The organism is Cupriavidus numazuensis, assembly GCF_905397435.1.
Taxonomy (GTDB): Bacteria; Pseudomonadota; Gammaproteobacteria; order Burkholderiales; family Burkholderiaceae; genus Cupriavidus; species Cupriavidus numazuensis.
Window position 1 is genome coordinate 1 of record NZ_CAJPVI010000039.1, and the last position, 57,671, is coordinate 57,671.

The window sequence follows — 57,671 nt, forward strand, 5'->3', positions numbered from 1 at the left end:
GCACACTACGATAAAAATTCGCCCCTTTGGGGCAACCAAAACGCGTTTTTGGTTACTTTTGTCGCTCGGACAAAAGTGACTCGCCGGCTACGCCGGCGAAACAGCAGCGCCCGCCAAGAGCGACAACCCTCACCCGCACACCCCCCAAAAATCCAACCCCCTTCAAGAAAGCAACGCCAAATGCCCCCCTGAAACCTCCCCAGTCTGAAACACCGCCACTGCCGCCGACAAGTCCCTCGCCCGCTCCTGCAGCGATTCCGCGGCGGCCGCCGCCTCTTCCACAAGCGCCGCATTCTGCTGCGTCACCTGATCCATCTGCGTAACCGCCGTGTTGACCTGCTGGATGCCCGAGCTTTGTTCTTCGCTGGCGGCGGTGATCTCGCCCATCAGGTCCGCGACGCGGCGCACGGCGGCGACGACCTGTTCCATCGTGGCCCCGGCCTCGCCGACCAGCGCGTTGCCCGATTCCACTTGGCCGACGGACGTCTCGATCAGCGTCTTGATTTCCTTCGCTGCGGTGGCGCTGCGCTGGGCCAGCGTGCGCACCTCGCCCGCCACGACGGCAAATCCGCGTCCCTGTTCGCCGGCGCGCGCGGCTTCCACCGCCGCGTTGAGCGCGAGGATGTTGGTCTGGAATGCAATGCCGTCGATCACGCCGATGATGTCGGCAATCTTGTTCGCGGACGTGCTGATCGAACCCATTGCATGCACGACCCTGGAAACGACTTCGCCGCCCTTTGCCGCGGTTTCGGAGGCGCTGGTGACGAGTGCGTTGGCCTGTCGCGCATTGTCCGCGTTCTGCCTCACCGTGGCGGTCATCTGCTCCATCGAAGCCGCGGTTTCCTCGAGCGAGCTGGCTTGCTCTTCCGTGCGCGTCGACAGATCGCTGTTGCCGCTCGCAATCTGCGCGGAGGCGGTCGCAATGGTATCGGCGTTGCCCCGCACCTGCGTCACGATGCCGGTCAGGCTCTGGACCATTTCCTTGAGCGCCTGCAGCAGTTCACCGACTTCATCGCGCGACGTCACCGCAATCTGCGGCGTCAGGTCGCCCTTTGCCACACGGCGCGCAAGATCCACCGCCCTGGAGAGCGGCACCGTGATCGCACGCGTGAGCCACACGCCCACGACGACCGCGAGCAGGATGCCAATGGCCAACGCAGCGACGGTCCCGGCAAACACGGTCTTGTAGCGCGCCTGGGATGCCTCGTATTCGGCCTTGCCGACACTGAGCTGCAATTCGATCAGCGCGCTGAGGTCCTTTCGCGTCGGCGTGTAGAGCGCTTTCATCGGACCGCGCACGAGTGCATCGAGACGCTGCGCATCACCGGCGCGCAGTGCCGCGAGCGCCGGCGTGATCGCTTCGTCGCGGAACTTCTGGTTGTGGTCGGCATATTGTTTGACCAGGACCTGCTCTTCCGATGTCAGGTACGTGGCGGTGTAGGCCTTCCATTGCTCTTCGGCGTCACGAATGAGCGCCTCGATATCGGCAGCCGCCTTTGCGATGCCCGCCGCGTCGCTGGCGTCGACCGTCGACAGGCCGAGCTGCGCCCGCAGCAGCGAGCGAGCCATTTGGTCAAGCTGCCCGACACAGACCAGCCGGTCCTCGTACACCGTCTTCAGCGAGGCATTGACGGACCCGAGGTTGACGACGCCGCTGACGCCGATGCCCAGCAGGAGCACCGACAGTAAAGCAACCAGAAAATAGAGACGCGACTTGATGCTTAAGTTGTTCACCGAGATTTTCCTACGCTGTCCGTGACCCGTTCCCTGCCGGCGAAGGCAAGTGATTGTCAGGCTGGTTCATCGCCAGCCCTTCCTTGTTGGATGCCTGTATCAGGCTTCCCGTTATCGTCAGGCGTAGGCCAGGTTTAAGGCTCGTTTTTGGTGCATTCCGGAAGTGCCTCGCGCGTACCACGCCCGAGGCCTGACGCCTGACAACCGTATCGCCATGGGCGCGAGGCGATGGAGCCGTGCGCATCAACGCGATGCCGCGAGTGTCTCGCGGCATGCATGCAAGGGGGAGAGTAGAACTACTCAGCGGCGCAGGGCCGTGTTTGGCGTCGGCGCGTCGACGAATTCCAGCGCGGTCGACAGCGACGACAGCAGCGATTCATATTGGTCCATGAACGCCGACAGCAGCGCTTGGTCAGGCCGGTCGTCGAGGAACTGGCGCTCCAGCGTGCGAAGCATCGGGGCGAGTTCCACCGCGCCGAGCGTCGCCAGGATTGCGTGCATATTGTGCGCAAGCAGGCTCGCATCGCGGTAGCGCGCTTCGGATACTGCCTGATGCAACTGCCGGTGGAAGTCCATGCGCTCGGCAAGAATGCGCTGCACGAGCCCGACGTAGATCTCGCGGCGTCCCTGCAGTCGTTCGAGTGCCGGCCCGACATCGAGCGCCGGGATCGCGCGCAGCGATACGATGCACGGAACTTTCGCGACGGCTGGCGCCGGGGTGCTCGCGATCGCCGCGGCGCTTTGCAATGACGGTGCATCGCCGCCAACAAGCCGCGCCATGACCTGGTAGAGCTTCCAGGGCTCGATCGGCTTCGACACGTAGTCATCCATGCCGGCCGCCAGGCAGCGCTGCCGGTCATCTTCCAGCGCACTGGCCGTCAATGCCACGACCGGCATCGAGGCGTGCCGCGGGTCGCTGCGGATGCGCTGCGTGGTTTCGAGCCCGTCCAGCATGGGCATCTGGACGTCCATCAGTACCAGATCAAAGCGCCCTTGTGCGAGCAGGCCCAGCGCATGCTGGCCGTTGTTCGCTTGCGTGACCTGCATGCCAGCCTGCGTCAGCAGCGCCTGCGCGACTTCCTGGTTGATCGGGTTGTCCTCCACCAGCAGCACCGTGCGTCCGCGCAGCGCGTGCGGAATCGCGGTGCGCGCAGCGCCAGGCAGATCGTCGTGCACGTGTTCTGCCGAAGACTGAACGGCGTCTTGTTTTGGCGTGACGGCCGGCAGGCGTGCAGCGCGGCCTTGCCATGCGGGCGGCGTCGAAACGCCAAGACCGATCTCGAGCGTAAATACGCTGCCCACACCTGCCTGGCTCTGCACGGTGATGCGACCACCCATCAACTCGGCAAGTCGTTTGCTGATCGCCAGGCCAAGGCCCGTTCCCTCGAAGCGCCGCGCGGCCGAACTGTCGGCCTGGTGGAACGGGCTGAACAATACGAGCAAGGCATCTTCGGCAATGCCGATTCCTGTGTCGCTGACCTCGAAGCGCACGGCCACGGTGTCGTCATCGGCATGGCATGCGCGCACCCGCAAGCGGATCTCGCCGGCATCGGTGAACTTGAGCGCATTGCCAAGCAGGTTGATCAGGATCTGCCCGATGCGCTGGGAGTCTCCGATGACATGGAGCGGCAGCGCGGGATCGACCTCCATATGCAAGACCAGGCCTTTCTTGCGGACCTGCTCGCGGAACAGGGACAAGACGTGGTCCAGCAGGCGCGCAAGCGGAAAGCTAGCGGCATCGACTGCCAGCATGCCCGCCTCCATCTTCGAGAAGTCGAGGATGTCATTGACGATACGCTGCAGGTGCTGGCAAGACTCTTCGATGCGCGCCAGGTAGTGTCCCTGCCTGCCGCTGTCCGGCTCGCCGATCGCGAGATGCGTCATGCCGCTGATGCCATTCAGCGGGGTCCGGATTTCGTGGCTCATGTTCGCCAGGAACTGCGACTTGGCGCGCGCCGCCGCTTCCGCCGACTCGCGCGCCTCCATCAGTTCGCGCGTGCGCTCGGCCACTTTCCATTCAAGCGTGCTCGCCAGGTTTTCCAGCGCCTGGCGCGTCCGTTCCTGTTCGGAGATGTCGGTAACCACGGTGCCGACGCCGATGATGCCTGCGTCATTGCGGCTGCGGACCGGAAACCTCGCGACGCGATAGACCCGTTGCCCGTGCGTACGCACGTCCAGCGTATGCACATCCACCTGCGTTTGGCCTGTGCGCAGCACGTCGGCATGGCCGCGCTCGCAGATGCCCGCGACGCGCCGGTCGGGCAAGGCCGTCCACGCGTTCCGGCCCAGCAGGTCATCGAGGGGCAGGCCGGCGAATTCGCAGTAGATATCATTGGCCATATCGACCCTGCCGCCGGGGCTCATGTAGGCAAGACCCGCCGGCACGTTCTTGCGAAAGGCCTGCCAGCGCTCCGCGTTCTGCCGCATTTCGCGGCGGCTGCGCCAGTGCAATGCAGTCAGCGCAAGGATCAGGCAAATGGCGAGCGCAGTCAGCGCGATGATCGCCTGGCGCGCCAGATGGAACGAGCGGTACGCCTCGTCGGTATCGAGCTCGACCATGACACCCATTGCGGTATCGGGAAACCAGTGCCCCACGCCGATGACGCGACGGCCGCGATAGTCGATGTAGTGATCGAATACGCGCGTCTCGCCGTCCCTGGCACCGATCAGCGCTGCAGCCAGTTCGGTCAGTTGTCCGTTACCGTCGGCTGGCACCCACGGGCCGCCACCGCGCGGCCGGGTCGGAACTTGCGCCCACAGGCCGAAGGGCGCCGATAGCCATGGCTTCGCCGACGGCTGCAACGCACCGTCGCCAGGCAACCCGGGCGACAGCAGACGTCCTGCGGCGTCGATGACATAGGCCTTGCCACTCTTGCCCGACCAGCCCACGCGCAGGATCTCGAACAGCCGGTCCTTGGGGTCCGTACGCAGGCAAAGGAAGGCGATCGGCGCCTGCGGCTTGCCGATGCGGGCACAGACCTGCTGGAACAAGGTGCCCGGAGGCTGCTCGCCCTCGGCAGTCTGGATCGGCATGGGCGACCGGTTCGGCCGTGTCGCCACGTAATCGGCATGCTCGGCGCGAGCCAGCGCTTCGATCACCACCGCGGTCGATACCGGCCTGCCGACATAGGCGCGACTGCTGGCCGCGACAATCACGCGCTCCGGCGTTATCAGGCTATAGCCCTCGAAGCCGCGACTGCGGAATACGGGCGTGATCCACGCTTCATACTCGTCGCGCAGCGCCTGGTCGGCCGGCGCCGCGGCAATGCGGCGGGCGAGGTCGATCTGGTACGGGTTCTCGATGATCGTCCGCAGCCGTGTCTCGCCGTCCTCCCTCAGCATGCCGATCATGCGCGTGACGGCATGCAGCGCGGCTTGCCGTTCGGCCTTCACGCGGGCACGCTCCTGCGAATGCAGCGTGTCAAGCACATGGGCACTCAGAAGCAGGATGAGCGCAATCGCGGCGCAAGTCATGCCCATCGTCTTGCGGACATCGGCAGCAGGAATCTTCCCGGCACGCTGCCAGAGTCGCCCGAGGCCTCGCCTGATTTGGCCGGGCGTGAAAGAGAATGAGTTCACGGTAGAGGGAGCGTGGGCGCGGTGCTGCCCGACGCAGGCCGGGTGCCGGCGCGGGGCCGAAACAGAAGCGCGTGCGACTGGCGTAGGTGGTCCATGGAGCGCCCGTCAACGGCGGACGCTGCGGTGCATTATCCGGGCCGCGCCGCGTCAGGGGAATCCGGCATTGCCCGGCAAAAACGCGATGCGATGACCCGCCGGGCTCGCAGATCTCGTACGAAGAAATGGGTACGCTTTGGCCAATTCGACAGGCGGGTGGCGATTTGCGCGGCCCGCCATACTGTGCGGAGGCTCACCGGGCCCCAGCGGAAAGTGTGGTGATTCGCACAAAAATAATTTACATTAACTTTGGTGTGGCAAAAGTGGCCTGCTCGGAATCCACTTTGACGAAAGTTGTTATAGTTCAGTCACTTACATGAGATCTGGCAATGAGTGAAGACGGCGCCGCATCGGGTGCCACCAAGCTGACGCGGACGGAATTCGCGGTCGTGCGCGCGTATGCGCAGGGCATGAGACCGGTGGATATCGCGAACCGGTACCTTACCGATCCGGACGACGACGACGTGCTGACCGAGCACCAGGCGATCACCCGGATCCTGAGTCTGCGCGACCGGCTGGTCCAGTTTGCATTGCAGCACGACCGGCCCGAGATCGCCGAGATGTTCGAGGCGCTGCGCGGGCGATCCGACGTCGGCATGACCCGCCGCGTTGACGCACTTTCCTCTTTAGAGGGTCTTGGCCAGGGTCGTCCATCGTCGGGACATGAGGTGGGACTATGGTTCGGCCCGAGCCTGGCCAAGCGCCTGACCTCAGCCGGCATTCACAAGATTTCAGATCTGGCGGGTCTGGCCAATGCGCGAGGCAGCAGTTGGTGGCGCGCCGTTCCTCGCATTGGCCCGAAGTCGGCGGAGGTCATTACACGATGGCTGATTCAACAGCATGCCGCACGTAAAGATACTAATAAAGCACTTATAGAGGCATATATCGTCGCGCCGTCGGACGTTTCGCGGCGCCCCGCCATGGTCCCTCTTGCACTGGGCCCGGGCATGACGCATCCCGTGCCGCTCGAACTTATGTTGCCGCATGGTGACTCGGGGCCAGACGCTGAACGATCGGATCTGGAACTCGTTCGGCAATGGCTGGATGCCAGGCCCCGCTCCCCGCATACCCGGAACAGCTATCGCAGGGAGGCAGAGCGGCTGCTGCTTTGGCTGGCTCAGGAACGATTACAAATGAAAAATATGACGGCGGAAGCGCTGCAACGCTATGCAGCGTTCCTGCGCGCACCGGCGCCGGCGTCGTTCTGGTGCGGCCCCGCAAGTCCGCGTGACCGGGTTCACTGGCGCCCGTTCGAGGGGCCGCTCGGCGCAAGCTCGCAGGCTGCCGCGCTACGCGTGGTGCGTGCCATGCTCAAGGCGCTGTCCCGGACAGGACGGATCGGAGATATCCGTGGGTCTCTGGAAGTGTCCATCGCCCAGGCCGACGTGGTGGAGTCCGACGCACCAGACGCACTGAAGCGCAATCATATTGATGAATTTCTCGATTGGCTGGGGACCCAACACGACGCGAAGTGGCAGGCAGCGCTCGCAGCCGGCCTGCTGGTGCGCGATGGCTTCAGGCTAAGCCAGCTTGCCTGCCTCACATGCGGCGCTTTGCGAATGGATGGAGACGGGGCCCGTCTGGATGAGGATGGTGCGCCATCGGTCCCGGCCGTAGTTGCCGCGGACACGCTCGCAGCGCTCCGGACGCATTGGGTACGGCGAGGGTTCGAAGGCAGCCCGCCTGCTGCCGCGGCGCTCCTCGGGCCGCTCGAATTTCCGCGCACCCGCCGTGGCCTCGCGAAACGCCTGGCGGGCTCAGCCGCCGGCTATGGCGCCAGCGGTCTTGATCAGTTGCTGCGCGCCGCGTGGAAGACTTTCGTGGCAGCGAAGGCAATCGAATTGCCGGCATTCACGCCGAGACAGATCCGTACTGCGACAGCCTGAAGTTTCTACGGGTCGCGCAAGGAGGAGCGGTTCATTCCCCTCCCCTCGCGCCCGTGCTTCGCCCTCAGTGGCGCGCCACGTCAGAGCAGCGTCTTGTCGAGGCCAAAGCGCGCCTTGAGCGCCTCCACCAGCGCCTCGCGCGCGCTGCGGTCGCTGAGCTGAACATCCAGCATCACCCGTCCGGAATCCCATTCCTTGATCGTGCCAAGCAACTGACCCGCGTCTGTACGAATCTTGTACTGGCGGCTGATCTCCTTGACCTTGCGCGACTTGCCTTCCTGCGCCTGCTTGCGGATCGACTCGACTTCGCGGCTCGACAATCCGTCCGTCATGATGCGCGTCGCGAGTTCGCGCGTGCGATCCTCGCCGGCCAGCTTGAAGTACAGCGTCAGTTCATAACCCGCGGCGATGCCGATGGCGTTCGGCCGTTCGCGCATGACCGCCAGAACCGACTCGGGCAGGCGCAACAATGCGAGGGTCTTGTTGACCGTGCCCGCGGAGATACCGGTCAACTCGCAGATGTCCTCCTCCTTCTGCACCTTGCCTTCATCGAGCAACTGGCGCCAGGCGATCGCGTTGTCGAGCGCGGACTGGTCCGACCGCTGCTCGTTGAGCATGAACGACAGCCGGTAGAAGTCGAGATCGGTAAGATCATTTTCGACAAAGCACTCCATCTCGAGCTTGCCGGCAGACGCCAGGGCACGCTTTCGATAATGGCCGTCGATCAGGATGTAGTGGCCCGGCCGGGAGGGATCTGGCGCGGCCAGGCCTGGCGTCTTCTGCCCGTGAGTGGCAATCGATGCGGCCCGCTCCTGCACGACGGCAGGATCGTAGATCCGGCGCGCATTGAGCGGATTGTCATGCAGGTGGGTCAGGAGAATCCGGACCAGCGAACGGGAGTTCTCCGTTTCCGCGCTTTCAGCGCTGAAAGCCGCGGGTTGCTCCGGCTGGCGCGCCTGCAGCAGGCCGTTCGGATGCTGGGAGATCGCCGCCTCGGCGCGCGCGAACCGATCGAGGGAATCGCTGCGATTCTTTTCGGCCGCCATGCCGGCCAGCATGCCCGCCTTCAGGCTCTTCAGTTTTGTAGCCATGCCTTAATGCTCAATCAAAGACAACACTTCATCGACCATCATGTCGACCTCCTGCACCGCTTCGCGCGCGCCGGCGACGCCATGGACGGTACATCCGATTGCCTGGCATTCGCGGAATGCCGAGCGCGATCCGATCATGGAGTTCAATAGCGGAACCTCGCCGTCATCGCCGAGGATTTCGATGGCCTGGCGCGCGATCGACACGCGTCGCTGCACCATATTCGCCATCACGCGAATCAGCAGCGTTTCATTCTGGACTTGTGCATGCTGGGCCAGCGTCTTCGCTGCCACGGCTGCCCATAAGTCGGGCGGCGACGGTACCACAGGAATGATCGCCAGATCCGAAATCAGCAACGCGCTCGACGGCGCCGCGGAATGCACTGCAGGCGGGCAATCCACAACGATGTAGTCGTAGTCCTGGACGAACTTGCGGACTTCCCGATGCATGGCACCGCCCGACGGTGCCAGGCCGATGACCGAAGCCGGAAAAGGGCGCTCATCGCTGGCCTGTGCCGCCCATCGCGTAGCAGTGCCCTGCTCGTCCATGTCGACCAGCATCGAGCGGGCGCCACGCAGGCCGAGCGTCCCGGCCAGATGCATGCTCACCGTAGTCTTGCCGCACCCGCCCTTCTGGTTGAAGACCGTGATGATTTTTGCTGCCACAAGGACCTCTCTTTCAGCGCTGAAAGCGCAGTTAACTTTAGGCGCAACTTTAGCCAAAACGAGGTGATGTATCAACCTGATTCGTAAATTTTATAAAAAATATAAAGATTCACTGCACTATGCGGGAGAGGGGCAGTTTTTGCGGCGGCTTTGGCAAAAAGCCCAAAGTTTGATATTTGTGCTTGAAATGCGTCAGACAATCCGCCTAAAGTATCTGTAGTGCGCTCTACGGCGCACATGACACGCCAGCACAATCTGGTTATGATGCGCCCTACAGTCGAGTCAAGTCGTGCCAACCTCGTCGGCTTCCGTTCGGTATCTACGAGAACTCAACGTGCTTGAACGGTTGTTTACGTGGTGTAAGAGAACTTGCTTCGAAAAGGAAATTCCTATGGCAACCGGTACGGTCAAGTGGTTTAACGAGACTAAGGGCTTTGGCTTCATCACTCCGGACGACGGCGGTGCGGATCTGTTCGCGCACTTCTCCGAAATCCAGGGTTCGGGCTTCAAGACGCTGAAGGATGGCCAACGCGTGACCTTCGAGGTCAAGCAGGGTCCGAAGGGCCTGCAGGCATCGGCGATCAAGCCCGCCTGATCTTGCGGCAGCCACGCAGCTCATGCGCGGCTGTCGTTTGAAAGCAAAAAAGGCAAGCCATGTGCTTGCCTTTTTTGTTGGCGCAGGCAGGTATCAGCCGAGCTTGCGGACGCTGGTCCTCGACGGTTGCAGGATCAGGGCCTTTGACGAGTCCGCGTCGACCTTGGCACCCGGATACACCACGAGCACATCCTTGAGGGCCTTGCGGAACAGAGCGCGGAACTTGCGTTCGCTCTCGGTCTCGGTGCCGAACTGCATTTGCAGGGCTTCCCAGGGGATCTCCGTACGCCGCTGGATCGTAAAGAACCGGTACGTCAGCCACGAGTAGACATCCAGCGCGAACGGCGACTGCTTGAGCGCCTTCAGTGCCCGCATATCGACCGGCACGGGCCGGTTGACCAACTCGTTGAAGAAGGGCTCGGACAACACCACAAAGCTCTCGAACATGGAGCCCTGCCCGGGCTGCATGGGATCCCACCAGGTGGACAGTTGATCCGCCAGCAGGTAACCGACGCGATCGATCGACAGTGGTTCGTGGTTGCTGGTCTGGTTCTGGCTCGGCATCGACTTGTTCTGCACGATCGCGATCGTGGCCGAGAACAGCCGGATCATCTGCTGGCGCACCAGCGTCATGGTCCCGCGCTTGCCGCCAGTGGCCATCGGAATGCCGAGGTTGTACATGAACTCCGACAGGGAGTTGCCCAGCGAGATGCGGCGGTCCTCCACCGTGCCGGTGAATTCGCCCCGCTTCTTCTTGGCCATGATCTCCTTGCCGATCCAGGCGAGCATCAGGCGAGGATACGAGCCATATGGGTAACCAAGCGACACGGTTTCCGACACCAGCTTCTGCCGGCCATTGCTGGCCCGCTCCGACCGTTGCTGCGTGAAGTAGCCGGGCTGGATCATCAGCGAGATATTGCCGCTCGTACGCGTCCACACCGGAGGCGCACCCTTGGGCGCGCGATAGGGCAACGTCACCTGGACACTGGCCCGGCTCAGGAACCCGACTTCGCCGCTCTGCCAGGCGTCTTCGCGCTCCATGGCTTGCGCCTCGTCGAACAGGCGTTGGAATTTTTCGGACGGAACCAGGTTGTTCTCGTTGCCGGGAACAATGATGCGGGATGGCTCGCCGTCCATATCCAGGACGGAGCGATCCCCCGCGGCGACCGGGGAGCGTTTGATGGGCATATTGGCGTGCTTCGGATTACCCGCCTTTGTACGCGAAGCCGTAAACCTTGTCACGCAGAAACGGGTACGTATACGTTCCGTTGCGTTTCCTGTGGCGCTTGCCTGGATGCTGATTGGGTTGAGGTGCCGTGTTTACCTGGCTGGCAGAAGGCTGGCATGTCGGTGGGCAACCCGGGAGGGTTGTCCACGGAACGCCAGACCTTGGCTACAAGTAAACGATACCGATACGGGTTAACTACTTGTAAACCGTATACGGAGAGGTCAGCGCCTTGATTCCAAAAGAGATCTGTCCTGCCCGCGAACCCGATTCTGCGGAAGAACGTACTCGATTCTGCGAAGCCCCGAACCCGAATCTGCGCAAAGGCGAACCTGTTTCAGCGCGTGACCTGAACCGGTTTCTGCGTGGATAACTTCTTGTTCCCACAGGCTTTTCCACAACCGGAGCGCCTATTTGCGTACCCGTTTCTGCGGGCGAAGTGTCGTTTTGGTCGCCGGGAGGCGTAAACGCGCTCGCCGGCCGGAGTTATCCCCGCAGAAATAGGTTCGCTCCGCAGTATACGCTCCGCCCGTTAACGCTTTGGCGTACCCGTTTCTGCGAAAAATCGATTCAAAGCGTACCTGATTCTGCGCTGGGGCAGTTTACCCAGCTGCTCGCTCGTTGCCGTACCCATTTCTGCGGCGTACCCGATTCTGCGATGCGCCAGTCCAGTCGGATCCTCATGTCCGGCGTACCCATTTCTGCGTGCTCTGCAGCATGTGCAATGGCGGAATGCGTACCCGTTTCTGCGGGACTCCCTGCGTTCGCGGGGTGAGTTGAGTCATATCAACTTTAATTATACACCTTCCTTTTATCAAAAGCCAGTGCTCACATTCATACGTTTACGTGCGCGAGCCGAATGAGATGAGGCGTACCCGTTTCTGCGGCGCATTGCGTGTTGAGTCGCCGGTCATGAACTGCTGGAAGGGGTAGCTCCGCTCCGTGCGTACCCATTTCTGCGCACTTCGGCCGGTCCAACCTGGAGCCGCCCGCGTACTCGTTTCTGCGAACGGGTCCGAAACGGTCTCAGTGGTGAAGAAATTTTGCGCTGCAACAACGCCGTACCCATTTCTGCGTAAGAAAAGCGCAGCCGGGCAACGGAAAAAGGCGCTAGCGATGCGTTGGGGCAACCGGTGCGGGGCACGCAAAAAAATTTTTTGGCGTACCCGTTTCTGCGGGCGTGGAGCGAGGGTCTGGACAGTAATTTCCGCTTTGCGTACCTGTTTCTGCGAGCCAGGACGAGAGGGGGCGTACCCATTTCTGCGTGCTGCGCTGCGGGAGGTATGCGGCTGGGCTCCCGGAGGACGGGGACTGCGTACCCGTTTCTGCGTGCCAGAGGCCGGCGCTTGCGGATTCGGTGGGAAGATGAGGGGAGGCGTCCCCCGGCCTGACGGAGGATGTGGCAGTGAAGGCGCGACAACGGCAGCCGCGACCCCGACAGGCGTAAAAAAACCCGCCTCAATGGGCGGGTTCGTTGCCGTGGCGCGCCAGGCGCGCCGCGCGCTCGCTTACAGCGGGGTGATGTTCGCGGCTTGCAGACCCTTCGGGCCGTTCTTGACTTCGAACGACACGCGCTGGTTCTCTTGCAGCGACTTGAAGCCTTCCGAGCGGATTTCGGAGAAGTGGGCGAAGAGGTCGTCACCACCTGCGTCCGGCTTGATGAAGCCGAAGCCCTTGGCGTCGTTGAACCATTTGACGATACCGGTTTGCATGATTTGCTTTCCAGAAAAAATAAAAAACCGAATGGCGAAACCGCCATCCTACATAGAACTCAAGGAAAGGACACCATGGACAACCGAAGTACCAGACGGTGGCTAACGAATGAACTGTTGCCTCGTCGCTTGAATCTAGGCCGATTTATACGGGGGTTCGATGTCACCGTCAAGCTGGGAGTGATCCCGGGGTGGGGCTGGCATCACTTTCCGGCGCTGTGGGATCATCACGCCTTTTGCATATCGTTCATGCGTCGGCACCGACACCTGCGCCAGGATTCTGTACGAGAGTACGCTTGCCGCGACCTGCGCAGGCGGCAAACCCGTGCGGCCGGCCAGGATGTCCCGGCCCCGTCAGCCATTGCGCCCGGCGCGCCGATGCCCCAACGATAGACAGTCAGGAGACCATTCATGTCGATACCGGAACCCGCCTCCACGCCGGGCGGCCCCGCCGCCGGCCAACCCGCGCCTTCGCTGCTTGAGCGGCTCTTCAGGCTGTCGGAACACCAGACGGATGTCCGCACCGAAGTGCTTGCCGGGATGACGACCTTCCTCACGATGGCGTACATCATCTTCGTGAACCCGTCCATCCTCGGCGATGCCGGCATGCCCAAGGACGCGGTTTTCGTGGCCACGTGCGTGGCTGCGGCGATCGGTACGCTGATCATGGGCTTCTATGCCAACTATCCGATCGCGATGGCCCCAGGCATGGGCCTGAATGCTTACTTTGCGTACACCGTGGTAAAGGGCATGGGCTTCGCGTGGCAGGCCGCGCTTGGCGCGGTGTTCATTTCCGGCTGCCTGTTCCTGCTGGTCACGCTGTTCCGCGTGCGCGAGATGATCGTCAACGGCATTCCGCATTCGATTCGCGTGGCGATCACCGCGGGCATCGGCCTGTTCCTCGCGATCGTGGCGCTCAAGAACGCGGGCATCGTCACGGCGAGCCCCGCTACGCTCGTGACCATCGGCGACCTCCACCAGCCGTCCGCGGTGCTGGCGATCGTCGGCTTCTTCGTCATCGTTTCGCTGGACCAGCTCAAGGTGAAGGGCGCGATCCTGATCGGCATCCTGCTGACCACGGTGCTGAGCTTCTTCTTCGCCGGCAATACCTTCCACGGCGTGTTGTCGGCACCGCCTTCGATCAGCCCGACGCTGTTCAAGCTCGATATTTCGGCGGCGTTGTCGATCGGCATCGTCAACGTGGTGCTGGTCTTCTTCCTGGTGGAACTGTTCGACGCCACTGGCACGCTGATGGGCGTGGCCAACCGCGCGGGACTGCTCAAGGCCGGCCGCATGGACCGCCTCAACAAGGCGCTGATGGCGGACAGCACGGCGATCATGGCGGGCTCGTTCCTGGGCACGTCGTCGACCACCGCCTATATCGAAAGCGCATCGGGCGTGCAGGCAGGCGGACGTACCGGGCTCACCGCCGTAACGGTCGCGGTCCTGTTCCTCGCGTGCCTGTTCATTGCGCCGCTCGCGGGCACGGTGCCGGCCTACGCGACCGCGCCGGCATTGCTCTATGTGTCCTGCCTGATGCTGCGCGAACTGCTCGACATCGACTGGAACGACGTCACTGAAGTCGTGCCGGCCGTGCTCACCGCGCTCGGCATGCCGTTCACCTATTCCGTCGCCAATGGCGTTGCATTTGGCTTCATTACCTATGCCGTGCTGAAGCTGCTGACCGGCCGTGCCCGCAATGTCCCGGTGATGGTGTGGATCATCGCTGCGGTGTTCGTCTTCAAGTTCTACTACCTGCCGGGCCATTGAGCGGTGCGGACTGCGGCGGCTCCCGCCGCACGCAGTCCGCGTGCTGAAAACCCCCAAAGCGTACCCGTTTCTGCGTGAGCGGCCGTGGCAAAGCGTACCCGTTTCTGCGGGCCTCGGACGCGCCGGCGCATGACCGCAGAAGCATGCCATGCCGATGGATGAGAACGGTGAGGCGCTTGCGGCAGGCTTCATCCCGATGGATGAGTGCGGCATGAGTTTGGTCGGACATCCCCCACTCGGGGCTGGACAAACCGCCGCAAATGCACTGAACTATAGGCGTGGCAAGGAGGGGGCGCATGAAAGCGCCCTTTCTTGACTCCGGTTCATCGGAAAAGGCGCCGTAGAGCGCACTGAAGCAGTTTCGGCAAGTCCGCCTGCCGTGGGACACGTCCGACAAGACCGTATTTCAATACGGCATCGCCACCACGAAGACAGAGCGCGCGGACACACGTGCGCCAAGCAAAAAACAATTTAAAGACAGAAAAGTGGTAAACGCGAACGTGTAGTGCCGGGGGTGTTGTACAACGGGGATCAGATCATGACCGCAGGAGAAATCCGGCGAACCGCCATCGGGCCCATCAGCGAGTCCGCCAGTCGTTCCATGCATCGCACCTGGGCTGTACTGGGAGAAGCCGCAGGTGAATCAGCCACCCGCAGGATCCGCCACGACGGTGCGGCGGTGTCGGACGTGACCGCGTTGCTCCAGGACGGCGAGCTGTCGTCGAGCGCGCGCGAGGCGATCGAGAACCTGCTGCGGCGCCATCGGCTGCTCGAGGCCGAACTGGTACGCCAGCGTGAGCTGCTGCAGGAATGGATCCTGAGCCAGCAGACCTACAAGGCTCTCTACTATCAGTATTCCGGACAGACGCCAGAGGCACCCCGCGTTGAACTGATGCGCGAGCGGGATGCCGTGCGGCGCCGTCTTCAGGAAGAATTGCATCTTGGCAGCGATCCGCTTGCTGTCATGGATGAACCAGCACGCAGTCAGTCCAGTTCGTGATACCGACGTCAAACCCGCGGCGGCAACGGCCGGGAGGGCCGGAACCGATGCGCCGGGAAACCGGGATGAACAATAAGCCCAACGTCCGGGAGATCGTAATGGACCGACTGTGCAAGGCGCCGACACGCGCCGCGCAGGTCGTGGTCGTGTCGCGTCATGAGGATTTTGGTTTTACCCCTGCCCAGTTCGGGCCGGGTTGGGATGTGCGCCGCATCCAGCAGGTGCGCGACCTCGAGCGCATCGTGCGGACAGGCCCGCCCATGGCGGGCGTGATCGACCTGCAGGCCGAGTACAGCGATGTCGAGCTCGGGCAACTGGAGCAGGGGCTGCAACACCTGCACGTGACGTGGGTGGCCATCACCACCGACGCACGACTTGCGGACCAGCGTATACGCCGGCTGATCCGCGACTATTGCGTCGACTACGTGCGCACGCCGTTCTCGCACGACGAGCTGCTCTACACGCTCAAGCATGCGCACGGCATGGCGTGCCTGCATCACGGGCGCACCACCGAGATGGCGCCGCACGGGACCATGATCGGTGAATGCGCGTCGATGCGCGTGATGTTCCGCTCGCTGGCCAAGGTCGCGCACAACGACGCGCCGGTGTTTATCTCGGGCGAGTCCGGCACGGGCAAGGAACTCGCAGCACAGGCCATCCATGAGGCATCGAGTCGGCGCAAGGGGCCATTCGTTGCGATCAACTGCGGCGCGATTCCTTCGCATCTCGTGCAGTCGGAACTGTTCGGCTACGAGAAGGGCGCGTTCACCGGCGCGAACCAGCGCAAGATCGGCTGGATCGAGCAGGCGCAGGGCGGCACGCTGTTCCTGGATGAAATCGGCGACCTGCCGCTTGAAAGCCAGGTGGCGCTGTTGCGTTTCCTGCAGCAGGGCACCATCACCCGGCTGGGCGGACACCAGTCCATTCCGCTGGACCTGCGCATCATCTCGGCCACGCACGTGGACCTGGTGGCGGCGCAGGCCGATGGCCGCTTCCGCGCGGACTTGTTCCACCGGCTCTGCGTGCTCACGCTGACCATCCCCGCATTGCGCGAACGCGGCGAGGATATCCTGCAGCTTGCCAATGCGGTGCTGGCCGAGCACGGGCACGAAGCCCACCGGCGCATCCGCGGATTCTCGCCGTGCGCTACCCAGGCGATGATGCAATACGCCTGGCCGGGCAATGTGCGGGAGCTGATCAACCGCGTGCGGCGTGCGATCGTGATGACCGACAACCGCAAGATCACCGCGGAGGATCTCCAGCTTCATGGCGGTGCCGAGTTGCCGCGCAAGACGCTCGATGCGATTCGCGAGGAGGCCGAACGCGAGGCGATCCGCAGCGTCATGGCGAGCCACGGCTTCCATGTCGTGCCCGCCGCGCGCGAACTCAACGTGTCGCGCGTGACGTTGTACCGGCTCATGCACAAGCACAACATCCGCGTGGAGACGCAGCCGACGGCCGGCGAGTAAGCGGCAAGCAGGCAGGCGAACGGCGGGTGGACTGATGGCCGCATACGCGCAGCCGGCGCGCGGACGTCTGCGCGCGCCAGGCGCTCCAGGGAAAGGGGAACTGGCGACGTCCGCTCGCCGGTTCCCCCTTCCCCGTGCCTTGCGGCACGTCAGCGCACAACGGCGACCGGCGCGTGTGGCGTGCGCTCCGGTCCGGAAGCCTGCGTCCCGGCGACGGGAGCCGCCGCCAGGTTCATGCTGATCTTGCCGCGCGGGCGCGGCGGGGCGTTGCCGCCGCCGTCATTGTGGCGGCCGGGCGCCGCGTCGCGGCGGTCCAGGCCATCGCGTGCCTGCCGCTCGCTCGGCGTCGCGGCGCCCGGGTCCTGCTTGAACTGCAAGTCGCCCCACGCCCAGCCGAAGCCGCGCACGTAGACGTCGCTGCTCACGGCCGCATGCGAATTGTCACTGGCGTTGTCGGGCCGGTCGAAATAGGCATAGCTGGCCGCCACGGCGCTGGTCGAGCACAGAGCCAGGGCGGCGGCAAGGTATCCGGCTTTCATGGGTGGCTCCTCCTTGGTGGAAAAAAGTGCCCGCCGGGGGACGGAGCACAAGTTCCTGCTGGCTTGCGGCGCTTGCTGCGCTGGGGCAGCTGCACCGTGGCCATATCTAAATATCTAATGTCCTGTGCGGCGCCGGTACGCCGAGATCGCAAGCGCCCGGCTCCACAACGCGCAAGGCGATGCGGGCTGTGTGGGCACACGCGGATGCGGCAGCAACGGCGATGACAACAGGTCCATGACAGACGGCGGCGGTCCCGCCAACCGGTGCGAACGCCGGCGTGCCGTCATACGTGCTGGCGGATGACGCATGGCTGGGGGCTCCTCTTGCAATCGTGCGTAATGGCGTCACGGATTTTTACGACTCCCTGTCAGACAGAGAGCGACAAGTGTGCCAATGGCCGCAAAGGCTTGTTTTATGCGGCTTCCAGCCCGATGCGAAGGCTGTAGGGTCACTCCGCGCCGCGGTCGCCGACGATTCCGTTACGCAGATGCAACGGCAGCGGCCCGCCCGCCTCGCCGCGCGGCCCGCCCCGCGTAAGAGTTACATGCCGCGATCCCCCGCCCCAAGCGGCATTGCGCCCCGCGAGAAGGTCCTGCGGCGCGCTTCTGCCACGGTTGCAGCCCTGTTACACAGGCCACGGGTGTGTCACATCGCGCGCGCCTTGCGCTGTACGCAGAAACGGGTACGCCCCGAGCCGTTGCCACGGCGGGCGAGCGATGCTCAGCGTGCCGGGGCTGGCTGCTGAGCCGGAGCCGGCGACTGGCCGTCCCCGCTGGCGGCCGCGCCGGAAATGGGTTTGGGTCCGGGCTGGCTGCGCTCGCAGCCGCCGCAAGCCAGCAGGCTTAGTCCAAGCAGCAGAATGACGGCCAGCGGCCGACCTGGGATTGTGCGGGTCACAGTGGCTCCTTTCGCGGTAGTTGCGGCGCAGATGCCGCGTCACAGGCGCGGGCAGGCATGCCTGCTTTTACTGTAGCAGGTCGGTCCTGTGCTGCCGGATGCGGTCCCAGGCTCGGAAGAGTGCGCCGATGCGAAGTATCATGAACGCAGGTGTCGCGTCGGCTGCGGCTGCACAAGGCATGGCAGCTGGCGCCACGTTCTGTCCGTGGTGCTGCGAAGGTCTCCCGAGCATGACTGCTGATGAGCACAACCTGTCCGATTCCACGGACCGCCACGCCCGGCGTCCGCACACTGGCCTGCGGCGCTTCCTGCCTGACCGCCACACCGGCCAGCGCACGGTTCGCGTGGTGATCGCTGCAGTTCAGTCGTGGTTCGCGCACCGCGCGGCCAGCAAGGGCGCCGCGCTCTCGTTCTACATGCTGTTCTCGATGGCCCCGATCCTGGTGCTGGTGATATCGATCGCCGGCCTGTTCTTCGGCGCAGAGGCCGCGCGCGGCGAGATTTTCGAGCAGTTGCAAGACCTCGTCGGCGAGCAGGGCGCGAGCGCGATCCAGAGCATCCTGGCAGCCACGCACCGCGCCGGGGGCAGCGGGGTGGCGGCCATCATCGCCACCGGGATCCTGTTTGTCGGCGCCACCAGCGCCTTTGCGGAACTCAAGAGCAGCCTCGACGATATCTGGCACGTGCCGGTGCCTGCGACTGCGGGCTGGCAGCAGCTGCTGCGCTCGCGGCTGCTCTCGTTCAGCCTGGTGCTGGTGCTGGCGTTGATGCTGCTGGTCTCGCTGATCGTGAACGCGGCGCTTGCCGTGGTGGATCGCTTCTGGGGCGCGCTGTGGACACAGTCGTGGTTCGCGCCCGTGGCCGATGTGCTCTCCACGCTGTTCTCGTTTGCCGTGGTGACGGCGTTGTTCGCGGTCATCTTCAAGATGCTGCCCAACGCGCGCATTGCGTGGCGCGATGTCACCATGGGCGCGATCATCACCGCGGTGCTGTTTGCCGTGGGCAAGCGCCTGATTGGCCTTTACCTGGGCAACAGCGCGGTGGCATCGTCGTATGGGGCCGCAGGCTCCGTCGTGGCATTGATGCTGTGGGTGTATTACTCCGCACAGATCTTCTTTTTCGGCGCGGAGCTGACGCGCCAGTACGCGCTGCAGTTCGGCAGCCTGCGCGGCCAGCAGGCGGATGCGTTGCCCGGGCAGGGCGGCGAACCGGTAAAATAGCGCCCCATTCCCTTTCGTGCGTGCCCGCAGTGCCGGCCCGACCGCCTGCCCGCGGTCCCCGCCGTTGCCCGGTCGGCTCCCGCATGCCGGGCCTTGCAATCTTCCCGATCCCTATCCGCTGCCGTGAGCTCGCTCGTATCCGAAATTGCGCGTCGACGCACCTTTGCCATCATCTCCCACCCTGACGCGGGCAAGACCACGCTGACCGAAAAGCTGCTGTGGTTCGGCGGCGCGATCCAGGTGGCCGGCGAAGTGCGTGCGCGCAAGGCCGACCGCCATGCCACGTCGGACTGGATGGAGCTGGAAAAGCAGCGCGGCATTTCGGTGACTTCGTCGGTGATGCAGTTCCCGTACCGCCGCGAAGCTGCCGACGGCAAGGCCGAGGAGAACATCGTCAACCTGCTCGACACGCCGGGCCACGAGGACTTCTCCGAAGACACCTACCGCACGCTGACTGCCGTGGACTCGGCCGTGATGGTGATCGACTCGGTCAACGGCGTGGAAGCGCAGACCATCAAGCTGCTCAATGTCTGCCGCCTGCGCGCTACGCCGATCCTCACCTTCATCAACAAGCTCGACCGCGAAGGCCGTTCGCCGATCGAGCTGCTCGATGAAATCGAAGACGTGCTGCAGATCCAGTGCGCGCCGATGACCTGGCCGATCGGCATGGGCAAGGCGTTCCGCGGCGTGTACCACCTCATCGACGACAAGGTGCAGCTGTTCGATCCGCACGGCGACAAGGGTACGGCGGCCATTCTCGATGGCCTCGACAATCCGGAGCTCGACCGCATCCTCGGCAGCCAGGCCGACGAGGTGCGCCTCGAGATCGAACTGGTGCGCGGTGCCTCGCACACCTTCGACAAGGATGCGTTCCTGGCCGGCAAGCAGACGCCGGTCTACTTCGGCTCCGCCATCAACAACTTCGGCGTGCAGTCGCTGCTCGACGCGCTGTGCCAGCTGTCGCCGCCGCCGCTCGCGCGCAATACCGAATCGCGCGTGGTCGAGCCGCAGGAAGGCAAGTTCACGGGCTTCGTGTTCAAGATCCAGGCCAATATGGATCCGCGCCACCGCGACCGCATCGCGTTCGTGCGCGTGTGCTCGGGCCGCTTCGAGCGCGGCATGAAGCTGCTGCATGTCTCACAGGGCAAGACCGTGGCGATCAACAACGCCATCACGTTCATGGCGCAGGACCGCAACACCACGGAAGAGGCCTACGCCGGCGACATCATCGGCGTGCCGAACCACGGCACCATCCGCCTGGGCGATGTCTTCACCGAGGGCGAGCCGCTCAAGTTCACGGGCATCCCGTCGTTCGCGCCCGAGTTCTTCCGCCGCGCGCGGCTGAACAACCCGCTCAAGGTCAAGCAGCTGCAGAAGGGCTTGCAGCAGCTAGCGGAAGAGGGCGCCACGCAGATGTTCCGTCCGCTCGCCTCGAACGAACTCGTGCTGGGCGCGGTCGGTATCCTGCAGTTCGACGTGGTGGCGCACCGGCTCGAGCATGAGTACGGCGTCGATGCCATCTTCGAGTCGCACGAATGCGCGACCGCGCGCTGGCTCAAAGGCGCGCCGGCCGAGATCGAGAAGCTCATCGCCAAGGCTGGCCACAACGTGGCGCTCGACGGTGCCGGCGACCATGTCTACCTGGCGCCCAGCATGGTCAACCTGCGCCTCACCCAGGAAAAATTCCCGGACGTGCAGTTCCTGGAAACGCGCGAGATCGTCTGACCCGCGCGCATCCCGGATGCAAAACGGCCCGCAGCAATGCGGGCCGTTTTGCATTGAAGTGCTGTTTTGCGCGCATTTGCACCTACGATAGCAACGCGGCCCGGGCCAGAAAGCCCCTCCCTTTACGTCGTGTGCGAATGTCGGCAGCTGTATGCACGCGATCCGCCATGCCGCCGTAGAATAGCGCTCTTGCCTTGACGGCGCGCTGTGCAGCCGGCTGCTCCGCAGCTGGCCGCGAAGTCACGCCATCCATCTCCCTGACCGGCAAACGCCGCCGCGACTGCTCCCATGTCTTCCCCCGCCGCCACCACTGCCGAAGCGTCCGACAGCGTCTTCGGTGATGCTTCATTCCGCCGTTTCTGGTTTGCGCGCCTGTGCACCACCATCGGGTACCAGATCTTCACCGTGGCGGTCGGCTGGCAGATGTATGACCTGACGCGCGACGCCTTCATGCTTGGGCTGGTGGGGCTTGTGCAGTTCCTGCCGTCCGTTGCGCTGATCCTGATGTCGGGCCACATGGCGGACCGCTTCGACCGGCGCCGCATCGTACGCACCTGCCAGGCGCTTGAAGCGCTGATCGCTGTCGCGATGGCAGTGTCCAGCCTCTCCGGGTGGATCAATCCCGAGCACATCTTCGTGTTCGTGGCCCTGATCGGTGCGACGCGGGCGTTCGAGACGCCCACGCTGCAGGCGCTGCTGCCGAGCGTGGTGACGCCGCGCCAGTTGCCGCGCGCGGTGGCGCTGTCCAGTTCGGCGGGGCAGGCGGCCATCATCATCGGCCCGGCCATAGGTGGCTTTGCCTATGTTGCGGGGCCTGGCGTGGTGTACGCGCTGAGCGCCACGCTGTTCGTGATCGCCGCGGTTCTCGTCAGCGGCCTGTCGCTGCGCCAGCCGGTGCAGCGGCTGACCGCGCCGGTCAGCGTGAAGACGCTGATTGCCGGTTTTGCCTATATTCGCAGCCGCCCGGTGCTGCTTGGCGCGATCTCGCTGGACCTGTTCGCGGTGCTGCTCGGCGGCGCCACGGCGCTGCTGCCGATCTATGCGCGCGACATCCTGCACACCGGGCCCTGGGGGCTCGGGTTGCTGCGTTCATCGCCCGCGATCGGGGCGCTGGTCACCGCGCTGTGGCTGGCCCACCATCCGCTCAACCGCCGCGCGGGGAAGGTGATGTTCGGTGCCGTGGCACTGTTCGGCGCAGCCACGCTGGTGTTCGGCGTGTCGCACTGGCTGCCCCTGTCGATGGTCGCACTGGTGGTGCTCGGCGCATCGGACATGATCAGCGTGGTGGTGCGCTCGACGCTGGTCCAGCTTGATACGCCCGATGACATGCGCGGACGCGTCGGTGCGGTCAACTCGGTCTTTATCGGCGCCTCCAACCAGCTCGGCGAGTTCGAGTCGGGCGTGACGGCGGCGTTGCTGGGCCCGGTCGGCGCCGTGATCCTCGGTGGCGTGGGCACGCTGCTGGTGGTGGCGGTCTGGATGCGCCTGTTCCCGGCACTGACCCACCGCGACCGCCTGCACGACCATCCGGCCTGATGACCGGGGCGCAGAAGTCCAAAGCGTACCCATTTCTGCGTGCATGCATGGTGTCGTCCGGCAACGTCGGGCGGGCGATCGCGGTATAGTCGCCAGGCATTCTTCTGACACGCATGGCCCCCCCTGACACCAGCCTCCACACCGGGAACGATCCGCTGCGACACCATGCGGTGTTCAACGCGCTGACGGGCTCGCGCGCGTCGCTGGAACGCGCCGCCGCGCTTGGCGATGGGCTTGGCCTCGCGCTGTGGCGCAACGGGCATGACGACACTGCCTATGCGCAGCCGGGCCACCATACGCTGTCGGTTTACCTCGAGGGCGGCCACTCGACCTACCGGCTCGACCAGCCCGGCAACCTTGGTGCGCCCGGCCGTCTGTGCCTGTTGCCCGCGGATCATGAATCGCGCTGGCATGTCGGCGGTACCCAGCGCTTCCTGCACCTGTACTTCGATCCCGACTACGTCGCCTGGCACTGCGTGCGGCTGCTCGACCGCGAGCCGCGCGGCCTGCAGTTGCGCGACCTGACCTTCGCGCAGGATCCGGCCCTGTTCGCGCTCGGCCAGCGCCTGGCCATGCTCGACTGGCAGGCGCCCGATGCGCGCATGACCGGCAACGCGCTGGCGCATGACGCCGTCACCCACCTTCTGCTCAGCCATGCGGCACACCGTCCCGATGTCGACTGGCGCGGCGGACTGTCTGCGGTGGCGCGCCGCACGGTGCGCGACTGGATCGAAGCCCATCCCGAACAGAATCCGACGCTCGGCGAGCTGGCCGCGCTGGCGGATTTGTCGGAATACCACTTCGCGCGCATGTTCCGCGTGAGCTTCGGCATGCCGCCGCATGCGTGGATCCTGCGAGCGCGGCTGCAACGGGCGCTGCGACTGTTGGGCGAGCCGGGTCTGAGCTTGCATGAGATCGCTGTGCGCGCGGGGTTTGCCTCGCCCAGCCATTTCAATAACCGCTTCCGTTCAGCGTTCGGCATCACGCCCGGCGCGTGGCGCACCGCCCGCGCGCGCTGAACCGGTTTGCCGCCGGCGGTCGATGCCGGAAACCAATTCGTCTTGCGGTTGTCCTCTAAAAAATAGCGTAAGCCTGTGCAACTGCGTCCTTTGTCGGTGAATGTCTGACATTTAGACTCGACAAGCGCGGTTGATTCGTTGCTTCGCGGCGAATCTCATGCCGCGCGCGGCATTCGCCTGCGCACGCAGAAACGGGTACGCCCACAACCTGGAGCCGCTTCTCATGAACTGGACTATGGACGCCGACAAGATCGAAACCGCGTGGAATTACCTCGTACAGCTTGCCGTGCATCAGGGTATGAACTGCATTGCCGCCGTGGTGATCCTGCTCGCGGGCTGGTGGCTGTCGGCGCGCGCCGCCGCCGCTGTTGGGCGCACACTGGGCCGAACGCATGTGGACGAGACCGTGCGGCCGCTGCTGGCCAATGCGTTCCAGTGGATGGTTCGCGTGCTGACCATCGTGCTCGTGCTGTCGCAGTTCGGCGTGCAGACAGCGAGCATCATAGCGATGCTTGGCGCAGCCGGCCTGGCGATCGGGCTGGCGCTGCAGGGCACGCTGCAGAATATCGCCGCCGGCATCATGCTGGTGCTGCTGCGGCCGTTCCGCGTCGGACAGTACATCGACGCTCAGGGTGTGGCCGGTACGGTGCGTGAGACCGGCCTGTTCATGACCGAGCTGACCACGGCCGACGGTGTGTGCCTGCGCGTGCCGAACGGCAAGCTGTGGGGCAGCGCCATCACGAACTACAGCGAGAACCCCACGCGCCGCATGGACATCGAAACCACGGTGGCCTTCGGCAGCGATATGCACAAGGGCCTGGATGCGCTGCGCAAGATGCTCGCGGACGAACCGCGCCTGCTGCCGGAGCCGAAGCCCGAAGCGATGGTGGTCAACTACACGCAGCAGGGCATTACATTGAACCTGCGCTGCTGGACTTCAAGCGGCGATTACTGGGCCGTGCTTGATGCGTTCTATGAGCGCATCAAGCACGTGCTCGAGGATGCCGGTTGCAAGATCGCGGTGCCTATTCAGGAGGTACGCATGCCGGATCCAGGGGTTACGCCGGTGACCACGCCGCCCGCGGCCGCGCCGGATCCGCGCGCCAATCCGCTGCGGCGCGCGGGTTAGCTCCGTGCTTCAATCGCGCGCGTCTTCGTCCGCGAACAGCGTGCAGGCGCCCGCTTCGGCCTCGCTGACGTTGCGGCGGAAGGTCGCGAACAGGTCGCGTCCGACGCCGTGACGATTGGCCCGCAGATTGGGACGTGCCGATTCGCGCGCGTCCCACTCGGCATCCGCCACCAGCACGGTCAGCACGCCGGCCGGCGCGTCGACGCGCACCATGTCGCCGCTGCGCACGCGAGCGATACCGCCGCCGTTCAGGGCCTCGGGACAGACGTGGATGGCCGCGGGCACCTTGCCCGAGGCGCCGGACATGCGTCCGTCCGTCACGAGCGCGACATGGAAGCCGCGGTCCTGCAGCACTGTCAGCGTCGGCGTGAGCTTGTGCAGTTCCGGCATGCCGCACGATGCAGGCCCCTGCCACGGCAGGACCGCGACGAAATCGCGCTCCAGTTCGCCGCGCTTGAATGCCGCTATCACATCGTCCTGGTGCTCGAACACGATCGCAGGCGCTTCCACGACCTGGTGCTCCGGCTTCACTGCTGAGGTCTTGATGACCGCGCGTCCGAGCTTGCCGTCGAGCACCTTGATGCCACCGTCCGCCGCGAACGGCTGCGCCGCGCCGCGCACGATCGTGTCGTCGAGCGAGGCCTGGGGTCCGTCCGTCCATTCGAGCTTGCCATCGCGCAGCACGGGCTCGCGTGTATAGGCCTCCAGCCCGCGGCCGACCACCGTGTTTACGTCGTCATGCAGCAGGCCGAGTTCGAGCAGCCCGCGAATCACCACCGACAGGCCGCCGGCTGCCTGGAACTGGTTCACGTCGGCCTTGCCGTTCGGATAGACGCGCGCAAGCAGCGGCACCGCAGCCGACAGTTCGTCGAAGTCGTCCCACGTCAGCACGATGCCGGCCACGCGTGCCATGGCAATCAGGTGCAGCGTGTGGTTGGTCGAGCCGCCCGTGGCCAGCAGGCCGACGATGCCGTTGACGAAGGCGCGCTCGTCGAGCACGTCGGCCACCGGCGTATACCGCTCGCCGCCGTGCACAAGGCGCAAGGCCTGCCGCGCCGATTCACGCGTGAGCGCTTCGCGCAGCGGCGTGTTGGGATTGATGAAGGCCGTGCCCGGCAGATGCAGGCCCATGATCTCCATCAGCATCTGGTTGGAGTTGGCGGTGCCGTAGAACGTGCACGTGCCGGGGCCATGATAGGAACGGGTCTCGGCCTCGAGCAGTTCCTTGCGGCCGATCTTGCCTTCGGCATAGAGCTGGCGCACATGCGCCTTCTCGTCGTTGCTCATGCCCGTGGTCATGGGACCGCCCGGCACGAACACCGCGGGCAGGTGGCCGAACGACAGCGCGCCCATCACGAGCCCCGGCACGATCTTGTCGCAGACACCGAGATACAGCGCGCCGTCGAACATCTGGTGCGACAGCGCCACGGCCGTGGCCAGCGCGATCACATCGCGCGAGAACAGCGACAGGTCCATGCCATCCTGGCCCTGGGTCACGCCGTCGCACATGGCAGGCGTGCCGCCGGCGAACTGCGCGGTGCCGCCGGCTTCCAGCGCCGCTTCCTTGAGCCACTTCGGGAAGGCAGCCAGCGGCTGGTGCGCCGACAGCATGTCGTTGTACGAAGAGACAATCGCAAGGTTGGGCCGTTCGTCGGCCTTGAGCCGGATCTTGGCCTCGTCCGGCATGGCGGCGATGGCGTGCGCGAGGTTGGTACAGGAAATCTGGCTGCGCTCGACTTTCTGGCCCGCCATGGCGCGCGTGCGGTCAAGGTAGGCCTGACGCGAAGGGCCGCTGCGCGAGACGATGCGGGCCGTGACCCGTTCGAGTACTGGGTGACGTGGCATAGGTTTCTCCTGCGGGGTTGCTTTCAGCCTAGCGCACTTCGCGGCACGCTGCACGGTGGAAAGCCGCTGCCTGTCGTCACGCAGAAATGGGTACGCTTTGTGGCCCGCGCGCCTCGCCAAGCGGCAGGGACTCACGTAAACTGGCCGGAACTTATGCGCCGCTGCGGGACACTCATTCCATGCGGCCGCATCGGGCAGGTGCCGCGCACGCGCGCGTTCTGACCGCCATCCTCATGCCAAGGAGTCCACGGTGAGCATGCCTGATTTCGACATGGTGCTGTTCGGCGGCACCGGCGACCTGGCCCGGCGCAAGCTGTTGCCGTCGCTTTTTGAAGCCCACCATGCCGGGCTGCTGCACCCGCGTGCGCGCATCCTCGCCACGGGCAGCCAGCCACTGAGCCAGGAAGACTACATTGCGTCGCTGGAGCAGGGCGTACGACCGGGCCTGGCGCATGCGCCGCCCGAGTCATGGGCCGCGTTCCTGGCCCGCATCTGCTACGTGCAGGCCGACGCACGCGTGCCCGCGCACTTCGACGCACTCGCCGAAAAGGTGCTGTCGCGCAGGCCCGAAGTCGTGGTGTGCTACCTCGCCACGGCACCGGACCTGTTCGTGCCGATCTGCGAGCAGCTCGCACGTACCGGCCTGAACACACCCAATGTGCGCATCGTGCTGGAAAAGCCGCTGGGACACGATCTCGAATCGTCGGAGGCGATCAACGCCGCTGTCGCCAAGTTCTTTGCCGAGGACCAGATCTACCGCATCGATCACTACCTGGGCAAGGAGTCGGTGCAGAACCTGATGGCGATCCGCTTCGGCAACGCGCTGTTCGAGCCGCTGTGGCGGCGCGAATGGGTGCAAGACGTGCAGATCACGATTGCCGAGGAACTCGGGGTCGAGACGCGCGGTGACTTCTACGACCACACGGGCGCGTTGCGCGACATGGTCCAGAACCACCTGCTGCAACTGCTGTGCATGGTGGCCATGGAGCCGCCGAGCAGCCTGTCGGAAGACGCGATCCGCGACGAGAAGATCAAGATCCTCAAGGCGCTCAAGCCGATCACGCCCCAGGCCGTGGCGGAGAAGACCGTGCGTGGCCAGTATCGCGCCGGTGCCATTGCGGGCAAGCCGGTGCCGGGCTACCTCGACGAGAAAGGCATTGCCGCCGACAGCCGGACCGAGACCTTTGTCGCCATCAAGGCGGAGATCGCCAACTGGCGCTGGGAAGGCGTGCCGTTCTACCTGCGCACGGGCAAGCGCATGCAGTCGCGCGTGGCCGAGATCGTGGTGCATTTCCGCGATGTGCCGCATGCCATCTTTCCGCGCCCGCTGACGCTGTCGCCGCAGAACCGGCTCGTGATCCAGCTGCAGCCTGAGGAAAGCATCCGCCTGTACTTCCTCGTCAAGCAGCCGGGCGACACGCTGGAACTGACGCCGACCTCGCTCGACCTGGACTTCGCCAACTCCTTCAAGGTGCGTCGCGCGGGCGCCTATGAGCGGCTGCTGCTCGACGTGATCCGCGGCCGGCTGGGCCTGTTCGTGCGGCGTGACGAGCAGGTGCAGGCCTGGCGCTGGGTCGAGCCGATTCTCGACACATGGGAAGAAAGCAACGTGCCGCCCAAGCCGTATACCGCGGGCACGTGGGGTCCGGCGGCGTCATCGGCGCTGATGTCGCGCGACGACTCGCTCTGGCACGAGGAAGCCTGACAAGGAGATAGCGCCATGCGCGAATTCGAGCACGCAACCGCGATGGATCAGGCCGAGGCGCTGGCCATTTCCATCGGCAATGCACTGGACCAGGCGATCCGGGTCAACGGCTGGGCCGTGCTTGCTGTGTCCGGCGGGCGTTCTCCCGTACCGATGTTCGAGCGCCTGCGCTACCGGCCTGTGCGCTGGGAGGCAGTGACCATCACGCTGGTCGACGAGCGCGTGGTGCCGTTGGACCATCCCGACAGCAATGGCGCGCTCGTGCGCGCCCACCTGCTGCGCGAGGCCGCGGCCAGTGCGGCCTTTGTGCCGCTGATCGCGGATGCCGCGGAGGTCGAGGACCCGGCGAGTGCCGTGGCGCGTCTCAACAAGGCGTTCCGCCAACCCGACGTCGTGGTGCTTGGCATGGGCGAGGATGGACACACCGCATCGCTGTTTCCGGATGCGCCCGAACTGCAGACCGCGCTCAGCGACCCGAAGCCCGGGTACCTCATCACCCATCCGTCGACTGCGCCGCATGCGCGGGTGACACTGAATCTTGCCGCGCTGCTGGCGGCCGAGCGTGCTTTCCTTGCTGTCACGGGCCAGGTCAAGGCCGAGGTGCTGGCCCGCGCGATGCAAGGCCCGACGCCGGCGCTGCCGGTCAGCATCGTGCTGGCCAACCAGCGCCGCGGCTTCGACATTTTTCGTGCATGAGCGACGCCATGACCGCTTCGACCGTGTCCGTTGACAGCGCCTATCCGCGCCTGCTTGCCGACGTTGGCGGCACCAACGTGCGGTTCGCGCTGGAAGCCGCGCCGATGCAGATCGGCACGGTGACCGCGCTCAAGGTGGCCGACTATCCGTCGCTCGAGGCGGCCATGCGGCACTACCTCGACGCGCAGTCTGCCTCGGGAGCCACGCTGCCGCTCCATGCCGCCATCGGCCTCGCCAACCCGGTCACGGGCGACCGGGTACGCCTGACCAACCATGACTGGGCGTTTTCGATCGAGGCCACGCGGCAAGCGGTGGGATTGCAGACGCTCGTGGCCATCAACGATTTCACGTCGCTGGCGCTGGGCTTGCCTTACCTCGGCGCGAACGATCTCGTGCAGATCCGCCCCGGCGCACCCGTGGCCACTGCGCCGCGTGCTCTGGTCGGCCCCGGTACCGGCCTGGGCGTGTCGGGGCTGGTGCCGTCGCCGGGCGGCGCCGCCGTGGCACTCGCGGGGGAGGGCGGCCATATCGAACTGATGCCCGTGACCGACGACGAGTGGATCGCCTGGCGCGCCGCGCACGCGAGCCTCGGGCGGGTGTCGGCGGAGCGGTTGTTGTCGGGCATGGGCCTGTCGCATATCCATGCCGCGCTGTCCGCAGAAACGGGTACGCTCCTGGACGTCCCGCTGACGCCGGAGCAGGTCACGACGGGAGCCTTGGCGCGCCACGATCCGCTCTGCGAGCGCACCATGGCCGTGTTTTTCGGCCTGCTGGGGTCGGTCGCGGCAGACATCGCGCTGGTGCTGGGCGCGCGTGGCGGCGTGTACTTGGGTGGCGGCATCCTGCCGCGCTTCGTGCCGGCGCTGCAAGCGTCGGCGTTCAATGCGCGCTTCGTGGCCAAGGGCCGCATGCAGGCCTTTCTCGACAAGCTGCCTGTCTACGTGATTACCGCGCGCTATCCCGCGCTGCCGGGCCTGGCGCGCGCGCTGGCCGATACGCTGCATCACGGCCGCCCACAGATCGGATAAGACATGCGCGTGCTGCTGGTGGAAGACGATGCCATGATCGGCGACAGCGTGAAGCTTGCGCTGCGCCAGGAAGGGTTTGCCGTGGACTGGGTCCAGGATGGCGAGGCGGGCCTTGCCGCCGGCACGCCGACCGGCGGCTCGGGCAGCGCCGATGAAGGCGCGTGCTATGACCTGATCCTGCTCGATCTGGGGTTGCCGCGCCGCTCGGGGCTCGACGTATTGCGTGCCTTGCGCGCGCGCGGCGTGTCCACGCCGGTGCTGATCCTGACTGCCCGCGACGCGGTCGCGGACCGTGTGGCGGGACTCAATGCGGGTGCCGACGATTACCTGGTCAAGCCGTTCGACCTGCAGGAACTGGCCGCGCGCATGCACGCGCTCGCGCGCCGTGCCGAAGGGCGGGCCGAGCCGGTCCTCAGCTACGGCGCCATTTCGCTGAACCCGGCCACGCGCGAGGTCACGCTGAACGGCGAACCGGTGCACTTGTCCGCGCGCGAGTTCTCGCTGCTATCGGCGCTGATGGCGCGCCCGGGCAAGGTCTGGTCGGTCGCGCAGTTGCAGGAACGCCTGTACAGCTGGGATGACGAGGTGGGCAGCAATACGGTCGAGGTCTATATCCACGCGCTGCGCAAGAAGTTCGGTGCCGCGCTGATCCGCAATATCCGCGGCGTGGGCTATGTCGTGCCCCGGCTCGAAGAGGGGCACGGCAACTGATGCGTTCGATCCAGCGAACCCTGCTGTGGTGGCTTGCGGCCGGGCTGATGGCGGGCATTGCCATCGCGACCGTGCTGATCTACGGCCAGGCGCGGCAGGAGGCCAATGCACTGTTCGACTACCAGATGAAGCAGGTCGCGGCGGCGCTGCCGAGCCAGTTCGCTGACCCCGTGGCACCGCCGTTCCTGGTGGAGGGCGGGGCCGGCGTCGACCTGCTGCATGCCGATGAGGACGTGGTCATCCATATCTGGGACGGTTCCGGCCGCAGCCTGTACCTGTCTCACGCGCATCCGGCGCTGCCGGCGCGCGCGGAGCTCGGGTTCTCCAACGTCACCACGGGCGAAGGCGAATGGCGCCTCTACAGCATGCAGCTGGGCCCCGCAGTCGTGCAGATCGCGCAGCCGATGAGTGCGCGACGCACGCTCGCGGCACGCATGGCGCTGCGCACCGTGGCGCCGCTGCTGCTCTTGCTGCCGCTGTTGGCCTGGCTGGTGTGGATGGCGGTGGGCCGTGGCCTGCGGCCGCTGCGCGAGATTGCCACCGAAGTCCGTGCGCGCGACGCGAATGCGCTCACGCCGCTGGCCGTGCGCCCGATGCCCGACGAGATCGCGCCGCTCAGCGACGCGCTCAACCAGCTGCTTGAGCGGCTCTCGCATGCCATCGACACCCAGCGCGCGTTCGTGGCCGACGCCGCGCACGCGCTGCGCACGCCGCTGACGGCGCTGCAGTTGCAGGCGCAACTGGTCGAGCGCGCGGAAGATCCGCAGGCGCGCCGCCAGGCAGTCGGCAACCTGCGACAGGGGCTAGAACGGCTGACCCATCTGGTGACGCAACTGCTGACGCTCGCGCGCCAGGAGCCCGGTGCCGTGACGTTGACGCAGGAACCGCTGGACCTGCACGAGCTTGCCACCGGCGTTGTCGCCGACATGGCCCAGGCCGCGCTGGATCGTGAAATCGACCTCGGGCTCGATGCCGACAGCGTCCCGACTGTGCGCGTTCGCGGCGATACCGATGCGTTGCGCATCCTGCTGACCAACCTGATCGACAACGCGCTCGCCTACATCCCGCGCGGCAGCCGTGTCGACGTGCAGGTCAGGCAGGCGACGGATGGCCGCGCGGTCGAGCTTCTGGTCAGCGACAACGGGCCGGGCATTCCTGCCGCGGAGCGCGGGCGCGTGTTCGACCGCTTCTACCGCGTGCCCGAGGCGCCGACCGGCGGCAGCGGGCTCGGCCTGGCCATCGTGGCCGAGATTGCGCAGTCGCATGGCGCCCGCGTGTCGCTGGAAGACGCGGGCCCGGGACTGCGCGTGCGCGTGACGTTTCCCGCCGCCTGAGGGTGCGCGCCGCTCAGACCGGCGTGAGCAGCGGCTCGCCGGCAAAGTGGCGGCGGGCGTTCTCCAGGAACTGATCCACCGACGCCTGGATCGCCTCGGGCGACCAGCCGGCCATGTGCGGTGTCAGGACGACGTTCGGGCAGTCGAACAGCACCGTCGGTGGTGCCGGTTCGGTTTCGTAAACATCAAGGCCTGCACCACGAACCGTCCCCGCATGCAGTGCCTGCGCGAGCGCGGCGGTATCCACCACGCTGCCGCGCGCAATATTGACCAGAAAGCCCGCCGGACCCAGCGCCGCCAGCACGCCGGCATCGACGAGGTGGCGCGTGCCCGCGCCGCCAGGCGTGGCGATGACGAGATAGTCCGCCCACTGCGCCAGCGCGGTCACGCTGTCGAAATAGCGGTACGGCACCTCGGCGCGCGCCGTGCGGTTGTGGTAGCCGATCTCCAGATCGAACCCTTCGCCGCGCCGGGCAATGCGCCGCCCGATGGTGCCCAGCCCAACGATCCCCATGCGCTTGCCCGAGAAATTCGGGCTCAGCGGCAGCGTGTCGCGCCACTGGCCGGCGCGCGTGGCCTTGTCCAGTTGCGGGACGGCGCGCACCGTGGCGAGCAGCAGTGCCATGGCATGGTCGGCCACGCAGCTGTCATTGGTGCCGGCACCATTGGCCACCGCAATGCCGCGCGCGCGGGCGTGGTCCAGCGCGATGTTCTCGTAGCCGGCGCCGAGTGCGCAGACCAGTTCCAGTTTCGGCATGGCGTCCATTTCCGCCGCGGTCAGGCCGATCGATCCGATGGTGAGTACGGCCTGCGCCGAGGCGCCATGCGTGGCCACGGCGTCGGCGCGCGTGGTGGCATCGGGGCCGTAGTGCACCGTGAATCGCTCGCCGATGCTGGCGAGGTGTTGGGACGACATCGGGTTCAGGACAAGCAGGACGGGCTTCATGACGGGAAACTGCGGAAGGACGTGCCGCGGCAATGCGTGCGGCTAACAGGGAAAGGAGCGCACATTCTATCGCCGGGGCACGGCCTGCGCAGGCACACGGATGCGTACGCAGAAACGGGTACGCTTTGCCTGTTCGCAGAAATGGGTACGCCCGCAGAAATGGGTACGCTTTGGCTCCGGCGCGCCTGCGAAATGCGGCATTTCAGCGCCCCGGACCGACAATCAGCGGCGGAAATCAGGGCTGCCGCAGGCATGCCGCCAGGCACGCAGAAATGGGTACGCTTTTGCCGGCGCGTATCATCGTGCTCTCTTCTACTCTTCCCGGAATCCCTGCATGCGCGCGATCGGCAATTTCCTCTGGTTCATCCTTGGCGGTGTCTTCATGGGCCTGGCCTGGTGGCTGGCGGGGCTGCTCGCGTTCTGCTCGATCGTCGGTATCCCGTGGGGCAAGGCGTGCTTCGTGATCGGCAGCTTCACGTTCTTCCCGTTCGGCAAGCAGGCGATCAGCCGGCGCGAACTGAACCAGCGCGACGACATCGGCACGGGCGCGCTCGGCATGGTCGGCAATGTGCTGTGGTTCGTCTTTGCGGGCATCTGGCTCGCGATCGGCCACGTGATGTCGGCCATCGCGTGCTTCGTGACCATCATCGGCATTCCGTTCGCGATCCAGCACCTGAAGCTGGCCGGTATCGCGCTCGCGCCGATCGGCCAGACGGTGGTGAGCAATGAGGTAGCGGAAGCCGCGCGGCGCGAAACAGCGCGCGGAGAGGTAAACAGTCTGAGGCGTTAAGCGTCGTCGGAAAGCTCGTCGCGGGTAGCGTGGGCGACGAGCCGGTCCAACAGGCTGCCCAGCACTTCTCGTTCCTGCTCGCTCAGGCAGCCGAAGATCTCTTCATTGCGCCGGGCGATCATCGCGATGGCCTGCCGGTACAGCGGCTTGCCCTGCGGCGTCAGCGCGAGCACCACGCCGCGCCCGTCGGCTTCGCTTGCCGATTTGCTGACCAGCCCGCGTTCCACCAACGCCTGTGCCGAACGGCTGGCCTGGCCCTTGGTCAGGTTGGCCTTCTGCGCGAGCGCGTTGACCGACAGCGGCGCAAACGCGCCAATCGCGGCCAGGCAACGGCCTTCGCTGAGCAGCAGGCCGCATTGCTCGAGGTACGCGTAGGCGCTGTCCTTGTCACTGAGCTTGTTGACCTGGTGCAGGCGGTAGGTCAGGAACTGGTCCAGGCGGGGCAGGGCTTTCATGTCGGATCCGTGCGGAGAACCGGAACTTTACACCCGCGCCTCGGCCGTTTCGATCAGGGCGAGCACGGGGGCCAGCGCGTCCTGCCGGCTCATCAGGCCCAGGCAGACCATGGCGAGCAGCAGCGGCGTCTTGTCCTGGCCGACCCGGGCCATGGTTTCGCACAGGCGCGTGTAGGCGAGATCGAGTTCGTCAGCTTGCATGGCGGGCTCCGTCAGCAGGGGTTTGCAGGAAAGGGGCGAGGACGCTGCGGACCTGGTCCGGTTGCGGCGCGCGCCAGCGTGCCAGGACATAGCCGTCCGGACGGACCACGTACAGCGTGCCCGGCTGTGCGCCATAGCGCTGGAAGGCCTGCCCGTCGGGATCGACCAGCGTCCCTTCCTGAGGCGTACTGCCAGCGGGATGGATGGCGAGCAGCTGCACGTTCGCGGCGTGCGCCTGCGCCAAGGCGGCGATGTCTGCCGGCACGCTGCCGCCAAACCACAGCAGCGTGAAGCGATGGCCGAAGCTGGCGGTCAGGTGTCCGCCGTCCACGCGGGCTTCCGGCGCAGGCATGCCCGGCGCCGCAGCGGCGCACTCGCCGCCAAAGTCCGAGGGGCCGTTCAGCGCCGAGTCCGCATACGCGATCGGCGCCGACTGACGCGGATTGATCAGCGAGCGCACGCCCGGCTCATCGAGCGCCAGGCGCAGCGTGGCCTGGCGCATCAGCTCGAAGGCGAAGTTCGGCGGTGCCATGAACTCCGTGCTCTTGGCACCGTATGCGATGTTCTGGCGCGTGGCGTGCACGCGCTCCGTGGAATAGCTGTCGAGCAGGCTGGCATCGGCGCGGCCCTGGAGGACCCACGCAAGCTTCCACGCCAGGTTACCCGCATCGTCGAGGCCGGAGTTGAGGCCGCGCACACCGAAGATCGGCACCAGGTGTGCCGCGTCGCCCGCAAACAGCACGCGCCCGTGCCGGTATGCATCGAGCGTCAGGCACTTGGCGTTGTAGATCGAGATCCACAGCGGTTCCCACGGTTCGGTCTCGCCGATCATGTCGAGATGGCTCTGCACGCGGGGCAGCACGTTCTCTGGCTTGACGGCTTCGACCGGGTCCTCGTCGTCGCGGATCTGGTAGTCGATGCGCCAGACGTCGTCGGGCTGGCGGTGCATCAGGATGGTCGAGCCCGGGTTTGACGGCGGATCGAACCACGCCAGCCGCTCCACGTCGCGCTGCGTCTTCTGCACGATGTCGACGATCACATAGCGGCCTTCGTACTGCGTGCCTTCCATGCGCAGGCCGAGCTGTTCGCGCACGGTGCTGCGGCCGCCGTCGCAGGCGACGAGCCACTGCGCGCGGACCTCTTGCGTGCCCTGCGCGGTTTCGATGTTCACGCTGACGCCGTCCGCCTCGTGGCGCACGGCGGTGACGCGCGCATTGAAGCGCACATCGGCAAGCGGCCCGCATGCAAGCGCGGCCTGGTGCGCGAACGCTTCCAGGTAGTACTGCTGGATGTTGACCATCGGCGCGAAGCGTTCGCCGGGTTCGCTCGGCATGCGGAAATGCAGCACCTCGGCATCGCGGTAGTAGCTGCGCCCGCCCACCCACGGCAGGCCCTTGTCGACCGTGGCCTGGTCCGCGCCGACCCAGCCGAGGATCTCCAGCGAACGGCGTGACATGCAGATCGCACGGCTACCCGCGCAGTACCCGTCATCGGCCTCGATCACGAGCGAGGCGATGCCCTGGCGCGCGAGCAGGGCGCTCAGCGCCAGGCCGACCGGGCCACCGCCGGCGATCAGGACAGGAACCTCGGACGGCCATGGCCGCGCGTCGGCGACGGGCGGCACGGGCAGCGCCGCGGAGGCGGGGGCGGAACGATCTGACATGGACAACCTCGGCAATGTAGTTGTGTGCGCAACTATATCGGCATAATAGTTGCGCACGAAACTAGCGTAAACCCCTGCGTTCGATACTCTCGCCTATGCTTTGCAGGAAGCACTTCTCCGGCTCATTGTCTGCCTGCCATGCCATCTGTTCCGTCCGAAGCCGCACCTCGCCTGCATTGGCTGCCCGCGCCCGGGAGCTGGCAGTACCACGTGCTGCTTGGTGCGGCGGGCATGCTTGTGCTCGGCCCGCTGGGCGGAATCGCCGCGGCGTACATGAACTTCTCGCTCGGCTTCTTCGTGGGCGGGCAGGTGCTGGCCGGGATACTTGGCTCGGTGGTGACATGCGGCTATGGCGCATCCGGCCGGCACGGCGCCAACTACATCCAGACCGCGGCCGCGTCGGTGGCCGGCATGGGCGGCATGGCCGTGGTGATCCAGGCGATGAGCTGGCTCGGGCTCGCGCAGCCGCCGCTGTGGCAGCTCGTGGGGTACATGCTGTGCATCGGCATGTATGGCGTCGGCGTCGGCATGCTGTACACGCCGCTGCTGGTCGACCGCATGCAGCTGACGTTTCCGTCGGGCCTGGCGGTCGCCAATATCCTGCGCGCGCTGACCGATCCGCTGCTGCTGCGCCGCTCGGTGTCGCGGCTTGCGGGCGGCATGGCGGTGGGGCTTGTGAGCGGGCTCTGGTTGTCCAGGCTCGCACCGCTGGCCGCGCTCGATATCTCGGCATCGACCTTCGGCGCCGGGATGATCGTCAGCGCGCGCATCGGCATTGCCGCGCTGAGCGGTGGCCTGGCAGGCTGGGTGATGACGCCGTATTTCGTCTCGATCGGCTGGCTTGCGCCGGGCGACCCGTACCGCAAGATCACGTTCCTGATTGCGCTGGGCATGATCGTGGGCGCGGCAGTGGTCGACGTCTCTTTGCTGGCCGCACGTGCATGGCGGCAGTGGCGTACCCGCGCAGCGCCCGCGGCAGCCCGTGTCGACGGGCCCGGCTTGCGCTGGGTTGCGGCGTGGGTGGTGCTGTGGGGCGCGGCCGTGGTCGCGGCGGGCGTCGCGTGGTTCGGGCAGCCGGTCGGCTACCAGCTGATGGCGGTGCTGCTCGTGCTGGTGTTCGCGCTCGTCAACGGCATTTCGGTGGGCATGGTCGACCAGAACCCGATCTCGTCGGCGTTCGTGCTGTGCGTGATCCTGATGGCGGCGGCCGGGCTGCGTGCGCCGCACGTCGGCCTGATCGCCGCGACGGTGCTGCTGGTGTCCACTGCCGAGGCGTGCGACATGCAGCAGGACCGCTCCACGGGCTGGCGCCTTGGCAGCAGCCGCGTGGTGCAGTTCGGCTATCAGGTGGCGGGGATCATCGTCGGGGCGCTGCTCGCGGTCGCGCTCGCGCGGCTGTTCATGCAGGCGTATCCGGTGCTGGCACTGGACCAGACCACGCTGACGGCCGACCAGCAGCCGGCGCGCTGGACATCGGCGATGACCTACAAGATCGTTGGCGTGCTGCGCGGACTGGCCGAGTCGCGCGGCTATCAGCATCTGGCCGTCATCCTCGGCGTGGCGATTGGCCTGGTGACCGAAGTGCTGCGCAAGGCGCTGCGCGCGCATGACGGCTACGTGCATTTTGCCCAATCCGGTCGAACGGGCAGGGTGCTGGATTTCGCGCTGGACGCCGTCTTGCTGCCTTCGCCGTATGCATCGTCGTTCGGTGGCTTCGTCAACCTGCCCGCCGCGGCATGGATGGCGGCCGGCGGCATCGTGGCCGGTCTGACCGAGGGGTTCGGCGCGCGTCGCCCAAGCCGTTCCCTGCCGGAGGACATGAGCACCCCATCGCTGATTGGCGGCGGCATGATCGCCGGCGACGCGCTGGCCGCGCTGGCCATCGGCATGGCAGGGCTGTTGGCCGTCACACGCGGCTGACTGTCAAATTTTATTGACGCTTCTGTCCAATGTGGGATGGATTGTCAAATCAGATGGCGCGCGTACCATTGCGCCAAGACTGTCGAACTGGCTTGACTGGAGAAACGCCATGGCCCTTGACCAAGAATCCTTTGCCCTGCTGCGCGCCTCGGTGCAGCGTTTCATCGACGAACGCCTGAAGCCGGCCGAAGACACGCTCGAGGAGCTCGACGACGTGCCGGCCGACATCGTCGCCGACATGAAGGAAATGGGCCTGTTCGGCATCTCCATCCCTGAAAACTACGGCGGTATCGGCCTGTCGATGTCGCAGGAATGCGACGTGGTGTATGACCTGGGCCACACCGCGTTCGCGTTCCGTTCGGTGTTCGGCACCAATGTCGGCATCGGCTCGCAGGGCATCCTGATGGATGGCACCGAGGAACAGAAGCAGGCCTACCTGCCGAAAATCGCCAGCGGCGAGCTGATCATCTCGTTCGCGCTGACCGAGCCGAACGCCGGTTCCGACGCGGCTTCGCTGCAGACGAAGGCCGAACTCGATGGGGACCACTACGTCATCAACGGCACCAAGCGCTTCATCACCAACGCGCCGCGCGCGGGCGCCTTCACGCTGATGGCGCGCACGGGCGGCCCCGGTGCGTCGGGCATCTCGTCGTTCATCGTGCCGGCCGACACCCCGGGCATCTCGCTCGGCAAGCCGGACAAGAAGATGGGCCAGCGCGGCACCAAGACCTGTGACGTGGTGCTCGAGAACGCGCGCGTGCCGGCCGCCAACATCATCGGCGGCGTACCGGGCGTGGGCTTCAAGACCGCGATGAAGGTGCTCGACCGCGGCCGCCTGCACCTCTCGGCGCTGGCGTGCGGCATGGCGCACCGCCTGATCACCGATGCCGTGGCCTATGCCAAGGAACGCAAGCAGTTCGGCAAGCCGATCGGCGACTTCCAGCTGATCCAGGGCATGCTGGCCGACAGCCAGGCCGAGCTGTACGCCGGCCTTTCGATGATGCGCGATTGCGCCCAGCGCTATGACGCCAAGCCGGCCGGCAAGAGCGATCCCGAAGTCAGCATGCTGGCCTCGTGCACCAAGATGTTCTGTACCGAAATGGTGGGCCGCATTGCGGACCGCGCGGTGCAGATCCACGGCGGCGCCGGCTATATCGCCGAATACACGGCCGAACGCTTCTACCGCGACGTGCGTCTGCTGCGCCTGTACGAAGGCACCACGCAGATCCAGCAGGTCATCATCGCCAAGCATCTGCTGCGCGACTGATGGCCGCGACAGCAGGGCGCGAAAAGAGCAGCCTGCCGGACATCCGCGGCGCGCATCGCCTGCGTGCCGTGGTGGCTACCTACCGGCCGGACTTCCCGGCCTACACGCTCGCGGTGTCGCCGGCCGCGTTGCTGGCGCTCAGCGCCATGCCTGGAGAACTGGCGGCAGCGCGTGATCCGCGCGCGCATGCTCACCTGGAACGCTTGCGGGAAGACGTGCATGGCAGCGGTATCGCGCTGCCCGGTGCGATCGTGGTGGCCGTGAGCGGTGGGCACATGCATTGCGAGTGCGACCACCTGTATGCGCTGGAAATGCGCCCGCAGGCCGGGGACCGGCTGATCGTGATCGATGGCTATGACCGCCTGCTGGCGCTCGCCCACAGTGAACGTCGCCATTGCCAGACGCTGGTGTCGGCGGTGTTGTGGCACACCGCCATGCAACCGGCGCCCGCTGCGTGTGGCGGGGCCGCTCACGAGGCGACCGCCAGCGCGATGGCGCAGTCGGCGGCCGCGCGCTGGGCCAATGCCGCGCGCGTCTGGCACTGAGTATCCGGAAACGGGTGAACGAAGCATGCCTCCGATTGGCGGCATGTTTGTTTTCGGGGGGCGGAATTCGATTCTGTGAGTGGCGCCCTATTCGGCAGGCCAGACGCTGTCCACATCCCGCAACAGATGCCCGGCGAGGATGTAGTCGCCAAGCCGCGTCGCCTTGGCTTCCAGGTCGAGCAGTTCGTGGTCCGTCAGCGTGCCCAGATCGAACTGGCAATACAGGTTGCGCTGCCTGAACGTGGTCTTGACCTTGGCCAGGCCTTCGATCAGCGCTTCGCGCGAGCGTACGGCGACGCTTTCCTGGCCGCGATACTGCACCTTGATCCCGCGCTTCTCCCCGAGCCTGCCGAGTTCGACGGCGTCCTGCCATCCGGTCTCGTAGTCCAGCTCCAGCGCCAGCACTCCTTCCGCAGCGAGAAGCCGGAGCGCTTCCGCCTTGCTGCCAGCCCGCACGATTGACATCCACACCTCTTGTCTCTACTTATACTGTACGAATATACAGTCAACACCAGGGCACGGCAAGGGGCGCGCCGTGGGGTAGCGCCCCCGCAAGCCGGCGCGTCGGCCAATTCTGGGCCGTATCCTTTTCGCCTGCATGACAATACTACGGACGCGCGGCGGGCGTCTCGCCGGATGCGGCACCATCCACGACCGCTGCCGCCGCCGGCGCCGCGCCGAAATCGCCCGCATAGACCTGCGACAGTCCGCGCGGGCTCACATATCTGCGGATCGCCGCGTTGACCGCCTCGGGCGTGGCCGCACGCAGGCGCGCTTCGAGTTCCTCGGTATAGGCCATGGTGCGGCCCAGATAGAGCTGGTTGGCCAGCGCACCAGCCAGCGCGCCGTCGCTGCTGCGGCTGACGATGCCCTGCTGCAGGATGCCGCTGACGGCTTCGGACAACTCTGCCTTGCTGACGCCTTCACGCACGAAGCGCTCGAGTTCGTCGGCCACGGCGCGCTGCACGCGTGCAAGGTTCTGCGGCGCATATTGCGCCTGCAGGCCGAAGCGGCCCGCGCGGTCGAGCGCCCCCACATTCACCCAGCTCGACGCGCCGTAGCTGAGTCCCTCCTTCTGCCGGAGCCGGTCAGCCAGGCGGCTGCGCAGCGAGCCGCCGCCGAATACGCGGTTGGCGATCAGCATCAGCGCGTAATCGGGTGCGTCGCTGGTCAGGTCGATCGGCTCGGCGGCGAGGTAGACCGCATTGGCCTTGCCCGGCGTGGCCAGCGTGAAGTCCGTGGGCGTGATCGGCACGAAAGGCCTGTCCACGCGCGCAAACGTCTGCTGTGCGCGCCAGTCGCCGAACAGCTCGCCGGCCTGGGTGACAGCCGCATCGGCATCGAAGTCGCCGACGAGGCTCAGCTGCGCGTTTTCCGTACCGTAGAAACGTGTGTGGAAATCGCGCACCTGCGCGAGTGTGGCGGCCTGGAGTGCGGCGATGCTTTCATCGAACGTTTGCGCGTGACGCGGATCGCCGATCGGGTACGGATCGCCATGGCGGCCGAGCGTGTCGGATGCCATCACGCCCGGTTGCCGCCGCACGCTTTCAATATCCGCAATGGTCGTGCTGCGCAGCGTTTCGAATTCCGCTTCGGGGAAGGTCGGCGCGCGCAGCAGGTCACGCAATAGCGCGAGCAGTGCGGGCAGTTGCTCGCGCCGGGTCTCGAAGCTCACCGCTACGCGCTCCGAGCCGCCGGAAATCGATACGCGCGCGCGCAAGGCCTCGATGCGATCGGAAATCTGCATGCGATCCATGTTGCCCGCGCCGCGCCTGAGCATCGATGCGGCAAGACTGCCGACGGTCGTCAGGCCCTGCAGGCTGTCCAGGTCGCCCATGCGAAGGATCAGCGTGCCATTGACCACGCCGCCGCGCGTGGGCTTGGGCAGCAGCGCGAGCTTCATGCCGTTGGCCAGCGTCTCGCGCCGCGTGTGCGCTTCGATATTGGCCGGGCTCGGATCGAACTCGGCGACCGCTGCCAGCGCCGGCTTGCCCTGATAGCCGCGTACGAGCTGCGCCACGTCCGGTGCCGTGGGGACTTGCGCGCGCTGCGGCTTGTCCTCGGGTACGAACAGCCCGACCGTGCGGTTCGACGCCTGGAAGTAGTTGAGTGCGGCGCGCTGCACATCTTCGAGCGTCACGGTCTCGATGCGGTCGCGCGCAATCAGGAACAGGCGCCAGTCGCCCTTGGCAATCGCTTCCGACAGCGCAATGCCGAGCGCGCCGGGATCGTTCATGTAGTGCTCGTACGCATTGCGCATGCGCACGCGCGCGCGTTCCAGTTCTTCCTGTGTCACCGGCGCATCGGCGAAGCCTTCGACCTGCGTGATGAGCGCCGCGCGCGCGGGCGACATCGCCTGGTCCTTCGCGGTTTCCGCCATGAAGAGCAAGGTGCCGGGATCCTTCATCGCGCTGAACGATGTGCCGACCGAGGTCGCCTTCTTCTGCTCCACCAGCGCCTTGTACAGCCGCCCGCCCGGCGTGTCGCCGAGGATGATCGTCAGCATCGCGAGCGCCGTGGTGTCCGGATGGGCGCCCGGGCTGACGTGGTACTGCGCGGCCACGAGTCCGCTGTCGCCGGGCCGCTTCACGACCAGTTCGCGTGCGCCTTCCTGCGGCGGCTCCACGGTGTGCTCGGGTGGCAGCACGCGCGTCGGACGTGCGATGGATCCGAAATAGCGCTCGATGCACGCAAGCGTCCACGCCGGATCGAACTTTCCGGCCACCACCAGCACCGCGTTATCGGGCTGGTAGTAGCGGCGGTAGAACGCGCGCAGGCTGTCGATGCTGACCTGCTCCACATCGCTGCGCGCGCCGATCGGTGCCTTGCCGTAGTTATGCCAGCGGTAGGACGCGGCCATCATCTGCTGGATCAGCATGCGGCCAGGGCTGTTCTCGCCCATCTCCATCTCGTTGCGCACGACCGTCATCTCGCTGTCGAGATCAGCGCGCGAGACGAAGCTGTTGACCATGCGGTCGGCCTCCATGCGCAGCGCCCAGTCGAGGTTGTCGTCGCTCGCGGTGAAGGTCTCGAAGTAGTTGGTACGGTCCTGCGCCGTGGTGCCGTTGGACGACATGCCGCGTTGCGCGAACTCGGTCGGGATGGTCTTGCCCGGCAGCGTCGGCGTGCCCTTGAACAGCAGGTGTTCGAGCAGATGCGCCATGCCGGTTTCGCCGTAGTTCTCGTGGCGGCTGCCGACCAGGTAGGTCATGTTGACCGTGGTGGTGGGCTTGGCCGCGTCCGGCGCCAGCACGATGCGCAGGCCGTTGGGGAGCCGGTATTCGGTGATGCCCTCGACCGAAGTGACCTGTACCGCGCTCGCGCTCGCCTGCGCCGTGCCGACCGGTGCGGCGGAAGCGCCGCCTGGCAGCCCGAGCCACAACAGGCCCGCCACGGCGAGCGAGCAGGTCAGCGGAAGCGGTTTGGCAGGACGCATGGAATCTCCAGGAAACATCGCAGGCTGGTGATTCTAGCCGTACTCGGTTCCGTTAACTGTGCCCCACGGCACGGTCGAAGGCCACAGGGGAATGTCCGAATCCAGCGCGTGCATGGGTGCCTGGCGCGGTAGCATGCATGCATGGAACTCGATCCCGACACCTGCTACAAGGCCGTGGCCTCGCACGACCGGCGCTTCGACGGCCGCTTCTTCGTCGGCGTGTCGTCCACGGGCATCTACTGCCGGCCCGTGTGCGCGGTGCGTACCCCGAAGCGCGAGAACTGCACGTTCTACGAAAGCGCCGCGGCGGCGGAGAAGCACGGCTTCCGTCCATGCCTGCGTTGCCGCCCGGAACTCGCGCCCGGCCATGGGCTGGCCGATATCTCGGGCCGCCTTGCGCAAGCCGCAGCAACGCTGATCGACGAAGGCTTCATGGCCGATGCCGGCGTGGCTGCGCTTGCCGGACGCATCGGCGTGACCGAACGCCATCTGCATCGCCTGTTCACCGCGCAGTTCGGTGTGTCGGTGCTCGAGTACGTGCAGACGCAGCGCCTGCTGCTGGCCAAGCGCTTGCTGACCGATACTGCGCTGCCCGTGACCGAAGTGGCACTGGCCGCCGGGTTTGGCAGCGTGCGGCGCTTCAACGACGTGCTGCGCACACGCTATGGCCTCACGCCCATGGCATTGCGCAAGCGCGCGTCGGACGGCGTGGCCGACCGGCTGGTGTTCGAACTCGGCTACCGGCCGCCGCTCGCATGGGAGGCGCTGCTGGGCTTTCTGGCGGTGCGCGCTGTCAACGGGATCGAACAGGTGCGCGATGGCGCGTATGCGCGCACGCTGTCGGTCGAGAGTGGCGGCACCATGCATCGCGGCTGGGTGCGCCTTGATCATGTGCCGGGGCGGCTCGTGCTGCGCGTGACACTGTCGGCGTCGCTCGCGCGCGTGATTCCGCAAGCGCTGGGCAAGGTGCGCCGGCTGTGCGATCTTGGCTGCCGGCCCGATATCGTCGACCGCCACCTGGGGGAGTTGGCCAGCGATGTACCGGGCATGCGGCTGCCGGGCAGCGTCGACGGATTCGAGATCGCCGTGCGCGCCGTGATTGGCCAGGTGATTTCCGTGGTGCAGGCGCGGCGCATCCTGGCGCGGCTCGCGCAGGCCGCGGGCGATGGCCTGCCGGCGCCCGCCATGCCGATCGACGGATGCGCGCCGCTACAGCACTGCTTTCCGTCTGCCGCTGCGCTGGCCGCGTTGCCGGACGTTGACATGGCCGCTGCGGGCGTGTCGCCGGGCAAGCTGCGTACGCTGCGCGCGCTGGCCCAACGCGTTGCCAGTGGCGAGCTGCCACTGGAGCCGCATATGCCGCCCGAGCAGACCGTGGCGGCGCTGTGCGAGATCGACGGAATCGGCGACTGGACCGCGCAATACGTCGCGATGCGCGCATTGGGCTGGCCCGATGCATTTCCGGGGACCGATTACGCGTTGCGCAAGGTGCTCGGTGTCAACACCGTACGGGCCATGCAGGCGCGCACCGCGCAGTGGGCGCCATGGCGCGCCTATGCGGCCATCCACTTGTGGCATCGCTATGAAGCGATGAAAACCCAGGGCGATGCCGCAGTGATACCTTTCCCGGACATGACTACTGCTAATTCCGATATCGAGGTGACGACATGATCAGCTACCGCCAGATCGACAGCCCGCTCGGCGCCATGCTGCTGCGGGTGCAGGACAGCTTCCTGACGGGCGTCTATTTCGAGGGGCAGAAGTACTATCCGGCCGCTGCATTGCCCGGTGTGGTGCCGGAACGCGCGGCTGGCATCTTCGACGAGACCGCCAGGCAGATTGCCGCGTACTTCGACGGCTCGCTCGAAGCTTTCTCGGTGCCGATGCGCCTCGTCGGCACGGACTTCCAGACGCGCGTGTGGGAGGCGCTGCGCGCGATCCCGTTCGGCGAGACGTTGTCCTATGGCGACCTCGCCGGGCAGCTCGGGCTGCCGCCCGGTCATGCGCGCGCGGTCGGCGGCGCGGTGGGGCGCAACCCCGTATCGGTGATTGTGCCGTGCCATCGCGTGCTTGGCGCGGCCGGCGACCTGACCGGCTACGCCGGCGGCACCGACCGCAAGCGCGCGCTGCTCCGGATCGAAGGCCACGCTGCCGCAGCGCGCCTGCCGATCCTGCAACAGTCCGCGCTCGCCTTCGCCTAGGCCCGGCGTGGCACGCCTGTTCATCGCCGTCGACACGCCGCCTGAGATAGCGGCGCGGCTGGTGAAGAGCGTGCCGACGGCCAGCGGCATCCGCGCTGCACCGACCGGTCAGGTGCACCTGACCTTGCGCTTTCTCGGGGAATGCGACGCGGAGCAGGCCGAGCATATCCGCGGCGCGCTCGACACCGTCCGTGCGGCGGACTTTACGTTGAACGTGGCTGGCGTCGGTCGCTTTCGCGGCCGGCAGGGCAACGTGCTGTGGGCAGGAATGGCGCCGACCCCTGAACTCGATGCGCTTTATGTGGCCGTCACCGCCGCGCTGCAGTCCGCCGGTATCGCGCCGGAGCCGCGGCAGTTTCGCCCGCACCTGACCCTTGCGCGCTGCCGTCCCACGGCGCCGGAAGTGCTGCAACGCGAATGGCTGGCCAATCACCGCGACATGGCCGTGCCGCCTTGGCACGCGCGGCGCTTTGTGCTGTACGAGAGCCGCCTCGATCGGCAGGGCGCGACACATGCTGCGATCGGGTCGTGGCCGCTCGTTGCACCGGACGATCCCCCAGCGACAGCGAGCGTACCCATTTCTGCGTGACGGAGAACTGACGAAATCCGCGCGCCGACAGCGCGAAAGCGGCGTGAACGCTACCCCCCGGAAGTCTGTGCTCAAGTTTTGCCACAGATTGCCGAAGCCCATCCCATGAGTCTTGCCGTCGAACGCAGCGTCCCCTTAATATGCGGCGCTCGGCCGCATGCCGATCCTGCCGCGCCGCCCCCCTGAATGTGAACGCGCGCGGTGCGCTGCCATCCTGATGTTGCGTGATTCCATGAGCCTCCAAGAATTTCCCGAATCCACCCAAGCCGGCGACGGCCAGCAAGACGATATCGATGAGGAGGCAGGCACTGCGCAGCCGGACGAGCGCTACCGGCTGACCCATACGTCGCAGATCGGCACAGTGTTGCGCGACCTGTCCTGGCAGAAGTGCCTGATCACCGTGCGCACGCGCACCGGCCATCAGTTCGTGACGTCGATCCTGCACATGGACCCGGTCAACCGGACCTTCATCTTCGACTGGTGCAATGCGGATGCCGAACGCCAGTCGCTGATGACGTCGGACGAGAACGCGTTTTCGGGCCTGCTGCGCGGCGTGCCGGTCAACTTCGTGGTCGGCCGTCCGGCGGCCACGCGCCACGACGACCGTCCGGCCTTTACCGCCGCGTTTCCGGAGAAGCTTTACCACTTCCAGCGCCGCCGGCATTTCCGCGCGCGCACGCTGGTGACCAAGGGCTACCGCTGTGAAGTCCGCAACCCGGACAACAGCGTGCTGTCGCTCGATATTGCCGACCTGTCGCTGTCCGGCGTGGGCCTGCGTTCGAAGACGGTGGGCGAAGACCGCTTGCCCGTGGGCACGACGGTGAGCCGCTGCCGCCTGGATTTCCGCGAGCTGGGCAAGCTCGACATTGATCTCCAGATCGTTGGCCACTGGCTGGTGGGCAACGACGGGAGCGCGATCCATCACTATGGCTGCGCCTTCGTGAACCCCGACGGCCGCGTGGAGAATTTCCTGCAGCGCCTGGTGTTTGCGCTGGAGCTCGCGCACCGCGGCTGAGGCCGCAAGCAGCCTCAGCGAACCGCGGCGCGGTCAGGACGGGATCAGGACGTGATCAGGCGGCCAATGGCCGCCGCGGCTTCGCGCATCGGCGGCAGCAGGCGCGACACCATTTCCGCTTCCGTCACCTTGGCCGCGCGCACGCTCACGCTGATGCCGGCCAGTACGATGCCCGCGGCCGAACGCACTGGCACCGCCATGGCACGCAGGCCCGGTTCGAGCTCTTCATCGACGATCACGTAGTCCAGTTCGCGGGCCCGCTCGAAGCACGCTTCCAGCTCCTGGCGCGATACCTTGGTTTGCAGCGTGCGCGGGCGCAGGTCGGCATGCTCGAAGAAGCCGTCGAGCACCGACGCCGGCTGGTGCGCCAGCAGCAGGCGCCCGTTCGACGTGCAGTAGGCCGGCAGCCGGCTGCCCATGCCGAGCGAGTAATTGACCACGCGCTGCACTTCCGAACGCACCAAGTAGAGGATGTCGGTGCCGTCCAGGATGGCCAGCGTGCAGGTCTCGTGGATGCGCGCGCTCAGGTTGTCCAGGATCGGCTGCGATAGCGAAACCATCGACGTCGACGAGAAATACGCATGCCCGAGGTGCAGCACGCGCGGGCGCAGCGCGAACTGCCCGTCCTGCTGGCTGACGTAGCCGAGCTGCTCCAGCGTGTACAGGCAGCGGCGCACCGACGCGCGCGACAACTGCGTGCGCTGCGCCACCTGCGAGATCGTCAGCGGACGCTTGCGCTCCGAAAACGCCTCCAGCACGGTCAGGCCGCGTGCGAGCGACAGCATGAAGTTCGGATCGCCGGAGAAACTGCTGAGCAGATCAGACTGGGGATAGGCAACGCGGACGGTATCGGCCTGGGCCTGGCCAATACCAAGGGGGCGGGTGGTCTCCATCTTTGATTTGCTTTGTTCGATAATCGCGCAATCTTAAACGGAGTCGGCGCCGCGGGCCAGTGGTTTCGCAGGAATGGGGCAAGGACGCCCTGTATACCCGGTGTTTCAGCGCCGAAAGCGCGACTCTGCCAGCTGGAGGTAAGGCGGCATTCTCGGCAGTCCGCTCAGGAGTCCGATCATCCGACCTGTTCGCGCAGCAGCGCGGCCATACGTTGCGCCAGCGGCGACAGGTAGGCGCCCGCGCGCGTCACCACGCCGATGCGCCGCCGCAGGTCAAGTGCTTCCAGCCCCACGTCAAGCGGCTTCAGGCCGGGCAGCCCGGCTTCGGCGTGGCCGCTCGATACGCTCAGCATGGGCGTGCCGCGGACCAGCGCGAACAGCGAGGCGGTGCCGAAGTCCACTTCCACACGCATCGCCGGGGGCGGCAGCCCTTGCCGGCGGAAGGCCTCGTCGACCTGCTGGCGCAGCACGATATGCCCCTCCGGCAGCAGCCACTCCTGGCCGCACAGGTCGGCCAGGCTCAGGTTGCGCCGCTGCTGCAGCGGATGGGTTTCATCGGCCACCACCACCAGGCGGTCGTCGAACAGCTCTTCAATGGCCAGGATGTCGGTGGCCTGCCGCGGCACCGGTGCCACGGCGATGTCCAGTTCGCCGGCCGCGAGCAGGTCCATCAAGTCGCGCGCCAAGCGGCGGCGCAACTTCAGGCGGGCCACCGGGCGCTCCCTCAGCAACTGACGGCAGGCGTCCAGCACGATCGCGTTGGGCAGCGACGGCGAGTATCCCAGCCGCAGCACGCCCAGTTCGCCGGTGCGGATGCCCTGCATCTCCTTCAGCGCATCCTCGTATTCGAGCTGGATGCGGCGCGCGCGCTCGATAAAGTGCCGGCCCGCGTGCGTGGTACTCATGCCGTTGGCGGTGCGCTCGAACAGCGGCAGGCCCACCTGCGCCTCGACGCGCTGCACTGCCTTGGTCAGCGCCGGCTGGGTAATGCCCAGCGACTCGGCGGCGCGGCCGATGCCGCCGCACCGCTCCACGGCCAGGATGTATTCGATATCCCGTGTCTCCATGCCTGCATTCCCGTTGGTTATGACTTTATAGCCAAGCCTGCATTGTGGTGATGGCGCTCATCTTACAGACTTCATCCAGACATACAGCATGGAGACGCCGATGGGCTTTGCATATTTCCTGCGCCGCGCCGCGCGCTACTGGGGCGACCTGCCGGCCGTCCTCTACCGCGACCAGGTCCTGACCTACCGCGAACTCGACGAACGCTCGACGCGGCTGGCCAACGCGCTGCTCGCGATGGGCCTGCGCCAGGGCGACCGCGTGGCGGTGCAGTCGCGCAACCGGCCGGAACTGGTGGAAATCGAATGCGCGCTGTACAAGGCCGGCCTGGTGAAGGCGGCACTCAACCCGCGCTTTACGGCCGCCGAGGCGTCCGACGTGGTGGAAAACTGCCAGCCGCGCGTGCTGATCGCCGGGCCGGGCTACACCGGCTATTCGCCCGCCACGCGCGGCTTCGGCTCGGTGGAAACGTTCGTCGCCATCGGCAAGGATGCGGCCGGCTACGCCGCCTATGAGGCGCTGCTGGCCCAGGGCGGCACCGAGTTGCCCGAGATCACCCCGGCACCCGGCGATCTTGCCGTGCTGCATTTCTCGTCCGGCTCGACCGGCAAGATCAAGGCCGCCATGCAGAGCTACGGCAACCGCCTGGCGGCGCTGCGCAAGATGCTGATGGGCATGGACAGCCCGCCGCGGCCCGGCGACCGCCTGGCGCTGATCGGGCCGGTCACGCACGCGTCCGGCATGTTGATGCAGCCTTACCTGTATTGCGGCGCCACGCTGGTGCTGTTCGAGAAATTCGAGCCGGCGGATTTCCTGGCCGAGGTCGCGCGCCTGCGCATCACGCACGTGTTCATGGTTCCGGCCATGATCAACATGCTGCTGGCCGAGCCCACGCTGGCCAGTGCGGACCTGCGCAGCCTGCGGACGCTCGCCTATGGCGCCGCGCCGATGGCACCGGCGCGCATCCGCGAAGCGTGGGAGCGCATCGGTCCCATCCTGTCGCAGGGCTACGGCGCGAGCGAGTCAACCTCGGGCGTCACGCGCCTGTCCACGGCCGACCATGCGCAGGCCATCGCGTCGTGCCCGGAGCGGCTGGCCTCATGCGGCCGCGCGCTCGGCGAGACCGAGGTGCGCGTGGTCGACGATCAGGGCCGCGAGGTGGCCGTCGGCGAGATCGGCGAACTGGTGATCCGCGGCGAGGACGTGTTCCAGGGCTACTGGGGCGAGCCCGCGCTGACGCAGGAAGTGCTCGTCGATGGCTGGCTGCGTACCGGCGACATGGCGCGCGTCGACGCGCAGGGCTACCTGTACCTGGTGGACCGCAAGAAAGACATGATCATTTCCGGCGGCTTCAACGTCTACCCGACCGAGGTCGAAGCCACGCTGTACCAGCACCCCGACGTGCTGGAGGCCTGCGTGATCAGCGTGCCCGACGAGACCTGGGGTGAGAGCGTCAAGGCCGTGGTCACGCTGCGCCCGGGCCGGCAGGCCAGCGCCCAGTCGCTGATCGCGCATTGCCGCGAACGGATTGCCGACTACAAGTCGCCGCGCTCGGTGGACTTCGTCGACGAACTGCCCAAGAACGCCAGCGGCAAGCTGGCCCGCAAGCTGGTGCGCGAGCCGTACTGGCAGGGCGCGTCGCGCCGCGTGAACTGAGAAAGCCCTAGGACGCTGAGGAAGCCACCATGTTCGAATACCTGACCAACCCGCTGCTGACCGAGACGCGCGCCGCTGTCCGGCGCTTTATCGACGAAGAACTGCTCCCGCTCGAGCGCGAACTCGGCCTGGGCTCGGAAGACCCGTGGCCGGTCGACACCCTGCGCCACGTGTGGCGCCGCTCCAGCGAGCTCGGCCTCTATGCCGCTTGCCTACCGGTGGCGCTGGGCGGCAAGGGCCTCAACATTGCCGAGCAATGCGCGCTCAAGGCAGACCTTGCCGCGAGCGGCTGCGTGCTGGCGCCGCACGTGCTGGGCGACCTGGGCGGGCCGCCGCGCGTGGGCAATATGCTCAGGTACGCGACGCCGGAACAGCTCGACCGCTACTTCCTGCCCGTGATCCGCGGCGAGAAGTCGACCTGCTTCGCGCTCACCGAAACGCATTCGGGCTCCGACGCCCAGAGCATCGCGACCACCGCCGTGGCCGATGGCGACACACTCGTCATCAACGGCAGCAAGCACTACATCAGCGGCGCGCCGTTCGCGAGCTTCGCCATCGTCATGTGCGTCACCGACGCAAGCGTGTCACCGCCCGCGATCAGCGCCGTGCTGGTGGACCTGGACCTGCCGGGCGTGACGGTCACGCAGGCCTACGTGCCGATGTCGGGCCAGCATATCGATGCCGACATCGCCTTCGACAACGTGCGCGTGCCGCGCGCCAACATCCTCGGCGGCGAGGGCAACGGCTTCAAGCTGGGCATGTCGCGCATCAACGTGAACCGGCTGCTGCATTGCCCGTCCATGCTCGGGCTGGCCACCAGCGCGTATCGCTCGTCGCTGGAATACGCGGGCAGGCGGCGCCAGTTCGGCGGCCCGATCGCGCGCTTCCAGGCCATCCAGCACATGCTGGCGGACATGGCGGCGGCGCTGTGGGCCTGCGAGAGCATGATCGCGCAGACCGCCGCGCTGGCCGATGCCGGTGCGGACCTGCGCATGAAGGCCGCGGCATGCAAGCTGTTTGTCTCGGAGCGCTGCTTTGAGGTCGCCGACAAGGCCGTGCAGATCCACGGCAACGTGGGCGTCACGCGCGGCCATCCGGTCGAGCAGGCGTTCCGCAAGCTGCGCATGTTCCGCGTGTTCACGGGTACCAGCGAGATCCAGCGCAATACCATCGCCAAGGCGATCCTCGAACCCGCGACGAAGTAGCCGCCTGCCCACGGCACGGCATCGACATACCCAGACACAAGGCGGCGCAGGACACTGCCCGCCAGCCACGGAGACAACCATGAACCGCCGACAATGGCTTGCCACCACAGGCGCCGCCGCGGTCAGCGCAATGCTGGCCCCGGCGCGCGCTGCCGCCCCCGCATCCACCGCTGCCTATCCGACCCGGCCGATCCGGCTGATCGTTCCGTTCATCGCCGGCAGCTCGCCCGACAACTCGGCGCGGATGCTTTCGTCGGAACTGGGCGCCCGGCTCGGACAGCCGCTGATCGTGGAGAACATGCCCGGCGCGGGCGGCATCATCGGTGCCGGCGCGCTCAAGCGTGCGGCGCCAGACGGCTACACGCTGGGCATGCTGGCCAATACGCACGTGATCAACGTGCACATGTACCGCAATGCGCCGTACGACGCGGCACGCGACTTCACGCCGATTGCCGCGATCTCGGGCGGCCCCACCGCACTGGTGGTGCCGGCCGATTCCCCATACCGCACTGCCGGCGAACTGATCCAGGCGATGAAGAAGGCGCCGGGCAAGCTCAACTACGGCTCCGGCGGCAAGGGCAGCATCGCCCATCTGGCGGTCGAAGCGCTGCTGCACCAGACCGGCTGCGAAGCCGTCCACATTCCGTACAAGGGCGCGCCGGAAATCGTGTCTGCCATGCTGAGCCACCAGACCCAGTTCGGCATGCCGGTGCTCGCGACGGCCACGCAGTACGTGCGCAACGGACAGGTGCGGGCGCTGGCGGTGTCGTCGTCATCGCGCTCGCCGTACTTTCCCGACGTGCCGACGCTTGCCGAGGTCCTGCCGCCGGGGTTTGTGATCGACAACTGGGGCGGCCTGTTCGCGCCCGCGAACTTCCCGCCGGCGCTGACCCAGCGGCTGTTTGCCGCCGTCACTGAAGTGCAGGCGAGCGGCCGCCTGGACGCGCAGATCAAGGCCAATGCCGGCGAAATGCGGCGCAGTGCCTCGCCGGCCCAGTTCCGCGACATGGTCGCCGCCGATAGCGCACGCTACGGCGCGCTGATGCGTTCGATCGGCATGCTTGCCGATGTCGGTTGAACTTTACGGAGCGTTGCGATGAAACCAGAGTGGTCCTGCCTCAGGGACGTGAAGATCATCGACGTCAGCCAGTTGCTGCCCGGCCCGCATGCCACCAGCCTGCTGATGCAGCTTGGCGCGGACGTGATCAAGGTGGAGCAGCCCGGCACGGGCGACACCTCGCGCCAGCTCGGCAAGGCGGTGTTTGCGCAGTTCAACCGCGGCAAGCAGTCCGTGGCGCTCGACCTGAAGTCGGCGCAGGGTCGCGAGGCTTTCCTTGCGCTGGTGCGCGATGCGGATGCGGTGGTGGAGGGTTTCCGCCCGGGCGTGATGCGGCGGCTTGGACTCGACTACGAGGCGCTGGCCGCGGTCAACCCGGCCATCGTGCTGTGCTCGGTCTCCGGCTTCGGGCAGGAAGGTCCGTACGCGGACCATGCCGGCCATGACCTCAATTACCTGGCGCTCGCCGGCTACTGGTCGGTGCCGGTGCAGGTGCACGACAAGGTGTCGCGGCCGCGTGCGCGCATCTCGGACTATGCGGCGTCGGGCTATGCGGCGCTGTCGCTGGCAGTGGCGATCATGAGCGCGCGCCAGAACGGCCGCGGCCAGCATCTCGACGTAGCGATCCACGATGCGATCCTGTCATGGACCGCGCACGGCGCATGGGGCGCGCGTGGCTACGAAGAGAGGCCTGCCGATGCGCCGATGGTGATGCCGGACAACGACCTGTTTGAGACGCGCGATGGCCGCCACCTGGCGCTTGGCATCCTGGAAAACAAGTTCTGGGGAAACCTCTGTGAAGCGCTCGGCGAGACCTTCCCCGCATTGCGCGATCCGCGCTTTGCGCAACGGCCGGGTCGGCAGCAGCACAAGGCCGAAGTGCATGGTCTGTTGCAGGAGATCTTTCGCACGCGCACGCTGGCCGCGTGGTCGGACACATTCGCCGCCGTGGATGTGCCGTTCTCGCCCGCGCTTGGGGCACGCGAACTGTTCGATGATCCGCACGTTCAGGCGCGCGGGACAGTTCGTCATCTGCATGATGAGGATGCGATCACGCTGCGGTTTCCGGTGAAGTTCTCGTTGGGGCTGCCGGATAGTGATGACACGGTGCCGCCGCTGGGTGGAGCGTGCGGTTGAGGGTCGCGTGAGCAAGGGAAGCGCTTGCATGTCCCTCCGGCATCACAGTCGGTCTCCATCGGCCGGAGCGTGAGGCACTCTGGTCAGCATGGCCGTGGGGAGTTTCCCCAATGTTGCTGGTGTGTGAACCGGGAATAATTGTGGTGCCGTTCCTCGCTACCGGCCAGCCGCGCTGTGGCGTGACGGTGGTCTGCTTCTTGCCTGAGGAAGGCGTCACAATGCCTGCGACACCGCGACAGACGGTCAGCGCAGGCGAGATCCATACGCCCCCTCGCAAGCCATGAGTGCCACCTGTGTTTTTCCATCGGAACTGAATTCCTCGCATGCCGCCCTGCAGGGGTGGAATCGCGAACTGGACCGGGTGCAGGACTTCGACCAGGTTACCGAAATGGTCGGTCGTGCCTTCAAGCCCCATGCAATGCAATTGCGCGACCCGGCGCGCACGCTTGAGACGCGCCTGTATTCGACGCGCGTCGGGCGCCTGTCGATGTTCTTCCTCGAGTACGGCGCCGAGGTCAAGGTCGAGCCCGATTGCTTCGAAGGCTTCGTGCTGGTGGAAATCCCGCTGCGCGGCGGCGGGCAGTACCGCTGCGGAGGCGAGACGCTCGACGGAGACACCGCGCATGCCGCGGTGATGTCGCCGGACAAGCCCGTGCACCTGAATCTGGCGCCGACGCTGTCGCAGCTCATTGTGCGCATCGACCAGGGCATGATCGACCGCTCATGCGCGGCGCACCTCGGCTATCAGCCAAAGGAAGCCGTCAGTTTCGATCTTGGTCTCGACCTCTCGGGCCATGCGGGACGCGCGTTGACGAGCACGCTGCGGCATGTGCTGGACGGCGGCGCGGGGTTTTCGCCGTTGCTGGACAACCCGATCTATTGCGCGCATATCGAGCAGATGCTGATCGACACGCTGCTGTACGCGCACTCACACAATCTCTCGCACCGCTTCGAGATCTCGCGCACGCGTCCGGCGGTCGCGCCGGCCTATGTCCGCCGTGCGGTGGAATACCTTGAGGCGCATGCGGCCGATGCGGTGACGATGGATGCGCTTGCGGCGGCGGTGGGCGTGAGCAGTCGTGCGCTGTTCACGGCCTTTCGCGAGACCTATGACCAGACGCCGATGGGGTACCTGCGGGAACTGCGGCTGCAGCGTGTGGGGCAGGCGCTATTGTCGGGCGACCCGGCGTCGGCGAATCTGACGCAGCTGGCGTTGCAGTGGGGGTTTTTTCATTACGGGCGGTTTGCGCAGTATTACGGGGAACGGTTTGGGGAGAGGCCGCAGGAGACGGTTAGAAGGGCGAGGGGGTAAGGGAGGATGGGCTTCTGGATTGCGCTGGGGTGTCGTTCTTGGCAGGCGCTGCTGTTTCGCCGGCGTAGCCGGCGACCTACTTCTTGTCCAAGCGACAAGAAGTAGGCAAGAAACGCGTCGCTAGCCGCTGGCATCAATTCCGCGGCGGCAGTGGTTCAAACGGCTTTGGACGCCTGCCACGGTGGCCAGTCGTTCGAACCTGCTACGCGCAGTGAGTCAGGGACCGCGGCTGGCGAAACCCATTTTTGGACGACCCCCGACCACGCATTGGTACAGCGTTATTGGTTGGGACGCCGTCGGCTGCGCTGCGCGCACGTCGTAGTCGGTCGGCAACCGACATCAACTTCGCTGGCCTTCGAGATCTTCAAGTCTTCGCGCATGGCACATGCGCGCGGGGCGTCGTCGCCGAGGCGCGGTTCGCCTGCGGCCCGCGCGCTCAGACTAGGACTCTGCGCGCAGCGCAGCCGAAGGCGATTGCACGATATCGCTAGCAGCAGGGGCCACGGGCAGTTTCGGGGCTCGTTCAATCAGCGCTGTAATTCCCCTCACGGTGGTGCCCCACGCGGCAGGCAGCCAGAAAAACTCTGAAGCCCATACCCGTACAACACCCTCAGCACACTACGATCAATATTCGCCCGTTAGGGCCGCCTGACGCGCTTTTGCCTACTTTTTCCGCTCGGGCAAAAGTAGGTCGCCGGCTATGCCGGCGAAACAGCAGCGCATGCCAAGCACGACAACCCCGCCCCCGACCTTTACGTCAAACGTGCACCTCATCTCCCACCTTGCACGCGGCGCCCTGCGGCACGAACCCGATCGTCCCACTCGGCACATGATTCGCCGCACGGAAAATCTGCTCCGACACCCACGCATTCCCCATCGCCCCACGAATCGTCGCGGTACGCACGGCATCCGGCAGGAACGCCACCTCCCCATACAACGTCGACCACTTCTGACAGTGGTCCACCAGCGGACGCTCGCGCGCTTCCCACGCCTCCAGCGCGGCCGGAATCTGCTCGGCATGCTGCACGCCTTCGAGCGCAACGCCCAGCGCGAGACCATTCTGCATCGCCATGCCGCCACCCTGGCCAAGGTTGGGCGGCTGCGCATGCGCGGCGTCGCCCAGGATCACCGTGCGTCCTGCCGACCATGCACTGCACTTGATGATGCTGTACACGCCCCAGCTCACTTCATTGCCGATGCGTTCGATCAGATGCCGCCATTGCGGGAAGGCCGCGCTCCAGAGCGCCTTGTCGATGTTGGTGTCGCGCGCGGCGCGGTCGCTCTCGGTGCAGGTCAGCGCGAGGTAGATCTGCTGCGCGTTGATCGGCGTGATGAGCAAGCGCCGCGTGCCGTTCCAGTTCTCGATGTACTTGCCGGCATCCGCTTCGGGAATGTCGCCGGGTCGGCTGTCGATCACCGTGCGCAGCGCGCCTTCTTCGGTCTGCTGGTGATACATCTCCAGCCCCAACGCCTCTCGCACGCGCGACCAGATGCCATCTACGCCGACAGCCAGGTCGGCGCGGGCGATGTCGCCGTTCGCGAAACGCAGTTCGCCGCGCGGCGTGGCGCCAATGATCTCGGCGGAAGTGACCACCTTGACGCCGGCGCGCAGGCTCGCGTCGCGCAGGGCATCGAGCAGCTGGCTGCGCTTGACGGTGATCAGGCGCTTGCCGGCGGCGATGGGCGCTGACTCGATAATGCCGCCAAGGTTGTCGCGCTGCTCGAAGCAGCGGCCGTGGAAGGCATCGCGCACGGCGTCTTCGCAGGCGCCCAGCGCTTCCAGTACGCGCAGGCCGTTTTCCCAGATATAGATGCCCGAGCCGGCCGCGCGCAGTGCGGGCTGACGTTCGTAGACGGTCACGTCCCAGCCGCGCTGGGCCAGTGCCGCGGCGGTGGCGAGGCCGCCCAGTCCGCCTCCGGCGATGATCGCTGACAGTGCCTTGTTCATGGTTGTTCCTCCAGTGTTCGGTATGGGTGCGCTCAGGGCGGCTCACGCCAGCCAGGCAGCGTCAGGATCCGCGGGCAAAGGCGCCGGCGTGGCGGCGCGCCGGACGTACCACTCGCTGTACTGGCCGTCGGGATCGCGCAGGAACAACGCGTGCTTCCAAGGCAC

Annotated in this window: 47 protein-coding genes (1 of these 47 running past the window's edge); 28 read left to right on the forward strand and 19 right to left on the reverse strand. The window is 66.2% G+C overall.

Features of this window, described 5'->3' with window-relative positions:
* Positions 1–162: 162 nt before the first annotated feature.
* Both KHO41_RS41715 and KHO41_RS26810 read right to left on the reverse strand, forming a co-directional pair.
* Complete coding sequence (locus KHO41_RS41715) at positions 163–1,734, reverse strand: methyl-accepting chemotaxis protein (RefSeq protein WP_211956284.1); 1,572 nt, start codon at positions 1,732–1,734, stop codon at positions 163–165.
* 300 nt (positions 1,735–2,034) lie between these two features.
* Positions 2,035–5,208, reverse strand: a complete 3,174-nt coding sequence (locus tag KHO41_RS26810) for a response regulator (protein WP_211956285.1) — start codon at positions 5,206–5,208, stop codon at positions 2,035–2,037.
* 530 nt (positions 5,209–5,738) lie between these two features.
* Here KHO41_RS26810 and KHO41_RS26815 point away from each other — a divergent pair.
* Positions 5,739–7,295 carry a phage integrase family protein gene (locus KHO41_RS26815; RefSeq protein WP_211956286.1) on the forward strand — a complete coding sequence of 519 codons (1,557 nt, stop codon included), beginning with the start codon at positions 5,739–5,741 and terminating at the stop codon, positions 7,293–7,295.
* Positions 7,296–7,375: 80 nt separating this feature from the next.
* Here the strand turns inward: KHO41_RS26815 and KHO41_RS26820 are convergent, their stop codons facing one another.
* Together KHO41_RS26820 and KHO41_RS26825 are read right to left on the reverse strand one after the other, a co-directional pair.
* Complete coding sequence (locus KHO41_RS26820; protein WP_211956287.1) at positions 7,376–8,386, reverse strand: ParB/RepB/Spo0J family partition protein; 1,011 nt, start codon at positions 8,384–8,386, stop codon at positions 7,376–7,378.
* Positions 8,387–8,389: 3 nt separating this feature from the next.
* Complete coding sequence (locus KHO41_RS26825) at positions 8,390–9,049, reverse strand: AAA family ATPase (RefSeq protein ID WP_011301451.1); 660 nt, start codon at positions 9,047–9,049, stop codon at positions 8,390–8,392.
* Positions 9,050–9,440: 391 nt separating this feature from the next.
* Here KHO41_RS26825 and KHO41_RS26830 point away from each other — a divergent pair, with 391 nt between their 5' ends.
* Positions 9,441–9,644 (forward strand): cold-shock protein, encoded by a 204-nt coding sequence (locus KHO41_RS26830; protein WP_006159056.1) that lies wholly within the window; start codon positions 9,441–9,443, stop codon positions 9,642–9,644.
* Between the two features lie 93 nt (positions 9,645–9,737).
* On the opposite strand, the gene KHO41_RS26835 is transcribed toward KHO41_RS26830, so the two are convergent.
* Together KHO41_RS26835 and KHO41_RS26840 are read right to left on the reverse strand one after the other, a co-directional pair.
* The gene (locus KHO41_RS26835; protein ID WP_011301450.1) at positions 9,738–10,832 is read right to left on the reverse strand and encodes a replication protein RepA; all 1,095 of its coding nucleotides are present in this window, start codon (positions 10,830–10,832) and stop codon (positions 9,738–9,740) included.
* 1,545 nt (positions 10,833–12,377) lie between these two features.
* On the reverse strand, positions 12,378–12,581 hold the full coding sequence (locus KHO41_RS26840; protein WP_035875195.1) for a cold-shock protein: 204 nt from the start codon (positions 12,579–12,581) through the stop codon (positions 12,378–12,380).
* A gap of 411 nt (positions 12,582–12,992) precedes the next feature.
* Here KHO41_RS26840 and KHO41_RS26845 point away from each other — a divergent pair, with 411 nt between their 5' ends.
* The 3 genes from KHO41_RS26845 to KHO41_RS26855 all read left to right on the forward strand — a co-directional run bounded on the left by KHO41_RS26845 (position 12,993) and on the right by KHO41_RS26855 (position 16,820).
* Positions 12,993–14,351: an NCS2 family permease gene (locus KHO41_RS26845; protein WP_211956288.1), complete on the forward strand. Its 1,359-nt coding sequence runs from the start codon at positions 12,993–12,995 to the stop codon at positions 14,349–14,351.
* A gap of 538 nt (positions 14,352–14,889) precedes the next feature.
* Positions 14,890–15,351, forward strand: coding sequence for a hypothetical protein (locus KHO41_RS26850; protein WP_211956289.1), 462 nt, complete (start codon positions 14,890–14,892; stop codon positions 15,349–15,351).
* 98 nt (positions 15,352–15,449) lie between these two features.
* A complete protein-coding gene (locus KHO41_RS26855; protein ID WP_211956344.1) occupies positions 15,450–16,820 on the forward strand; it encodes a sigma-54-dependent transcriptional regulator in 1,371 nt (456 codons plus the stop codon).
* A 149-nt stretch (positions 16,821–16,969) separates the two neighbouring features.
* Here the strand turns inward: KHO41_RS26855 and KHO41_RS26860 are convergent, their stop codons facing one another.
* Positions 16,970–17,359 (reverse strand): hypothetical protein, encoded by a 390-nt coding sequence (locus KHO41_RS26860; RefSeq protein ID WP_211956290.1) that lies wholly within the window; start codon positions 17,357–17,359, stop codon positions 16,970–16,972.
* 721 nt (positions 17,360–18,080) lie between these two features.
* Positions 18,081–18,257, reverse strand: a complete 177-nt coding sequence (locus KHO41_RS26865; RefSeq protein WP_211956291.1) for a hypothetical protein — start codon at positions 18,255–18,257, stop codon at positions 18,081–18,083.
* Positions 18,258–18,487: 230 nt separating this feature from the next.
* On the opposite strand from KHO41_RS26865, the gene KHO41_RS26870 reads away from it, so the two are divergent.
* From KHO41_RS26870 to KHO41_RS26890, 5 genes are all read left to right on the forward strand, one after another.
* On the forward strand, positions 18,488–19,477 hold the full coding sequence (locus tag KHO41_RS26870) for a YihY/virulence factor BrkB family protein (RefSeq protein ID WP_244874048.1): 990 nt from the start codon (positions 18,488–18,490) through the stop codon (positions 19,475–19,477).
* Positions 19,478–19,600: 123 nt separating this feature from the next.
* Positions 19,601–21,202 (forward strand): peptide chain release factor 3, encoded by a 1,602-nt coding sequence (locus KHO41_RS26875; RefSeq protein WP_211956292.1) that lies wholly within the window; start codon positions 19,601–19,603, stop codon positions 21,200–21,202.
* A 288-nt stretch (positions 21,203–21,490) separates the two neighbouring features.
* Entirely contained in the window at positions 21,491–22,738 is a 1,248-nt protein-coding gene (locus KHO41_RS26880; RefSeq protein WP_211956293.1) for an MFS transporter, read from the forward strand.
* Between the two features lie 113 nt (positions 22,739–22,851).
* The gene (locus KHO41_RS26885) at positions 22,852–23,757 is read left to right on the forward strand and encodes a helix-turn-helix transcriptional regulator (protein WP_244874044.1); all 906 of its coding nucleotides are present in this window, start codon (positions 22,852–22,854) and stop codon (positions 23,755–23,757) included.
* Positions 23,758–23,980: 223 nt separating this feature from the next.
* Positions 23,981–24,886: a mechanosensitive ion channel family protein gene (locus tag KHO41_RS26890; RefSeq protein WP_211956294.1), complete on the forward strand. Its 906-nt coding sequence runs from the start codon at positions 23,981–23,983 to the stop codon at positions 24,884–24,886.
* 9 nt (positions 24,887–24,895) lie between these two features.
* Here the strand turns inward: KHO41_RS26890 and edd are convergent, their stop codons facing one another.
* On the reverse strand, positions 24,896–26,731 hold the full coding sequence (gene edd / locus KHO41_RS26895; protein ID WP_211956295.1) for a phosphogluconate dehydratase: 1,836 nt from the start codon (positions 26,729–26,731) through the stop codon (positions 24,896–24,898).
* Between the two features lie 256 nt (positions 26,732–26,987).
* Between edd and zwf the strand changes: the two genes are divergently transcribed.
* Genes zwf through KHO41_RS26920 form a run of 5 tightly spaced genes read left to right on the forward strand, consistent with a single transcriptional unit; the run spans position 26,988 to position 32,205 of the window.
* The gene (gene zwf / locus KHO41_RS26900) at positions 26,988–28,436 is read left to right on the forward strand and encodes a glucose-6-phosphate dehydrogenase (RefSeq protein WP_211956347.1); all 1,449 of its coding nucleotides are present in this window, start codon (positions 26,988–26,990) and stop codon (positions 28,434–28,436) included.
* 15 nt (positions 28,437–28,451) lie between these two features.
* A complete protein-coding gene (pgl, locus tag KHO41_RS26905) occupies positions 28,452–29,132 on the forward strand; it encodes a 6-phosphogluconolactonase (protein ID WP_211956296.1) in 681 nt (226 codons plus the stop codon).
* A complete protein-coding gene (locus KHO41_RS26910; protein WP_211956297.1) occupies positions 29,129–30,160 on the forward strand; it encodes a glucokinase in 1,032 nt (343 codons plus the stop codon). The genes pgl and KHO41_RS26910 overlap by 4 nt, the downstream gene beginning before the upstream one ends.
* 3 nt (positions 30,161–30,163) lie before the next feature.
* Positions 30,164–30,871 (forward strand): response regulator, encoded by a 708-nt coding sequence (locus KHO41_RS26915; protein ID WP_211956298.1) that lies wholly within the window; start codon positions 30,164–30,166, stop codon positions 30,869–30,871.
* Positions 30,871–32,205 carry a sensor histidine kinase gene (locus KHO41_RS26920; RefSeq protein ID WP_211956299.1) on the forward strand — a complete coding sequence of 445 codons (1,335 nt, stop codon included), beginning with the start codon at positions 30,871–30,873 and terminating at the stop codon, positions 32,203–32,205. The genes KHO41_RS26915 and KHO41_RS26920 overlap by 1 nt, the downstream gene beginning before the upstream one ends.
* A 13-nt stretch (positions 32,206–32,218) precedes the next feature.
* Here KHO41_RS26920 and KHO41_RS26925 read toward each other — a convergent pair whose 3' ends face one another.
* A complete protein-coding gene (locus KHO41_RS26925) occupies positions 32,219–33,151 on the reverse strand; it encodes a 2-hydroxyacid dehydrogenase (protein ID WP_211956300.1) in 933 nt (310 codons plus the stop codon).
* 334 nt (positions 33,152–33,485) lie between these two features.
* On the opposite strand from KHO41_RS26925, the gene KHO41_RS26930 reads away from it, so the two are divergent.
* On the forward strand, positions 33,486–33,941 hold the full coding sequence (locus KHO41_RS26930; protein ID WP_011301433.1) for a YccF domain-containing protein: 456 nt from the start codon (positions 33,486–33,488) through the stop codon (positions 33,939–33,941).
* On the opposite strand, the gene KHO41_RS26935 is transcribed toward KHO41_RS26930, so the two are convergent.
* Genes KHO41_RS26935 through KHO41_RS26945 form a run of 3 tightly spaced genes read right to left on the reverse strand, consistent with a single transcriptional unit; the run spans position 33,938 to position 36,260 of the window.
* Positions 33,938–34,396 carry a MarR family winged helix-turn-helix transcriptional regulator gene (locus KHO41_RS26935; RefSeq protein ID WP_211956301.1) on the reverse strand — a complete coding sequence of 153 codons (459 nt, stop codon included), beginning with the start codon at positions 34,394–34,396 and terminating at the stop codon, positions 33,938–33,940. The genes KHO41_RS26930 and KHO41_RS26935 overlap by 4 nt on opposite strands.
* A gap of 27 nt (positions 34,397–34,423) precedes the next feature.
* A complete protein-coding gene (locus KHO41_RS26940) occupies positions 34,424–34,597 on the reverse strand; it encodes a hypothetical protein (RefSeq protein WP_211956302.1) in 174 nt (57 codons plus the stop codon).
* Positions 34,587–36,260 (reverse strand): FAD-dependent oxidoreductase, encoded by a 1,674-nt coding sequence (locus KHO41_RS26945; RefSeq protein WP_211956303.1) that lies wholly within the window; start codon positions 36,258–36,260, stop codon positions 34,587–34,589. Before KHO41_RS26945 ends, KHO41_RS26940 begins: the two co-directional genes overlap by 11 nt.
* 138 nt (positions 36,261–36,398) lie before the next feature.
* On the opposite strand from KHO41_RS26945, the gene KHO41_RS26950 reads away from it, so the two are divergent.
* The 3 genes from KHO41_RS26950 to KHO41_RS26960 all read left to right on the forward strand — a co-directional run bounded on the left by KHO41_RS26950 (position 36,399) and on the right by KHO41_RS26960 (position 39,992).
* Complete coding sequence (locus KHO41_RS26950; protein ID WP_211956304.1) at positions 36,399–38,180, forward strand: OPT/YSL family transporter; 1,782 nt, start codon at positions 36,399–36,401, stop codon at positions 38,178–38,180.
* Positions 38,181–38,289: 109 nt separating this feature from the next.
* Positions 38,290–39,447, forward strand: coding sequence for an acyl-CoA dehydrogenase family protein (locus KHO41_RS26955; RefSeq protein ID WP_211956305.1), 1,158 nt, complete (start codon positions 38,290–38,292; stop codon positions 39,445–39,447).
* Positions 39,447–39,992 (forward strand): hypothetical protein, encoded by a 546-nt coding sequence (locus KHO41_RS26960; RefSeq protein WP_211956306.1) that lies wholly within the window; start codon positions 39,447–39,449, stop codon positions 39,990–39,992. Before KHO41_RS26955 ends, KHO41_RS26960 begins: the two co-directional genes overlap by 1 nt.
* An 87-nt stretch (positions 39,993–40,079) precedes the next feature.
* On the opposite strand, the gene KHO41_RS26965 is transcribed toward KHO41_RS26960, so the two are convergent.
* Entirely contained in the window at positions 40,080–40,457 is a 378-nt protein-coding gene (locus KHO41_RS26965; RefSeq protein ID WP_041680317.1) for a hypothetical protein, read from the reverse strand.
* 142 nt (positions 40,458–40,599) lie between these two features.
* Positions 40,600–43,428, reverse strand: a complete 2,829-nt coding sequence (locus KHO41_RS26970) for a M16 family metallopeptidase (protein WP_211956307.1) — start codon at positions 43,426–43,428, stop codon at positions 40,600–40,602.
* 141 nt (positions 43,429–43,569) lie between these two features.
* Between KHO41_RS26970 and KHO41_RS26975 the strand changes: the two genes are divergently transcribed.
* From KHO41_RS26975 to KHO41_RS26990, 4 genes are all read left to right on the forward strand, one after another.
* On the forward strand, positions 43,570–45,099 hold the full coding sequence (locus KHO41_RS26975) for a DNA-3-methyladenine glycosylase 2 family protein (RefSeq protein ID WP_211956308.1): 1,530 nt from the start codon (positions 43,570–43,572) through the stop codon (positions 45,097–45,099).
* Entirely contained in the window at positions 45,096–45,629 is a 534-nt protein-coding gene (locus KHO41_RS26980) for a methylated-DNA--[protein]-cysteine S-methyltransferase (RefSeq protein ID WP_211956309.1), read from the forward strand. Before KHO41_RS26975 ends, KHO41_RS26980 begins: the two co-directional genes overlap by 4 nt.
* A 7-nt stretch (positions 45,630–45,636) precedes the next feature.
* Positions 45,637–46,218: an RNA 2',3'-cyclic phosphodiesterase gene (gene thpR / locus KHO41_RS26985; RefSeq protein WP_211956310.1), complete on the forward strand. Its 582-nt coding sequence runs from the start codon at positions 45,637–45,639 to the stop codon at positions 46,216–46,218.
* 232 nt (positions 46,219–46,450) lie between these two features.
* Complete coding sequence (locus tag KHO41_RS26990) at positions 46,451–47,233, forward strand: flagellar brake protein (protein WP_211956311.1); 783 nt, start codon at positions 46,451–46,453, stop codon at positions 47,231–47,233.
* A 44-nt stretch (positions 47,234–47,277) separates the two neighbouring features.
* Here KHO41_RS26990 and KHO41_RS26995 read toward each other — a convergent pair whose 3' ends face one another.
* Together KHO41_RS26995 and KHO41_RS27000 are read right to left on the reverse strand one after the other, a co-directional pair.
* A complete protein-coding gene (locus KHO41_RS26995) occupies positions 47,278–48,126 on the reverse strand; it encodes an IclR family transcriptional regulator domain-containing protein (RefSeq protein ID WP_211956312.1) in 849 nt (282 codons plus the stop codon).
* A 176-nt stretch (positions 48,127–48,302) separates the two neighbouring features.
* On the reverse strand, positions 48,303–49,193 hold the full coding sequence (locus tag KHO41_RS27000) for a LysR family transcriptional regulator (protein WP_211956313.1): 891 nt from the start codon (positions 49,191–49,193) through the stop codon (positions 48,303–48,305).
* Positions 49,194–49,293: 100 nt separating this feature from the next.
* Here KHO41_RS27000 and KHO41_RS27005 point away from each other — a divergent pair, with 100 nt between their 5' ends.
* The 5 genes from KHO41_RS27005 (at position 49,294) to KHO41_RS27025 (ending at position 55,558) form a co-directional block, all read left to right on the forward strand.
* Positions 49,294–50,847, forward strand: coding sequence for an acyl-CoA synthetase (locus tag KHO41_RS27005; protein ID WP_211956314.1), 1,554 nt, complete (start codon positions 49,294–49,296; stop codon positions 50,845–50,847).
* 29 nt (positions 50,848–50,876) lie between these two features.
* A complete protein-coding gene (locus KHO41_RS27010; RefSeq protein ID WP_211956315.1) occupies positions 50,877–52,052 on the forward strand; it encodes an acyl-CoA dehydrogenase family protein in 1,176 nt (391 codons plus the stop codon).
* 79 nt (positions 52,053–52,131) lie between these two features.
* Positions 52,132–53,130, forward strand: coding sequence for a tripartite tricarboxylate transporter substrate-binding protein (locus tag KHO41_RS27015; protein WP_211956316.1), 999 nt, complete (start codon positions 52,132–52,134; stop codon positions 53,128–53,130).
* A gap of 18 nt (positions 53,131–53,148) precedes the next feature.
* Positions 53,149–54,246: a CaiB/BaiF CoA transferase family protein gene (locus KHO41_RS27020; RefSeq protein ID WP_211956317.1), complete on the forward strand. Its 1,098-nt coding sequence runs from the start codon at positions 53,149–53,151 to the stop codon at positions 54,244–54,246.
* 280 nt (positions 54,247–54,526) lie between these two features.
* Entirely contained in the window at positions 54,527–55,558 is a 1,032-nt protein-coding gene (locus tag KHO41_RS27025) for an AraC family transcriptional regulator (RefSeq protein ID WP_211956318.1), read from the forward strand.
* A gap of 757 nt (positions 55,559–56,315) precedes the next feature.
* Here the strand turns inward: KHO41_RS27025 and KHO41_RS27030 are convergent.
* Together KHO41_RS27030 and KHO41_RS27035 are read right to left on the reverse strand one after the other, a co-directional pair.
* A complete protein-coding gene (locus KHO41_RS27030; RefSeq protein WP_244874045.1) occupies positions 56,316–57,506 on the reverse strand; it encodes an FAD-dependent oxidoreductase in 1,191 nt (396 codons plus the stop codon).
* 42 nt (positions 57,507–57,548) lie between these two features.
* Positions 57,549–57,671: the final stretch of a VOC family protein gene (locus KHO41_RS27035; RefSeq protein ID WP_244874046.1), read on the reverse strand. Its footprint extends 873 nt past the window's final position; the window shows 123 of its 996 coding nt (coding positions 874–996); the start codon falls outside the window, past its right edge; its stop codon occupies positions 57,549–57,551.

Bases quoted from the DNA above. Each gene is read 5' to 3' on its own strand.
- KHO41_RS26940 (WP_211956302.1), bottom strand. From the start codon at position 34,597: ATGCAAGCTGACGAACTCGATCTCGCCTACACGCGCCTGTGCGAAACC.
- KHO41_RS26810 (WP_211956285.1), bottom strand. From the start codon at position 5,208: ATGACTTGCGCCGCGATTGCGCTCATCCTGCTTCTGAGTGCCCATGTG.
- KHO41_RS26820 (WP_211956287.1), bottom strand. From the start codon at position 8,386: ATGGCTACAAAACTGAAGAGCCTGAAGGCGGGCATGCTGGCCGGCATG.
- KHO41_RS26970 (WP_211956307.1), bottom strand. From the start codon at position 43,428: ATGCGTCCTGCCAAACCGCTTCCGCTGACCTGCTCGCTCGCCGTGGCG.
- KHO41_RS26870 (WP_244874048.1), top strand. From the start codon at position 18,488: ATGACTGCTGATGAGCACAACCTGTCCGATTCCACGGACCGCCACGCC.
- KHO41_RS26975 (WP_211956308.1), top strand. From the start codon at position 43,570: ATGGAACTCGATCCCGACACCTGCTACAAGGCCGTGGCCTCGCACGAC.
- KHO41_RS27015 (WP_211956316.1), top strand. From the start codon at position 52,132: ATGAACCGCCGACAATGGCTTGCCACCACAGGCGCCGCCGCGGTCAGC.
- KHO41_RS26920 (WP_211956299.1), top strand. From the start codon at position 30,871: ATGCGTTCGATCCAGCGAACCCTGCTGTGGTGGCTTGCGGCCGGGCTG.
- KHO41_RS26955 (WP_211956305.1), top strand. From the start codon at position 38,290: ATGGCCCTTGACCAAGAATCCTTTGCCCTGCTGCGCGCCTCGGTGCAG.
- KHO41_RS26815 (WP_211956286.1), top strand. From the start codon at position 5,739: ATGAGTGAAGACGGCGCCGCATCGGGTGCCACCAAGCTGACGCGGACG.
- KHO41_RS26935 (WP_211956301.1), bottom strand. From the start codon at position 34,396: ATGAAAGCCCTGCCCCGCCTGGACCAGTTCCTGACCTACCGCCTGCAC.
- KHO41_RS26890 (WP_211956294.1), top strand. From the start codon at position 23,981: ATGAACTGGACTATGGACGCCGACAAGATCGAAACCGCGTGGAATTAC.
- edd (WP_211956295.1), bottom strand. From the start codon at position 26,731: ATGCCACGTCACCCAGTACTCGAACGGGTCACGGCCCGCATCGTCTCG.
- KHO41_RS26910 (WP_211956297.1), top strand. From the start codon at position 29,129: ATGAGCGACGCCATGACCGCTTCGACCGTGTCCGTTGACAGCGCCTAT.
- KHO41_RS26980 (WP_211956309.1), top strand. From the start codon at position 45,096: ATGATCAGCTACCGCCAGATCGACAGCCCGCTCGGCGCCATGCTGCTG.
- pgl (WP_211956296.1), top strand. From the start codon at position 28,452: ATGCGCGAATTCGAGCACGCAACCGCGATGGATCAGGCCGAGGCGCTG.
- KHO41_RS26860 (WP_211956290.1), bottom strand. From the start codon at position 17,359: ATGAAAGCCGGATACCTTGCCGCCGCCCTGGCTCTGTGCTCGACCAGC.
- KHO41_RS26840 (WP_035875195.1), bottom strand. From the start codon at position 12,581: ATGCAAACCGGTATCGTCAAATGGTTCAACGACGCCAAGGGCTTCGGC.
- KHO41_RS26930 (WP_011301433.1), top strand. From the start codon at position 33,486: ATGCGCGCGATCGGCAATTTCCTCTGGTTCATCCTTGGCGGTGTCTTC.
- KHO41_RS27025 (WP_211956318.1), top strand. From the start codon at position 54,527: ATGAGTGCCACCTGTGTTTTTCCATCGGAACTGAATTCCTCGCATGCC.
- KHO41_RS26990 (WP_211956311.1), top strand. From the start codon at position 46,451: ATGAGCCTCCAAGAATTTCCCGAATCCACCCAAGCCGGCGACGGCCAG.
- KHO41_RS26945 (WP_211956303.1), bottom strand. From the start codon at position 36,260: ATGTCAGATCGTTCCGCCCCCGCCTCCGCGGCGCTGCCCGTGCCGCCC.
- KHO41_RS27020 (WP_211956317.1), top strand. From the start codon at position 53,149: ATGAAACCAGAGTGGTCCTGCCTCAGGGACGTGAAGATCATCGACGTC.
- KHO41_RS26845 (WP_211956288.1), top strand. From the start codon at position 12,993: ATGTCGATACCGGAACCCGCCTCCACGCCGGGCGGCCCCGCCGCCGGC.
- KHO41_RS27010 (WP_211956315.1), top strand. From the start codon at position 50,877: ATGTTCGAATACCTGACCAACCCGCTGCTGACCGAGACGCGCGCCGCT.
- KHO41_RS26965 (WP_041680317.1), bottom strand. From the start codon at position 40,457: ATGTCAATCGTGCGGGCTGGCAGCAAGGCGGAAGCGCTCCGGCTTCTC.
- KHO41_RS26835 (WP_011301450.1), bottom strand. From the start codon at position 10,832: ATGCCCATCAAACGCTCCCCGGTCGCCGCGGGGGATCGCTCCGTCCTG.
- KHO41_RS27005 (WP_211956314.1), top strand. From the start codon at position 49,294: ATGGGCTTTGCATATTTCCTGCGCCGCGCCGCGCGCTACTGGGGCGAC.
- KHO41_RS27000 (WP_211956313.1), bottom strand. From the start codon at position 49,193: ATGGAGACACGGGATATCGAATACATCCTGGCCGTGGAGCGGTGCGGC.
- KHO41_RS26850 (WP_211956289.1), top strand. From the start codon at position 14,890: ATGACCGCAGGAGAAATCCGGCGAACCGCCATCGGGCCCATCAGCGAG.
- KHO41_RS26995 (WP_211956312.1), bottom strand. From the start codon at position 48,126: ATGGAGACCACCCGCCCCCTTGGTATTGGCCAGGCCCAGGCCGATACC.
- zwf (WP_211956347.1), top strand. From the start codon at position 26,988: ATGCCTGATTTCGACATGGTGCTGTTCGGCGGCACCGGCGACCTGGCC.
- KHO41_RS26925 (WP_211956300.1), bottom strand. From the start codon at position 33,151: ATGAAGCCCGTCCTGCTTGTCCTGAACCCGATGTCGTCCCAACACCTC.
- KHO41_RS26880 (WP_211956293.1), top strand. From the start codon at position 21,491: ATGTCTTCCCCCGCCGCCACCACTGCCGAAGCGTCCGACAGCGTCTTC.
- KHO41_RS27030 (WP_244874045.1), bottom strand. From the start codon at position 57,506: ATGAACAAGGCACTGTCAGCGATCATCGCCGGAGGCGGACTGGGCGGC.
- KHO41_RS26915 (WP_211956298.1), top strand. From the start codon at position 30,164: ATGCGCGTGCTGCTGGTGGAAGACGATGCCATGATCGGCGACAGCGTG.
- KHO41_RS26950 (WP_211956304.1), top strand. From the start codon at position 36,399: ATGCCATCTGTTCCGTCCGAAGCCGCACCTCGCCTGCATTGGCTGCCC.
- KHO41_RS26885 (WP_244874044.1), top strand. From the start codon at position 22,852: ATGGCCCCCCCTGACACCAGCCTCCACACCGGGAACGATCCGCTGCGA.
- KHO41_RS26855 (WP_211956344.1), top strand. From the start codon at position 15,450: ATGGACCGACTGTGCAAGGCGCCGACACGCGCCGCGCAGGTCGTGGTC.
- KHO41_RS26830 (WP_006159056.1), top strand. From the start codon at position 9,441: ATGGCAACCGGTACGGTCAAGTGGTTTAACGAGACTAAGGGCTTTGGC.
- KHO41_RS26960 (WP_211956306.1), top strand. From the start codon at position 39,447: ATGGCCGCGACAGCAGGGCGCGAAAAGAGCAGCCTGCCGGACATCCGC.